Source organism: Nitratireductor luteus (genome assembly GCF_026162365.1).
Lineage (GTDB): Bacteria > Pseudomonadota > Alphaproteobacteria > Rhizobiales > Rhizobiaceae > Chelativorans > Chelativorans luteus.
This window is the reverse complement of record NZ_JAOANW010000005.1, coordinates 171,933-228,774: the sequence shown is the minus strand read 5'-3', so window position 1 is coordinate 228,774 and position 56,842 is coordinate 171,933. Positions and strand designations below refer to the sequence as shown.

52 protein-coding genes, 1 tRNA gene and 1 pseudogene (2 of these 54 only partly in view) are annotated in these 56,842 nt (G+C 62.7%); 28 read left to right on the top strand and 26 right to left on the bottom strand.

What is annotated here, in order from left to right:
- Both N1058_RS08010 and N1058_RS08005 read right to left on the bottom strand, forming a co-directional pair.
- Window positions 1-1,941, bottom strand: the 5' portion of a protein-coding gene (locus N1058_RS08010) for an anthranilate synthase (protein ID WP_265516979.1). Its footprint begins 249 nt before the window's first position; 1,941 of the gene's 2,190 nt are visible here — the first part of the coding sequence; it begins with the start codon at window positions 1,939-1,941; its stop codon lies beyond the left edge, outside the window.
- 233 nt (window positions 1,942-2,174) lie between these two features.
- Window positions 2,175-2,903, bottom strand: coding sequence for a phosphatase PAP2 family protein (locus N1058_RS08005; protein ID WP_265516978.1), 729 nt, complete (start codon window positions 2,901-2,903; stop codon window positions 2,175-2,177).
- 98 nt (window positions 2,904-3,001) lie between these two features.
- Between N1058_RS08005 and N1058_RS08000 the strand changes: the two genes are divergently transcribed.
- Window positions 3,002-4,117: a site-2 protease family protein gene (locus tag N1058_RS08000; RefSeq protein ID WP_265516977.1), complete on the top strand. Its 1,116-nt coding sequence runs from the start codon at window positions 3,002-3,004 to the stop codon at window positions 4,115-4,117.
- A gap of 270 nt (window positions 4,118-4,387) precedes the next feature.
- Window positions 4,388-4,786, top strand: a complete 399-nt coding sequence (gene rnk / locus N1058_RS07995) for a nucleoside diphosphate kinase regulator (protein ID WP_265516976.1) — start codon at window positions 4,388-4,390, stop codon at window positions 4,784-4,786.
- Window positions 4,787-4,829: 43 nt separating this feature from the next.
- Here rnk and N1058_RS07990 read toward each other — a convergent pair whose 3' ends face one another.
- The 8 genes from N1058_RS07990 to N1058_RS07955 all read right to left on the bottom strand — a co-directional run bounded on the left by N1058_RS07990 (window position 4,830) and on the right by N1058_RS07955 (window position 15,216).
- Complete coding sequence (locus N1058_RS07990) at window positions 4,830-6,509, bottom strand: formate--tetrahydrofolate ligase (RefSeq protein ID WP_265516975.1); 1,680 nt, start codon at window positions 6,507-6,509, stop codon at window positions 4,830-4,832.
- Between the two features lie 122 nt (window positions 6,510-6,631).
- On the bottom strand, window positions 6,632-7,792 hold the full coding sequence (locus tag N1058_RS07985) for an AAA family ATPase (RefSeq protein ID WP_265516974.1): 1,161 nt from the start codon (window positions 7,790-7,792) through the stop codon (window positions 6,632-6,634).
- A gap of 62 nt (window positions 7,793-7,854) precedes the next feature.
- Entirely contained in the window at window positions 7,855-8,976 is a 1,122-nt protein-coding gene (locus N1058_RS07980; protein WP_265516973.1) for a DUF2333 family protein, read from the bottom strand.
- A gap of 11 nt (window positions 8,977-8,987) precedes the next feature.
- A complete protein-coding gene (locus N1058_RS07975; RefSeq protein WP_265516972.1) occupies window positions 8,988-10,271 on the bottom strand; it encodes a DUF6638 family protein in 1,284 nt (427 codons plus the stop codon).
- Between the two features lie 52 nt (window positions 10,272-10,323).
- Entirely contained in the window at window positions 10,324-12,228 is a 1,905-nt protein-coding gene (locus N1058_RS07970; protein ID WP_265516971.1) for an AAA family ATPase, read from the bottom strand.
- Window positions 12,229-12,243: 15 nt separating this feature from the next.
- Window positions 12,244-13,389, bottom strand: a complete 1,146-nt coding sequence (locus N1058_RS07965; protein WP_265516970.1) for a hypothetical protein — start codon at window positions 13,387-13,389, stop codon at window positions 12,244-12,246.
- 37 nt (window positions 13,390-13,426) lie between these two features.
- Window positions 13,427-14,515 (bottom strand): hypothetical protein, encoded by a 1,089-nt coding sequence (locus N1058_RS07960; protein WP_265516969.1) that lies wholly within the window; start codon window positions 14,513-14,515, stop codon window positions 13,427-13,429.
- Between the two features lie 83 nt (window positions 14,516-14,598).
- Window positions 14,599-15,216 carry a thymidine kinase gene (locus N1058_RS07955; protein WP_265516968.1) on the bottom strand — a complete coding sequence of 206 codons (618 nt, stop codon included), beginning with the start codon at window positions 15,214-15,216 and terminating at the stop codon, window positions 14,599-14,601.
- Between the two features lie 199 nt (window positions 15,217-15,415).
- Between N1058_RS07955 and N1058_RS07950 the strand changes: the two genes are divergently transcribed.
- From N1058_RS07950 to N1058_RS07920, 7 genes are all read left to right on the top strand, one after another.
- On the top strand, window positions 15,416-16,363 hold the full coding sequence (locus N1058_RS07950) for a choline ABC transporter substrate-binding protein (RefSeq protein WP_265516967.1): 948 nt from the start codon (window positions 15,416-15,418) through the stop codon (window positions 16,361-16,363).
- Between the two features lie 189 nt (window positions 16,364-16,552).
- Complete coding sequence (gene choW, locus N1058_RS07945) at window positions 16,553-17,407, top strand: choline ABC transporter permease subunit (RefSeq protein WP_265516966.1); 855 nt, start codon at window positions 16,553-16,555, stop codon at window positions 17,405-17,407.
- Complete coding sequence (gene choV / locus N1058_RS07940) at window positions 17,404-18,591, top strand: choline ABC transporter ATP-binding protein (RefSeq protein WP_265516965.1); 1,188 nt, start codon at window positions 17,404-17,406, stop codon at window positions 18,589-18,591. The genes choW and choV overlap by 4 nt, the downstream gene beginning before the upstream one ends.
- Window positions 18,592-18,673: 82 nt before the next feature.
- A complete protein-coding gene (locus N1058_RS07935; RefSeq protein WP_265516964.1) occupies window positions 18,674-19,435 on the top strand; it encodes a 3-hydroxyacyl-CoA dehydrogenase in 762 nt (253 codons plus the stop codon).
- Window positions 19,436-19,439: 4 nt separating this feature from the next.
- The gene (locus N1058_RS07930; RefSeq protein ID WP_265516963.1) at window positions 19,440-20,597 is read left to right on the top strand and encodes a CaiB/BaiF CoA transferase family protein; all 1,158 of its coding nucleotides are present in this window, start codon (window positions 19,440-19,442) and stop codon (window positions 20,595-20,597) included.
- Window positions 20,598-20,612: 15 nt separating this feature from the next.
- Complete coding sequence (locus N1058_RS07925) at window positions 20,613-21,371, top strand: HugZ family pyridoxamine 5'-phosphate oxidase (protein WP_265516962.1); 759 nt, start codon at window positions 20,613-20,615, stop codon at window positions 21,369-21,371.
- Window positions 21,368-22,180, top strand: a complete 813-nt coding sequence (locus tag N1058_RS07920; protein WP_265516961.1) for a TrmH family RNA methyltransferase — start codon at window positions 21,368-21,370, stop codon at window positions 22,178-22,180. Before N1058_RS07925 ends, N1058_RS07920 begins: the two co-directional genes overlap by 4 nt.
- A 7-nt stretch (window positions 22,181-22,187) precedes the next feature.
- On the opposite strand, the gene N1058_RS07915 is transcribed toward N1058_RS07920, so the two are convergent.
- Window positions 22,188-23,435, bottom strand: coding sequence for a coiled-coil domain-containing protein (locus N1058_RS07915; protein WP_265516960.1), 1,248 nt, complete (start codon window positions 23,433-23,435; stop codon window positions 22,188-22,190).
- Between the two features lie 107 nt (window positions 23,436-23,542).
- A complete protein-coding gene (locus N1058_RS07910; RefSeq protein WP_420847957.1) occupies window positions 23,543-24,073 on the bottom strand; it encodes a DUF1134 domain-containing protein in 531 nt (176 codons plus the stop codon).
- A 401-nt stretch (window positions 24,074-24,474) separates the two neighbouring features.
- Between N1058_RS07910 and chpT the strand changes: the two genes are divergently transcribed.
- Both chpT and N1058_RS07900 read left to right on the top strand, forming a co-directional pair.
- Window positions 24,475-25,104: a histidine phosphotransferase ChpT gene (chpT, locus tag N1058_RS07905; protein WP_265516958.1), complete on the top strand. Its 630-nt coding sequence runs from the start codon at window positions 24,475-24,477 to the stop codon at window positions 25,102-25,104.
- Between the two features lie 100 nt (window positions 25,105-25,204).
- Window positions 25,205-25,573, top strand: coding sequence for a response regulator (locus tag N1058_RS07900; RefSeq protein WP_265516957.1), 369 nt, complete (start codon window positions 25,205-25,207; stop codon window positions 25,571-25,573).
- A gap of 84 nt (window positions 25,574-25,657) precedes the next feature.
- On the opposite strand, the gene ctrA is transcribed toward N1058_RS07900, so the two are convergent.
- A complete protein-coding gene (ctrA, locus tag N1058_RS07895; protein ID WP_159587121.1) occupies window positions 25,658-26,353 on the bottom strand; it encodes a response regulator transcription factor CtrA in 696 nt (231 codons plus the stop codon).
- A 507-nt stretch (window positions 26,354-26,860) separates the two neighbouring features.
- On the opposite strand from ctrA, the gene N1058_RS07890 reads away from it, so the two are divergent.
- Window positions 26,861-27,235, top strand: a complete 375-nt coding sequence (locus tag N1058_RS07890) for a flagellar export protein FliJ (protein ID WP_265517156.1) — start codon at window positions 26,861-26,863, stop codon at window positions 27,233-27,235.
- A gap of 185 nt (window positions 27,236-27,420) precedes the next feature.
- Here the strand turns inward: N1058_RS07890 and sciP are convergent, their stop codons facing one another.
- Complete coding sequence (gene sciP, locus N1058_RS07885; RefSeq protein WP_265516956.1) at window positions 27,421-27,696, bottom strand: CtrA inhibitor SciP; 276 nt, start codon at window positions 27,694-27,696, stop codon at window positions 27,421-27,423.
- A 262-nt stretch (window positions 27,697-27,958) separates the two neighbouring features.
- Here sciP and mnmA point away from each other — a divergent pair, with 262 nt between their 5' ends.
- On the top strand, window positions 27,959-29,137 hold the full coding sequence (gene mnmA / locus N1058_RS07880) for a tRNA 2-thiouridine(34) synthase MnmA (RefSeq protein ID WP_265517155.1): 1,179 nt from the start codon (window positions 27,959-27,961) through the stop codon (window positions 29,135-29,137).
- A gap of 140 nt (window positions 29,138-29,277) precedes the next feature.
- On the opposite strand, the gene N1058_RS07875 is transcribed toward mnmA, so the two are convergent.
- The 3 genes from N1058_RS07875 to N1058_RS07865 all read right to left on the bottom strand — a co-directional run bounded on the left by N1058_RS07875 (window position 29,278) and on the right by N1058_RS07865 (window position 32,410).
- On the bottom strand, window positions 29,278-30,357 hold the full coding sequence (locus N1058_RS07875) for a Gfo/Idh/MocA family protein (protein WP_265516955.1): 1,080 nt from the start codon (window positions 30,355-30,357) through the stop codon (window positions 29,278-29,280).
- An 11-nt stretch (window positions 30,358-30,368) separates the two neighbouring features.
- Complete coding sequence (locus tag N1058_RS07870; protein WP_265516954.1) at window positions 30,369-31,154, bottom strand: ThuA domain-containing protein; 786 nt, start codon at window positions 31,152-31,154, stop codon at window positions 30,369-30,371.
- A 302-nt stretch (window positions 31,155-31,456) separates the two neighbouring features.
- Window positions 31,457-32,410 (bottom strand): Gfo/Idh/MocA family protein, encoded by a 954-nt coding sequence (locus N1058_RS07865; protein WP_265516953.1) that lies wholly within the window; start codon window positions 32,408-32,410, stop codon window positions 31,457-31,459.
- 223 nt (window positions 32,411-32,633) lie between these two features.
- Here N1058_RS07865 and N1058_RS07860 point away from each other — a divergent pair.
- Window positions 32,634-32,710 (top strand) — tRNA-Met (locus N1058_RS07860).
- 739 nt (window positions 32,711-33,449) lie between these two features.
- Here the strand turns inward: N1058_RS07860 and N1058_RS07855 are convergent.
- The 3 genes and pseudogenes from N1058_RS07855 to N1058_RS07845 all read right to left on the bottom strand — a co-directional run.
- Complete coding sequence (locus N1058_RS07855; protein WP_265516952.1) at window positions 33,450-34,235, bottom strand: SDR family NAD(P)-dependent oxidoreductase; 786 nt, start codon at window positions 34,233-34,235, stop codon at window positions 33,450-33,452.
- A 104-nt stretch (window positions 34,236-34,339) separates the two neighbouring features.
- Complete coding sequence (locus N1058_RS07850; protein WP_265517154.1) at window positions 34,340-35,521, bottom strand: sigma-54 interaction domain-containing protein; 1,182 nt, start codon at window positions 35,519-35,521, stop codon at window positions 34,340-34,342.
- Between the two features lie 51 nt (window positions 35,522-35,572).
- Window positions 35,573-35,656, bottom strand: a pseudogene (locus N1058_RS07845) (hypothetical protein); the annotation flags it as partial.
- Between the two features lie 613 nt (window positions 35,657-36,269).
- Here N1058_RS07845 and N1058_RS07840 point away from each other — a divergent pair.
- The 12 genes from N1058_RS07840 to N1058_RS07785 are packed head-to-tail and all read left to right on the top strand — an operon-like array spanning window position 36,270 to window position 48,339.
- The gene (locus N1058_RS07840; RefSeq protein ID WP_265516951.1) at window positions 36,270-37,445 is read left to right on the top strand and encodes a CaiB/BaiF CoA transferase family protein; all 1,176 of its coding nucleotides are present in this window, start codon (window positions 36,270-36,272) and stop codon (window positions 37,443-37,445) included.
- 10 nt (window positions 37,446-37,455) lie between these two features.
- Window positions 37,456-38,235, top strand: a complete 780-nt coding sequence (locus N1058_RS07835) for an enoyl-CoA hydratase-related protein (protein WP_265516950.1) — start codon at window positions 37,456-37,458, stop codon at window positions 38,233-38,235.
- 3 nt (window positions 38,236-38,238) lie between these two features.
- Window positions 38,239-39,855, top strand: coding sequence for a class I adenylate-forming enzyme family protein (locus tag N1058_RS07830; protein ID WP_265516949.1), 1,617 nt, complete (start codon window positions 38,239-38,241; stop codon window positions 39,853-39,855).
- Window positions 39,852-40,619 (top strand): enoyl-CoA hydratase/isomerase family protein, encoded by a 768-nt coding sequence (locus N1058_RS07825; RefSeq protein ID WP_265516948.1) that lies wholly within the window; start codon window positions 39,852-39,854, stop codon window positions 40,617-40,619. The genes N1058_RS07830 and N1058_RS07825 overlap by 4 nt, the downstream gene beginning before the upstream one ends.
- Window positions 40,612-41,322 (top strand): SDR family NAD(P)-dependent oxidoreductase, encoded by a 711-nt coding sequence (locus tag N1058_RS07820; RefSeq protein WP_265516947.1) that lies wholly within the window; start codon window positions 40,612-40,614, stop codon window positions 41,320-41,322. Before N1058_RS07825 ends, N1058_RS07820 begins: the two co-directional genes overlap by 8 nt.
- A complete protein-coding gene (locus N1058_RS07815; RefSeq protein WP_265516946.1) occupies window positions 41,319-42,485 on the top strand; it encodes an acyl-CoA dehydrogenase family protein in 1,167 nt (388 codons plus the stop codon). Before N1058_RS07820 ends, N1058_RS07815 begins: the two co-directional genes overlap by 4 nt.
- Complete coding sequence (locus N1058_RS07810; RefSeq protein ID WP_265516945.1) at window positions 42,482-43,363, top strand: 3-hydroxyacyl-CoA dehydrogenase family protein; 882 nt, start codon at window positions 42,482-42,484, stop codon at window positions 43,361-43,363. The genes N1058_RS07815 and N1058_RS07810 overlap by 4 nt, the downstream gene beginning before the upstream one ends.
- Before the next feature lies 1 nt (window position 43,364).
- Window positions 43,365-44,000 (top strand): 3-hydroxyacyl-CoA dehydrogenase family protein, encoded by a 636-nt coding sequence (locus N1058_RS07805; protein WP_265516944.1) that lies wholly within the window; start codon window positions 43,365-43,367, stop codon window positions 43,998-44,000.
- A complete protein-coding gene (locus tag N1058_RS07800) occupies window positions 43,997-45,115 on the top strand; it encodes a CaiB/BaiF CoA transferase family protein (RefSeq protein ID WP_265516943.1) in 1,119 nt (372 codons plus the stop codon). Before N1058_RS07805 ends, N1058_RS07800 begins: the two co-directional genes overlap by 4 nt.
- Window positions 45,102-46,115 carry an NADPH:quinone oxidoreductase family protein gene (locus N1058_RS07795; protein ID WP_265516942.1) on the top strand — a complete coding sequence of 338 codons (1,014 nt, stop codon included), beginning with the start codon at window positions 45,102-45,104 and terminating at the stop codon, window positions 46,113-46,115. The genes N1058_RS07800 and N1058_RS07795 overlap by 14 nt, the downstream gene beginning before the upstream one ends.
- On the top strand, window positions 46,096-47,580 hold the full coding sequence (locus N1058_RS07790) for a 3-hydroxyacyl-CoA dehydrogenase (RefSeq protein ID WP_265516941.1): 1,485 nt from the start codon (window positions 46,096-46,098) through the stop codon (window positions 47,578-47,580). The genes N1058_RS07795 and N1058_RS07790 overlap by 20 nt, the downstream gene beginning before the upstream one ends.
- A 12-nt stretch (window positions 47,581-47,592) precedes the next feature.
- Entirely contained in the window at window positions 47,593-48,339 is a 747-nt protein-coding gene (locus N1058_RS07785) for an isochorismatase family protein (protein WP_265516940.1), read from the top strand.
- A 58-nt stretch (window positions 48,340-48,397) separates the two neighbouring features.
- Here the strand turns inward: N1058_RS07785 and N1058_RS07780 are convergent, their stop codons facing one another.
- The 6 genes from N1058_RS07780 to N1058_RS07755 form a co-directional block, all read right to left on the bottom strand.
- Window positions 48,398-49,396, bottom strand: coding sequence for an ABC transporter ATP-binding protein (locus tag N1058_RS07780; protein WP_265516939.1), 999 nt, complete (start codon window positions 49,394-49,396; stop codon window positions 48,398-48,400).
- Window positions 49,386-50,450, bottom strand: coding sequence for an ABC transporter ATP-binding protein (locus tag N1058_RS07775; protein ID WP_265516938.1), 1,065 nt, complete (start codon window positions 50,448-50,450; stop codon window positions 49,386-49,388). The genes N1058_RS07780 and N1058_RS07775 overlap by 11 nt, the downstream gene beginning before the upstream one ends.
- 10 nt (window positions 50,451-50,460) lie before the next feature.
- Window positions 50,461-51,363 (bottom strand): ABC transporter permease, encoded by a 903-nt coding sequence (locus N1058_RS07770; RefSeq protein ID WP_420847954.1) that lies wholly within the window; start codon window positions 51,361-51,363, stop codon window positions 50,461-50,463.
- Between the two features lie 11 nt (window positions 51,364-51,374).
- Complete coding sequence (locus N1058_RS07765; protein ID WP_265516937.1) at window positions 51,375-52,319, bottom strand: ABC transporter permease; 945 nt, start codon at window positions 52,317-52,319, stop codon at window positions 51,375-51,377.
- 56 nt (window positions 52,320-52,375) lie between these two features.
- Complete coding sequence (locus tag N1058_RS07760) at window positions 52,376-53,962, bottom strand: ABC transporter substrate-binding protein (protein WP_265516936.1); 1,587 nt, start codon at window positions 53,960-53,962, stop codon at window positions 52,376-52,378.
- Window positions 53,963-54,282: 320 nt separating this feature from the next.
- Window positions 54,283-55,191: an NAD(P)-dependent oxidoreductase gene (locus N1058_RS07755; RefSeq protein ID WP_265516935.1), complete on the bottom strand. Its 909-nt coding sequence runs from the start codon at window positions 55,189-55,191 to the stop codon at window positions 54,283-54,285.
- 82 nt (window positions 55,192-55,273) lie between these two features.
- Between N1058_RS07755 and N1058_RS07750 the strand changes: the two genes are divergently transcribed.
- Window positions 55,274-56,689, top strand: coding sequence for an MmgE/PrpD family protein (locus N1058_RS07750; protein ID WP_338040637.1), 1,416 nt, complete (start codon window positions 55,274-55,276; stop codon window positions 56,687-56,689).
- Window positions 56,689-56,842 carry the start of an amidase gene (locus N1058_RS07745; RefSeq protein ID WP_265516934.1) on the top strand. It continues 1,268 nt past the right edge of the window, so only the first 154 of its 1,422 coding nucleotides appear in the window; its start codon is at window positions 56,689-56,691; its stop codon lies beyond the right edge, outside the window. The genes N1058_RS07750 and N1058_RS07745 overlap by 1 nt, the downstream gene beginning before the upstream one ends.

Sequence of the window (56,842 nt, the reverse complement as noted above, 5' to 3'; positions counted from 1 at the left end):
CAGGCCCGAAAAGACCAGGCTGTTGCCGCCCACGCGGATGCGCGAGGGCTTGCCGTGCATAGGCTCGCGCAGATGCCGCAGTTCGCCGCCATAGGCCTGTACCAGCGCCTGCAGGCCAAGGCACACGCCGAAGATCGGCAGGCTGCGCGCCCGCGCCTTGCCGATGGTGGCCGCGCAGTCGAAGTCCTCCGGATTGCCCGGCCCCGGCGACAGCACCACCAGGTCCGGATCGACCCGGTCGAAGACCGCTTCGGCGACGGGCGTGCGCACCGTCGTCACCGTCGCGCCCGTCTGCCGGAAATAATTTGCCAGCGTATGCACGAAGGAATCTTCGTGATCGACGAGGAGGATGCGTACCCCCTCGCCCACCTTCGCCGCCTCGCGTGTTTCGTCCGCCATGTTCGATTTTCCCGCGTCCCGAATAGCCGAAATCATCGCCGAGGCTTTCAGTTCCGTCTCGGCTTCCTCTTCCTCGGGGTCGGAATCGTAGAGCAACGTGGCACCGGCACGCACTTCCGCGACGCCGTCCTTGATGCGGATGGTGCGCAGCGTCAGGCCGGTGTTCATGTCACCGTTGAAATGCACCATGCCGACCGCCCCACCATACCAGGCGCGCGGGCTCTTCTCGTTTTCCTCGATGAAGCGCATGGCCCACAGTTTGGGCGCGCCGGTGACCGTGACGGCCCAGGCGTGCGACAAGAAGGCATCGAAGGCGTCCATGCCCTCGCGCAGCCGTCCCTCGATATGATCGACCGTATGAATCAGCCGCGAATACATCTCGATCTGGCGCCGGCCGATGACGCGCACCGAGCCCGGCTCGCAAACCCGGCTCTTGTCGTTGCGGTCGACGTCCGAGCACATGGTCAGCTCGGACTCGTCCTTCTTTGAATTGAGCAGCTTCAATATCTGCTCCGAATCCGAGATCGCATCGTCGCCGCGCTTGATCGTGCCGGAAATGGGACAGGTCTCCACGCGCCGGCCCGAGACGCGCACGAACATTTCCGGCGAGGCGCCGACGAGATATTCCCGCTCGCCGAGATTGATGAAGAAGGAATAGGGGGACGGGTTGATCTTCTTCAGTTTGCGCGAGATCGCCGAGGGCGCGTTCTGGCAGCGCTCCAGGAACATCTGGCCCGGCACCACCTCGAAAAGGTCGCCGCGCAGGAAGCTCTCCTTGGCCTTTTCCACCAGCCTTGCATATTCGCCCGGCTCATGGTCGGCGCGCGGCGGCACGCGGTCGGCCGCCTTGTAGGGCTCTTCCCCCCCGCCGCGCGGCAGGCCCGCCGTATCGAAACCCTCCCCGGCATAGTCGTAGCGGTCGTGCCATGCCCTGGCCGCGTGGTGGTCGACCACAAGGATCTCGTCCGGCAAATAGAGCACGAGGTCGCGCTGGCTTTGCGGCCGCGCCAGCTTCAGCGTGACGGGATCGAACTGAAAGGCGAGATCGTAGCCGAATGCGCCGTAAAGGCCGAGATTGCCGTCCTGTTCCGTATGGAAGAGCGCCGTCACCGCCCTCAAGACGGTGAAGACGGAAGGAACGCGGGAGCGCTCCTCCTCCGACAAAATCTCCGCCGGCTCCGCCACGGCAAGCTCGATCCTGACAGGGGAGCGCGCAGTGACCGAGACGTCCGCAAGCGCATCGACCACGGGAGCGATGGCGCCAACCAGCACCTTGCCGCGCTCGTTGAGCGCCTCGATCTTTACGGCGCGGCCACGCGCGGAGATGACCAGCGGCGGATCGACGATCGCCGTATCCCACCGAGTATAGCGACCGGGATACTCGTAATTGGACGAGAACACCGCCCCCCTGCGCGAATCCAGCGCATCGATATAGGTGTCGATCGCGCCCTCATAGGCGGTGTCGCTACGCCGCCTGGTGATGGCGATGCCGCCCGCGGTGGTAAATCGCTCGCCGCCGTCTTCCAGAACTTCCAGAACCATTTTCTGCTCCCGTTTCCCGGCCGCCGGGAGGCCCGCAAACGAAAATGGCCGCCCGGTTTTCACCTGCGGCCAATCCATCAGTCACGCACAAATGTGGCGCCGGCCGCTATGAGCGGGCCCACCACCACAGGTTTGCGTTCGCGACAATCATCATCGGGGATTCAATAGCGGGCAATCAGCAAGGCGGCAAGCCCTTTCGGCGTTCGCGGGTGGAAGCTGCTGGACGCGGCGTTTCACCCGGAAGACGCGCGCCAGCGCCGCAGAACGTGCATCACCAGCCAGGACAGCGCCGCCCACGCGGCTCCCAGCGCCCAGCCGGCGGCAACGTCGCTCGGCCAGTGGACGCCGAGATATACGCGGCTGATGCCGACGATCCCCGCCACGAAGACGGCCACCACAAGCACATATGTCCGCACCCGGCGATCTTCGAAGAACTGGATGACGAGGGCCGCCAGCGTGAGATAGGCAACGGTGGTGACCAGCGCGTGACCGCTGGGAAAGCTGGCCGTATGCACCGCGTCGAGGTGATCAACGAGGTCGGGGCGCGGACGGTCGAAATATCCCTTGAGTGTGGACGACAGCAGCGCGCCCGAGCCCACCGAGAGCACGGCATAGAGCGCCGGGCCATAGCGCCGGGTCACGAGGAATAGCCCCACCACGGCAGCGAGTGTGAGGATAATCAGCGAATATCCGCCGATGGCGGTGATCTCCAGCGCCATCTCCTGCACCCAGGGCGGACCCAGGGGCTGGGTGGGGTTGCCGGGCTCGCGCATCATCAGAAACAGCGTTCGGTCCATTTCCCGGACCTCACCTTCCGCCATCTCGTCGGCGATTGCCATGAAGGCATAGACGCCCAGCGCAAACATGGCGAAAAGCGCGACCGGCAGCGCCTGCTCGCGGCCCTTTCGGGCACCTTTGGCCAGCCCTGAAAGCATCTGGGCCGTGAACGATCTTTCCTGCAACGAAAGCTCCTTCGCTTGAACACGGTCATCAGTAATAGTGTCGGTTGGAAAAATGTCTCCTACATTAAGGGGACAATACCAAGGACCGTGGAGCCCTCATGACCTGGTCATTCAGCCTCGGCAGCATCGCCGGCACCGTTATCCGCATACATGTGACCTTTTTCCTGCTTCTGGTATGGATATGGTTCATGCACTACCAGATAGGCGGCGCGGCGGCGGCCTGGGAAGGCGTTGCCTTCGTGCTGGCCATCTTTGCGTGCGTGGTGCTGCATGAATTCGGCCACGCGCTCGCGGCAAGGCGCTTCGGCATAAAGACGCCGGACATCACCCTGCTGCCGATCGGCGGACTGGCGCGGCTTGAGCGCATGCCCGAGGAGCCCGGCCAGGAGTTCATTATCGCCATCGCCGGACCGCTGGTGAATGTCATTATCGCGGGGCTGATCTTCATTGCGCTCGGCGGCACAGCGGGCATCGAGCAGATGATGCAGGTCGAAAATCCACGCGCGGACTTCCTCGTCCGGCTGGCTGGCGTCAACGTTTTCCTCGTGCTGTTCAACATGATTCCCGCCTTCCCGATGGACGGCGGACGTGTGCTGCGGGCCGCACTTGCCACCCGCATGAGCTGGCCGCGCGCCACCCAGATCGCCGCCAATATCGGCCAGGGGCTGGCATTCCTGTTCGGTTTCCTGGGGCTGCTCTACAATCCGCTGCTGATCTTCATCGCCATCTTCGTCTATCTGGCAGCCGCTGCGGAAGCGCAGAACGCGCAGATACGCGACATCTCCAACAGCGTCCTGACCGGCGACGTGATGGTGACGGAATTCGCCGCGCTCGACCGCTCGGCCACGATCGGCGACGCCATAGAACGCTTGTTGGCCACCACCCAGAACGAGTTCCCCATCGTCGATGCCGACGGCCGGATGGAAGGGTTGCTGACCCGCAACGACATGATCGCGGCTCTCAGGGAAACAGGCCCGGACAGTCCCGTAGTCACGGCCATGCGGACGGGTCTGCCGACCATCCATCGGCGCCAGAGCCTGACGGAGGGGTTCCGCCTGATGCAGTCGACCGGCGCGCCCGCGGTCGCCGTCCTGGACAGCGAAGGCCGGCTCGCCGGCCTGCTTACGCATGAAACCATCGGCGAGATGATGATGGTGCGCTCTGCCATGCCGGGAGGCTTCCGCTTCAGCCGGCTGCGACGGCCCGCGCGATGAAACGATATACCGCTTCTCCAGCTTGACAACGCCCCCCGCGCGTCCCACCTTGGACTTATGAACATGCGCATACGCACCATTTTGGGTAGTTTCAGGGTGTGTCCTATAGCGGGATACTGACCCCCGGTTCGGTGCCGCGCCTCCGAGCCGAGGGGGCGTGCAGTCGCCAGGCCAGAACGGTTTCAGGCTGAACGGCGGCAACTCACAGGCGCTCCCCATTAACCCGTATTGGCGAACGGCACGCGGTCGCGATGCCGCGTGGAGAAGGCAATGGCAAATAAGACAGGACGCAAGCCCCGCATAACGATTTCACAAACGGATCATGACCGGATTCTCGGTCTGGCCGATGCACTCGAAAGCCGTGACCCATTATTGGCCGAAACGATGGTGGCAGAGCTTGAGCGGGCGCGCGTCGTCAAGGATTCCGCATTGCCGAAAACGGTCGTGCGCATGGGCACGACGCTGACCTATACAGCCGATGGCGGCGAGGAAACGACGGTGACGCTGGTCTATCCCGGCGAAGCCGACATCGAGGCCGGCCGCATCTCCGTCACCACGCCCTTCGGCACCGCCCTCCTCGGCCTGTCCGTTGGCCAATCCATCGACTGGGAAGCCCGCAACGGCAAGGTACACCGGCTGACGGTGATCGATATCCGCGAGGATGAATGACACCGCCGGTTAGAACCCAGGCGAAAACCAGGTGGTTGGACTCTCAGAAGAGCCCCTCGATATAGCCTTGGTCGTTCAGGAAAATCTGCTCCGCCGACGGCGTGCGCGGCAGGCCCGGCATGGTCATGATCTCGCCGCAGATCGCCACAATGAAGCCTGCGCCCGCCGACAACCGGACTTCGCGCACCGGCACGACATGATCAATGGGCGCGCCGCGCAGGCTTGGGTCGGTGGAAAAGGAATACTGGGTCTTGGCCATGCAGACCGGCAGATGGCCGTAGCCCTGCTGCTCCCACTGGTGAAGCTGGCCACGCACGGATTTGTCTGCGATGGCCTCCGAACCGCGATAGATACGCCGCACGATAGTGTCAATCTTCTCGAACAGCGGCATGTCGTCGCCATAAAGCGGCGCGAACTGCGACGCGCCGCCCTCGGCCAGCGCCACCACCTTGTGCGCCAGTTCCTCGGAGCCGGCGGAGCCTTCGGCCCAATGGCGGCATAGGACCGCTTCCTCGCCCTGCGCCGCCACATAGGCTTTGACAGCTTCGATCTCGGCTTGCGTATCGGAATGGAAATGGTTGATGGCAACGACCGCGGGCACGCCGAACTGCTTCACGTTTTCGATATGCCGCCCGAGATTGGCACAACCCTTTTTGACCGCCCCGACATTCTCGGTTCCCAGATCCTCCTTCTTGACGCCACCATTCATTTTCAGCGCCCGGACCGTGGCGACGATGACGGCGGCGGCAGGTTTCAGCCCCGCCTTGCGGCATTTGATGTCGAAGAACTTCTCGGCCCCCAGATCGGCGCCGAAGCCGGCCTCGGTCACCACGTAGTCCGCCAGCTTCAATGCCGTTGTCGTGGCCATGACCGAGTTGCAGCCATGGGCGATATTGGCGAAGGGGCCGCCATGCACGAAGGCCGGGTTGTTTTCCAGCGTCTGCACGAGGTTGGGCTGGAGTGCATCCTTCAGCAGAACGGCCATCGCACCGTCGGCCTTGAGATCCCGCGCATAGACGGGGCTCTTGTCGCGGCGATAACCGATGATGATGTCACCCAGCCGCTTTTCGAGATCCTTGAGGTCCAACGCCAGGCACAGGATCGCCATCACTTCGGAGGCGACGGTGATGTCGAATCCGCCCTGGCGCGGAAAACCGTTGGCGACGCCGCCCAGCGAACAAACGATCTCGCGCAGGGCGCGGTCGTTCATGTCCATCACCCTTCGCCAGGCGACGCGGCGCGTGTCGATGCCGAGATCGTTGCCCCAGTAGATATGGTTGTCGATCAGCGCGGAAAGCAGATTGTGGGCGGAGGTGATGGCATGGAAATCGCCCGTGAAATGAAGGTTGATGTCCTCCATCGGCACCACCTGCGCATAGCCGCCGCCCGCCGCGCCACCCTTCATGCCAAAGCAGGGGCCGAGCGAGGCTTCGCGGATGCAGATGGCAGCCTTCTTGCCGATGCGGTTGAGCCCGTCGCCGAGACCCACCGTCGTCGTCGTCTTGCCTTCGCCCGCCGGTGTCGGGTTGATGGCGGTGACGAGAATGAGCTTGCCGTTCTCCCGGCCTTTCACCGACGCGATGAACTCCGCGGAAACCTTGGCCTTGTCATGACCGAAGGGTAAAAGATGCTCGGCCGGAATGCCGAGCTTTTCGCCGACCTCCAGGATCGGCTTCTTGCTTGCCGCCCGCGCGATCTCGATATCGGATTTGACTTCAGCCATCGTTGCTTTCCCTCTTCGTACCGGGCTTCACCCCGGTTTCTCGGCCGGGATTAAACCTCTCGCGCGCGGCTGGCCGCAGTTCCGAAAAAGGCATGGGCTGCGACGATTGCGACAGCAAGTGCCTAACGCGACGGCCAAACCCAGGGCGGACGGGGATGGTCTTCCAGCACAACCGTCTCGCCCAGTTCCTTGGCAAGGGTAAATGCCACGGCGCCTTCCATCTCTTCAAGGGCATCGGCCAGAACGGCGGAGTGGGTGATGACGATCACCTGGGAACGGTCTGCCGCCTGCGCGATCAGCCGGCCGAGCGGCTTGATCAAGGTTGGATGCAGGCTCGTTTCCGGCTCATTGAGAACGAGAAGAGAAGACGGCCTCGGCGACAGGAGCGCGGCGACGAGGAGCAGGTAACGCAAGGTCCCGTCGGAAAACTCGGCCGCCCGCAGCGGGCGCAGCAGACCGGGCTGACGCATGAGCACCTCGAACGGCCCATTGTCGATGGAGACTTCGACGCGGCTGCCGGGAAAAGCGTCATCGATCGCTTCTTCGAGCTCCTCCGGCGCGCCAATTTCCATGATCGTGCGCAGCGCCGCCGCCAGATCGGAACCGTCCGACGCCAGGACCGGCGTCCGCGTGCCGATCTGCGGGCGACGGGCGGCCGCTTCCGGATCGGTACGAAAATGATCGTAGAAGCGCCAGGCCCGCATGCGCTCGCGCAGGTAAAGCAGTTCGGGCGCCGCCCGGGGGTCGGCCGCATGCGTCATCATGCTGTCGTAGGAGGCAAGGTCGGTCAGGACGCTTCTGCGCGCGCCGACCTCGTCACGGATGGAGACGTGGCCTCGCCCTCGTTCGGCGAATGCATTGCTGCGCCCCAGGCTCTCACCGGCCCAGACTGCTTCGGCCTTGATCGCCGGGTCTCGCGCGAAGGCGCTGGTCAGATCGTCCGCGAGAAGCCCGAGATCGATCGCGTAGCCGTAGTCTTCGTCGGCGAAGCCGAGCTTCAGGCTCACGGGGTTCCTCCGCACCGTGCCCTGAACCGGCTGCTCGCCACGCTTCATGGCGGCCGAAAACTGCTCTGGTCCGGCCCATAGCGTGGAGTTCAGCCCGCCTTCCCTGGCAAGCGCGCCGACCACACCGCCCTGGGCGGTCTCGGCCAGAAGCCGGATTGCCCTGTAGAGGCTCGACTTGCCGCTTCCATTGGCGCCGGAGACGACGTTGAGCCTTCCGAGCGGCAGGACGAGTTCGCGCAAGGAGCGGTAGCCGGAAACGGCCAGGGTAAGAATCATCTCGATCTCCCGCGCCCCCGCGTCAAGCGCACTCCTACCCTGAACGATCGCCAGAAAAAGCCTCAGCGGTCCAGTACTTGTCGAAGCTCCACAAGATTGGAGCGCACCCGCAGGATGTAGAAGCCCATGGTGGCGAGGTGCGTCGGCATGATCCAGCCTGCCTCGCGGCCGTTGGAGACGATGAAGGGCGTGATGTTGAGGGCGGCGCGAAGCTGGCTCTCGGTGGTGTCCCACAGCGAACCCAGCGAGCGCTGGTTTACCACATCCTCGAAATCGGCCCGCGCGGCGTGCAGAAGCCCGTAATAGCCGTAGAGCTGGCCATAGGCGAACCAGAACCGGTCGTCGGCGCGGGTGTCGAACCAGCCGCTATTGTAGTTTTCCGACCGCTCGCGCAGGATCGCGGATGTGGAGCCGATATCGTTAGCGATGCGGTCCAGGAACTGGATGAGATTGTCGGCGCGGGCGTCGAACACGGCTTCGCACCTTTCTAGCCGGTCATTGAAGCGGCGCAGGCTTTCGATCGTCGTGCGATAAAAGCCCGGCGTGGGGATCTTGGGGCCGAACGGGTCGAGGCCGAAATACCACGCGTTTTCTGAAAACTGGATGCTCTCGCGCGCCTTCTGCAGGTCATTGTCGATCTGCGACGTCCCGCGCACGCGCCCGAGCGCGTCGACCAGCTCCACTGCCGTGCGGCGCACCGTCTGGTTCACGCCGCGCTGGAAGGAGGCCTTGTTGTCGAAGAACGGCGTGTCGTCCCAATCGATGAAGAAGAAGCCGGTCTTGTAGAGCAGCATGGAGGATATCCATGCGTTCTCATTGACGTTGAAATCCGTGAGGTCCGCCGCCACCTCGGCAATGGCCGAGCGCCCGCAGGTGCGCGTTTCGCCGCCCTCGGTGGCCGCCACCTGCTCGCCGGCCGAAACCGTGCGGCTTTCCAGGTTGTAGGCCTGCACATAGTCCGGGTTGAAATTAGTCCATACCTGGCTCTGCCAGAAGAAATAGGCGTAGAGCCCGACGAAAAGCAGGACGATCGAGCCCACAGCCAGCTGCAATATCCACCCCCGCCGGCGATACCACCGGGCAGCCGCCATGAACGGCCAGGCGAGCCAGGCGACAACATAGCCGATACCACGGCCGATCCACAGGAAAATGCGGGCGAAGAAATTCACGATCGGCTCAAGCACGGCACCACCCCTCAATCCAGCCCGAAAAGACGCCGGCGCAGCGCCCGCTTGTCCTTGAGATAGGAGGTTTTGAGCGTATTCACAACATGGGCGCGCCACGGCTCGGGATAGGTTTCGTAATCACGGTAAAAACCCTGCTTGTTGAAGACGAAGCGCATGAGGAAATCGAAGGGCGCGTAGTCCGAGAGAAGCCGGTTCACCAGCCATGCGTCCGCATGCGCGGGGTTGGCCCGCACCACCATCAGCCGCTGCGCCGGCGAAAGCTCGGCCATTTTCAACTGGCCGAGCTGTCGGATTTCGCGCAGCGCCGCATTGAAGAAGGGATAACGGCCATCGCGGTTCACCCGGTCCGCGTGCCGGTGCATCCAGGTTTGCAGCCAGACCTGATCGGCCTTCGAAAAGTCCCGCTCCGGCTCGGTTCGCCGGATGAGATCGGCAAGCGCCAGCGTGGCGCGGTGATCGAGGAAGCCGGATCGCTCGACCCAGGAAGCGCGGGGCAGCTCGATGCGGCCCGTCTCGGCCAGGAACCGGTAGATGCGCTCCTTGTCGTCCAGCGACAGATAGCTGACCTGCCAGGGGCGCGAGCGGCGGAAGCCGGGCGCGTTACGGTCGGCGATCACCGTCGTCGTATCGCGGTCGGCAAACACGTAGACCCCGCCGAAATGGCTGGTCCAGTAGGCATCGTGCCGGAAGATCACCTGATCGGGCACCAGCGCGTTGTCGCGGATATCGCCCGTCTCCTTCGCCAGTTCCACCATGCGCTTCAAGAGCGCATCGTCGCGCCACGCGTCGGGCTCCTGCTTCAACCGGTCGGAAAGCCGGCCGAGTTCGGCGGCCTTGCCCAGAAGGTCCTCCGCCGAAAGAACCTTGAACTCGACCTGCCCGATCGACAGCAGATCCTCGATATCCTCGACCCGGGCGACATGCTCTTCGATCTCGCCATAGATCACGTCCCTGATGGTGATCGCGTTGATCGACCGCGCATTCTTGCTCATGAACTCGTAGACGAGCTCGGACGTATTGGAAAAGGCGGTGTGCACCACCGGCAGGTCGATCTGCGAAGGCGTGAGGATGATGAAGCGGCGGTTGACCTGATTGGGGTCGAGATAGTGCTCGTCGCCCAGTTCCTCGGCGATTTGCGGCGAAAAGCCGGTGCGGTCGATGTCGAAGGATCGAAGCTTGATCGGCGCGAGGCCGAAGGCGCCGAGCGCCTTGTTGTATCGCGCGATCAGATGCGGCTCCTCGACGGTGAGGAGGCGGCCATAGATGAGCTCGTTTTCGTAGAGGCGGTTCATGGGAGCGGAACGGGAAGTGCTGGGTTGGGACCCAGATTTCGACGCGCACGAGCTACCACCTTCCGGCCTCCTTCATCGCCTCTATCTCCCGCATCGCTCTTTCCCTGAGCCGCTGATCACGCACCAGATTGTTCACCGCCGTCTCGTCGGCGCGGTCGGCGTAGCGGAATTCCGAATCCGCGTAGCGGTTGATCTCCTGCATCACCATCGCCATGGTGAAGGGCCGGCGCAGCTCGGCGATCATGGACTTCTTATCGTCGTAGGATTTGCGCATGAAGACGTCGGGCGCCTCGAACCAATGGTCGGGCAGCTCGATATCCATGGCGCGCATCTTGACGGCGTCGGTGATGTTGCGGATCGCGCGGCCGGTGAAGCGGGGCTCGGCCTGCTTGATCATGTGCAGATAGGCGCCGATATCGGCCAGGGTCCTGGGCTCTCCGACATCGTTCAGGAAGCGCTCATAGACGCGCTGCAGCCCCTCCTCCTGCGGCTTCGAATGCGCTTCATAGGCGGTCTCCACTGCCCGCTTGATCTCCTGCGTGGCATAAAGGTCATGGTCGCCCAGCGGGATGTTGTGGTTCTTGCCGGCCAGCAGCGCGAAGATGTCGATATAGTCTTCCAGCGTCTGCGGACCGTCGACCAGCCAGCGCGCGCCCGCACGCTGGCGCAACGCGTCGTCGACATTCTCGGGATGGTTGGAGAACATGCCGAAGGTGCAATTGCCGCGCACCACGGTCGTGGCGCCGGCGAAGCTTTCCATCAGCACGCCGGTGACTTCCTGCTGGCCGGCCGAGGCTCTGTCGTTCGAGCGCTTGGCGGCCACCTGGTCGATGTCGTCGATCGTGCCGAAACCGATGGCGCGCGGGCTGAGCACGTTTTCCACGAACTGCTTGCAGTTCTGGCCGGACTTGCCCTGGTAGGACGAGATCTGATCGACGCCGAAATTCTCGTAGTGGAACGGCACGCCCGCCACCTGGCAGTAATCGTTGAGGAGTCCGGCCGTCATCTGGATGAGGATGGTCTTGCCGGTGCCCGGCGCACCGTCGCCGATAAAGGTGAAGAGAAAGCCGCCCAACTCCTCGAAGGGGTTGAGCTGGCGTTCGAAATCATAGGCCATCAGCATCTTGGCGAGCTTCATGGCCTGATACTTGGCGATGTGGTTGCCGATGATCTCGTTCGGCTTCTTGAAGCTCATCGCCAGCGGCTTGCGTTTTTTCCCGGGCGCCACGTCGAAGCCGTCCAGCGTGAAATCGTCGGCCTCGAGGCGCATATGCGCGTCCTCGAAGGCGCCGAGGCCCGAAAAGCGGCTCTTGCGCTGAAGAAGCCCTTCTATGGCCACCCGCGCCAGCGCCTTGGCGCGCGCGATCATCGCCTGTTCGTCCGGCGCGCCGGCAATCGCCGCGTCGAGCCCGGCAACCAGCGATTTCAGCGCATCCTGCGGCGTGTCGAACAGGAAATCGGGCTCCTGGAGGTCGTTGGCGGGCTCGGCGTCGGTCTCCAGCATCTGCGTGAGATAGGCGGCGAAGGCGAAGGCCGCGACATAGGCCGAGGCCGACAGCAGCGTCTTGTAGGTTTGCGCGGCGTCGCCTTCCAGCGGCGCGCGCGCATTCCTGGCCTGCAGCGATTCCAGTTCGCTCGCGCGGGCAAAATTGTCGGCGACCGCCAGCGCCACCGCAAGGCCGCGCCGCGCGCGGTAGAGCAGCGTGTGCTGGGCGATGGACAGCATCGGATCATCGGCCCGCACCGCCGCGATGGTGCGGGCAAGCTCGACCTCACGCGTTCTGCGGACAGAGCCCGTGGAGACGGTCGAGACGAAGCGGCGGCCCGTGCCGGCGAGCGCCATCTTGGACCGCCCGCCATCGTCTTCCATCACGACGACGCGCGTCACCAGCGATTGCGCGGTGGCGCGGTGCTTTTCAACGTCCTTCTCGTCGATCAGCGTCAGGCCGGTATCCATGGGGCGCCTCCGTGCTTAAACATCCGTGATCACCCCGCCGGCCGAAACGACATGGACCTTGTAGCCGTCGAATATCCTGCCCGCCTCGCCGCTGGCATAGAGCGCCTGGTAGGCTTCGTGCGGCACCAGCGCGTGCTTTTCATAGGCGCTGACACCCATGCGGGCAGCTTCCAGATCGTCGGTCTCCAGATGGAACTCCTCGCGCGGCGGCTGACTGGACCAGAGCCCCTTCCTGCCCGGCTGCTCGGCCTTCGAATAGACCTCCTGCACGGTCCAGGTCAAAAGCCAGGCATTGTCCTGCCGGTGCACTTTTGCCAGCACCTCGGAGACGGTCGAATTGTGCGCGGTGATGCCGGCCGTATAGAACGGCCCTAGCACGACGCGGCGCAGCTGCTTGGGGTGCAGCGTGTCGAAATCGCGGTCGAGATTGGTGGCGATGGTGGCGGGCGAGAGCGAATAGGACGAGTTCTTTTCCGCGAAATCGTCGAAACGGTGGGCAAGGTCCGGATTGAGCAGGCCGCCGACCGGCAGCGGGATCTCGACATCCTCGTTGAGCCGGCCCTCGCCGGCGACCAGCGAGGCCGTCATGTTTTCCGACGAATCCTCGACCGCGGCCATATAGACCAGTGGCAGATTGGCCGCCCCGTCGAACGCGCCCCAGTGGACGATGTAGTAGGGTCTTTTCGTTTTCGGGTTCACCGAAACGCGCACGGTTTCCGGCAGGACGAGCGGCGAGAACACGCGGCCTTCGCGCACATCCTCAAGATACAGCCGCTCGGCCATGGCGCGCTGCAATTCGCCCGGAAAGGCGCGGTGGCGCAGGATGAAGTCGACCATCTCCTCGCGCAGCGTCTGAGGCTCGGCGATCGATGCCAGACGCTTGTCAGCCTCACGCCGGTCGTTCTCCAGTTCGAGCACGTTTTGAAACAGCGGATAGCCGCTTTCGGCACGCTGGATGCGGAAGCTTTCGAGAAAACCCAGCCGGTTCTTCCACGCCCGGAAGGAATGCTCCAGCCGCGCGATATAGGGCATGACGGTTTCGGCCACGAGGTCGTTGCGCCGATAGGGCGAGGCCCGGCTGTCGGCGAGATAGGCGCCAAGACCGTCGAGCGCCGCGGCAATGGCATCGAAATAGCGGCTGGCGGCTTCGTTGGTGCTCATGGAGCTATTCCCGCGCCCCCGTGCGTTCCCGTTACCATCACTGCCTGACGTAGTTCGCCGCGTCGTGCTTCTTCATCACGTCGTCGAACCGGCGCGCGAAAGCATCGTCGGCCAGCTTCTTGCGGCGCTGGATGTCGGCGGTCGTCACCATGTTCTTCTCGTGCAGTTCCAGAAGATCGCCGATATGGCGCTGGGCCGCCGCGCCGATGCCGGCCATCGTTTCCTCGGCGGTGTTGTCGACCTGGCTGCCCAGCGTGTTGATGCGGTGGGCGACGTCCTGCTGGGCCGCCGTCTTCAGCGAATCCTCCAGCGCCTTGTAGAGCACGATGCGCTGCTCGGTATCGATGGTCAGCTTGTTGATGAGGGTCGATTGCGCGGCGATCTGATTGTTGAGCGAATCCACGAAGGTCTGGAACATCGAGGTATAGCGCTCCAGCGTCTGGCTCTCGGCCAGAAGCTCCTGCTCCTTCGCCTGCGCTTCATTGTATTCGGTGGCCAGTTTGGAGCGCTCGCCTTCGAGCTGGGTACGGTCCTTCTGGCTGGTCGAGGCTGAGATCCTGTTCTCGATGTCGAGAAGCATGGGGTTGAGCTCCTCGATGCGCTTTTGCGTTGCCTCGAGCTTGTCCATGGCCGTCTTGCGCCGCTCGATCACCTTGGCAAGGCTCGCCTCGGATGTGGCATAGCGGCTTTCCAGAACCTGCTTCTGTTCCTTGAGGATGCCGGTGATCGTGTCGGATTTCGCCAGCAGCTCCTGCAGATTGCCTGCCAGCGACATGTTGCGCACGCGCTCGGTGCGCATGCGCTGCTTGCGCTGCTTGGAAAAGATGCCGATGAAGTTTTCCCAGCCCGAATAGCTCTTCATGCTCTCGAACTCGGCGCCGAAGACGTTGGTGGCGTCCTCGAGGCCGATGATGAGGTCGGCGATATTGGCCTCCATCACCTTCTGCTGCTTGAGCACGTCCTGGATGCGGGCATTCTCGATGTCGAAATCCGCCTGGCCGATGGTCTGGTCGCTCTGCGCCAGCTTTTCCAGCACCGTCGTCGACTGCTCCATCCGGGAGCGCATTTCATTGACGACCGATTCCGTCTTCGCGATCTCGGCGTCGAAATTCTGCAGCGTGGCCATGCGGTTCTCCTGGAGGGGCGGCAAGTTTGGCGAATATAGGTTGGAGCCGTGACGAATGGAAGTTGCAGCACGCCTCCCCGGTATTACCCGGCCGGCCTTGCAAAACCGATCATGTCCTCCGGCCGCCAGCGGCCCATCTCTTCCTCCCAGTGCCGGCGGCAGAGCGAGACATAGACGTCCTTGCCGATGGCCACCTGCGCGCCCTGCCTGGCGACCTTTCCGTCCGGCCCGAGGCGGACCACCATGGTGGCCTTGCGCCCGCAGCGGCAGATGGTGCGCACCTCCCGCAGTTCGTCGGCAATGGCCAGAAGCGCCTGGGAGCCGGGGAACAGCTTGCCCTGGAAATCCGTCCGCAGCCCATAGCACATGACCGGGATGCCCATCCGGTCGGCGACCCGCGCAAGCTGCCAGACCTGCTCTTCCTCAAGAAACTGGGCCTCGTCGACGAAGACGCAATGGGTGGCGGTGTGGGCGTGATGGTCGGCGATCCGGGCGTAAAGGTCGTCGCCGGCGGCGAACATCTCCGCGCCCGCTTCCAGGCCGATGCGCGAGGAGATGTAGCCCTCGTCGTCCTTGCGGTAGTGCCCGGCCACGAACAGCATCGTGTTCATGCCGCGCTCGCGATAATTGTACGAAGCCTGCAGGAGCAGTGTCGACTTGCCCGCATTCATCGTTGCGTAGTGGAAGTAAAGCTTTGCCATGGTTCGCTCGCCCGCAAGGTTCGGATGCTGATAGCAACAGGCAGAGGATGCAGGAAAGCGTCCACGCCCCACCATCCACCGGATTGAAGCCTATTCCTTTGCGCTTGCGGAAAGGGGAAAATGATGCTTGCCTTTTATTCAAGGGCTTATGCATCTAAAAGCTCACTTCCGACAACGACGCAACCAGGGGAGAACCAGAATGACAAGCACCCGTGTTTTCGCAATCGCACTCGGCACGGTGGTGAGCCTTGGCGCCGGCGCCGCCTTCGCGGCCGAGCCGGAGGCCTGCAAATCAGTCACCTTCTCCGATGTCGGCTGGACCGATATCACAGCCACCACGGCAACCGCCTCCGTCGTGCTGGAAGGGCTGGGATACGAGCCCGAGACACAGGTGCTCTCGGTGCCGGTGACTTATGCATCGCTGAAGAACGAGGATGTCGACGTCTTCCTCGGTAACTGGATGCCGACGATGGAAGCCGACATCGCGCCCTATCGCGAAGACGGCTCGGTGGAAACGCTCGTGACCAACCTCGAAGGCGCGAAATATACGCTGGCCGTGCCGCAATACACCTATGACGCGGGCCTCAAAAGCTTCCAGGACATCGCCAAGTTCAAGGACGAGCTGGGCGCCAAGATCTACGGGATCGAGCCGGGCAATGACGGCAACCGCCTGATCATCGACATGATTGAGAGCGGCACCTTCGGCCTCGACGGTTTCGAGGTGGTGGAAAGCTCCGAAGCCGGCATGCTTTCGCAGGTGCGCCGCGCGGTGCAGAAGAAGGAGCACGTCGTCTTTCTCGGCTGGGAACCCCATCCCATGAACGCCAATATCGAGATGGCCTATCTTGAAGGCGGCGACGATGTGTTCGGCCCCAACTATGGCGGCGCCACCGTGCATACCAATGTCCGCGCCGGCCTTGCGGACGAATGTCCCAATCTCGGCAAGCTGCTTTCCAACATGGTCTTTTCGCTCGAGATGGAGAACGAGATCATGGGCGCGATCCTCGACGATGGAAAAGCACCGGAAGAAGCCGCCACCGCCTGGCTGAAGGAAAATCCCGAAGTGCTGGGACCATGGCTCGACGGCGTGACCACCTTTGGCGGAGAGCCCGGCGAGGCCGCCGTCCAGGAACATCTGGGACTGTGATCTGAGACCGGCGGCGCCCTCGCCAGGTCCCGCTGAAGCGGGTTCACCTATCCCCATTTTCCAGAACGAGGACCGCCGCCCGCAACCAACGCTCCCTTCCTCTCCCCGTTTCGGGGAGAGGCGGATCGGCCAGCGGCCAAGACGGCGCGAGGGGGCACCGCCCATCCAACAAGAGGAACCTGCCCACATATGGACCCGCTATCGGAATGGATCGCCGCCTGGAAAATCCCCATCGGAAGATGGGGGCGTGAATTCTTCGACTTCCTGACGACGAATTTCGCCTGGGTCTTCGATGGCATCGCCGACGGGCTGGCGTCCGTTCTGGACGGAATGGTGGACCTGCTGCTGTGGATGCCGGCCAGCATCGTGGTGCTGCTGGTGGCTGCGGTAGCCTACGCATTGCAGCGCTCGTGGAAGCTCTCCATCGGCGTCGCGATCGGCCTGGCCTTCATCATCAATCAGGGCCTTTGGGAGGAAACGGTCGAGACGCTGGTGCTGGTGGTCGCGGCGGCGACCGTCTCCATGGCGATCGGCGTTCCCGTGGGGATATGGGCGGCGCATAACGACCGGGTCTACCAGTTCCTGCGCCCGGTTCTGGACCTCATGCAGACCCTTCCCACATTCGTCTATCTGATTCCCGTGCTTATCCTTTTCGGCCTCGGCGCGGCGCCCGGTGTCATCGTCACGGTGATCTTTGCCTCGCCCGCCCCCATACGCTTGACCTATCTGGGCATCACCTCGGTTCCCAAGCCGATGATCGAGGCGGGACAGGCCTTCGGCGCCACCAGGCGCCAACTCCTGTGGAAGGTGGAATTGCCGGCCGCCCTGCCCTCGATCATGGCCGGACTCACCCAGTGCATCATGCTGTCCCTGTCGATGGTGGTGATCGCCGCGCTGATCGGCGCCGACGGCCTCGGCAAGCCGGTGGTGCGCGCGCTCAACTCGGTCAACATACCGCTCGGCCTCGAGGCCGGACTTGCCATCGTGGTCCTCGCCATCATCCTCGACAGGATGGCGCGCATCGGGCGGGAGCAGGACCGATGAGCTCTGCAATCGATTTTCGCGCGGTCGACATCATCTTCGGGACCGACAAGGAGCGCGCCGCCGCCCTGCCCCTGGTGGATGCGGGCAAGACCCGGGGCGAGATCCTGGAACAGACCGGGGCGGTGCTCGGCTGCGCCGGCTGCGATCTGACGGTGGAACGCGGCGAGATCTCCGTGCTGATGGGCCTTTCAGGCTCCGGCAAATCGACGCTCCTGCGCGCCGTCAACCGGCTGAACAAGGTCGCGCGCGGCGACGTGCTCGTCCACGACGGCGACTGGCAGGCCAATGTCGTGACCTGCTCGGAAGGAGAGCTGCGCAAGATACGCCGCGAATGCGTCGCCATGGTCTTCCAGCAATTCGCGCTGCTGCCATGGCGCACGGTGGCCGAGAATGTCGGCTTCGGGCTGGAGCTTTCCGGCCTTCCGGCGAAACAGCGCGCCGAGCGCGTGATGGCCCAGCTCGAACTGGTGCATCTGGAGGATTGGGCCGGCAAATATGCCCATGAGCTTTCGGGCGGCATGCAGCAGCGCGTGGGCCTGGCCCGCGCCTTCGCGACCGAAGCGCCCATTCTCCTGATGGACGAGCCCTTTTCCGCGCTCGATCCGCTGATCCGCACCAAGCTGCAGGACGAGCTTCTCGAACTTCAGGAGCGTTTGAAGAAGACAATCCTGTTCGTCAGCCACGATCTGGAAGAGGCGCTGAAGATCGGCAACCGCATCTCGATCATGGACGGCGGCCGCATCGTGCAGACCGGCGCGCCCGAGGACATCGTGCTGAAGCCCGGAACCGACTATGTGCGCGAGTTCATCTCCAACGTGAACCCGCTCTCGGTCCTGACCGCCTGGAACGTGATGCGCGACGCCCGCGACCTGGAGTCCGCCGGCGAAGGCTGGCTGTGGCTCGACCGGCGCAGGACGACACGCTTCAAGCTCGACGACAAGATGCTGGTGGTCGGTGCGGAGCGCGACGAGAAGCCGGCGATCTGGGTGTCCTGCGACAAGATCGAGACGCTGCCGGAGGACCGTCCCAAGGTCTACTGGGCGCACGCGGGCACGCCGCTCAAGACGGTCATGCACGCCATGCACCAGTCGCATACGGCCCCGGTCGCCGTCTTCGACGACGCCTCGCGCTTCCTGGGCGCGATCGGCATCAGGGATGTTCTGAAGTCGGTGTTGAGAAGGTAGGCGCGCCCAGCGTGCCGCCCTTCCCCCGATGCCGTTCCGCCGCTACTGTGCGCCTTCCATTTCACCAGAGGAGGCGCATTTCATGAATCCATCCGGCATTGTTGCGATCGTCACGGGCGGCGGCTCGGGCCTTGGCGAAGCCACGGCGCGCGCCCTTGCGGCCAAAGGCGCAAAGGTGGCGATTGCCGATGTAGGCATGGACCGGGCAGGAAAAGTGGCCGGCGAGATCGGCGGCATCGCCGTCAAATGCGACGTGACCAGCGGCGAGGACGGCGAGGCGGCCATCACCGCCGTCAGCGAGAAACTGGGCGGACCGCGCATTCTCGTCAATTGCGCGGGCATTGCCGTCGCCATGAAGACGGTCGGCAAGGATGGTCCCCATCCGCTCGATCTCTACCGCAAGGTCATCGAGATCAACCTGATCGGCTCGTTCAACATGATCCGCCTCTTCGCCGCGCAGGCCCAGGAACTGGAACCGCTGGAGGGTGGTGAGCGCGGCGTGATCGTGAACACGGCTTCCGTGGCGGCCTTCGACGGGCAGATCGGCCAGGCGGCCTATTCCTCGTCCAAGGGCGGCATCGTCGGCATGACCCTGCCCGTCGCGCGCGATCTTTCGCGCGCCGGGATAAGGGTGTGCACGATCGCGCCCGGCATCTTCAAGACGCCGATGATGGCCGGACTGCCCGAAGACGCCCAGGCTTCGCTCGGCCAGCAGGTTCCCTTCCCGCCCCGCCTCGGCGATCCGTCGGAATATGCGAGCCTTGCCTGCCACATCATCGAGAACCAGATGCTCAACGGCGAGACCATCCGCCTCGACGGCGCCATACGCATGGCGCCGCGCTGAAGACATGCCAGCCGAGCGCCATGGTCCGCTTTCCGGCCTCCTCGTCATCGAGATGGCGGGGCTGGGGCCCGTGCCGCTGGCCGGGCTCATGCTGGCGGAGATGGGAGCGTCGGTGCTGCGCATCGAGCGCAAGGATGCCGCGCGCCCCTTCCTGAACCTGCCTCCGGAAATGGACCTTGAAAGGCACGGCCGCCGGATATTGAAGCTCGACCTGAAGCAGGAAGCCGGCCGCACGCTCCTCCTGCGCCTGGTCGGCCGGGCCGACCTATTGATGGAAGGGTTCCGGCCGGGCGTCATGGAGCGTCTCGGCGTCGGGCCGGACGAAGCCCGCGCCCGCAACCCGAAGCTCATTTACGCGCGGATGACCGGCTATGGCCAGGAAGGGCCGCTGGCCCGGCAGGCCGGCCACGACCTCACCTATCTTGCCTATTCGGGCGTATTATCGATGATGGGGCCGGCCGAGGGCAAGCCCGTGCCGCCGCTCAATCTCGTCGGGGACTATGGCGGCGGCACCATGTTTCTCCTGACAGGCATACTGGCGGCACTCGTGGAACGCGGGCGCTCCGGGCTTGGCCAGATGGTGGACGCGGCGATGACCGATGGGGCCTCGATGCTGGCGGCGCCCTTCTTCAGCTTCGTGGCGGCCGGCATCTGGAGCGCCGCGCGCGGCCGCAACCTTCTGGACGGCGGCGCGCCCTTTTACGATACCTACGAGACCGCGGATGCCCGGTTCATGGCGGTCGCCTGCCTGGAGCCGCAGTTCTTCGCCGAATTCGCGCGGCTGCTGCCGCTCGGCGAGGCGCTTGCCGGCAGCCAGTACGACCGCGCCGTCTGGCCGCAGATGCGCGACGCCATCGCACGGCGCATCGCCGAGCGCACGCAGGCGGAGTGGACCGATCTTTTCGAAGGAACCGACGCCTGCGTCGCGCCCGTCCTGACGCTTGAAGAGGCCGCCGCCCATCCGCACAACCGCGCCCGCGCCGTGCATGCCACGAAGGCCGGTTTCACCCGCCCCGCCCCCGCGCCTCGGCTCGACCGAACGCCCCTTCACCTTGCCGGCGAGGCCGGTGCCGCAGGCTCACTGAAGGAGTTCGGAGTTGGGCCTGAAGAGTTCGACAGCCTTGCCGCCGCCGGCATTATCGGCCAGAGCGAACCGGAATAGCCAGCGGAGCCCAATATGCCGGACGAGAAGAAGGACGTGATACTGGAGACGGACGCCGACGCGATCCGTCTTGCCAAGACGCTGATGCGGCAGGCGCGTTTCGCCGCCCTCGCCACGCTCGACCCCGAGGACGGGGCGCCGCTGGCCACCCGCGTGGCGGTGGCGACCGACATGGACGGCGCGCCGCTGATCCTCGTCTCGGCGCTTTCCGCCCACACCAGGGCGATTGAAGCGGATGCGCGCTGCTCGCTCCTTCTCGGGGAGCCCGGCAAGGGCGACCCGCTCGCCCATCCCCGCCTGACGCTCAAGGCGCAGGCGGTGCGGCTTTCTGCGGGCACGCCGGCCCAGGAACACGCCCGGCGGCGCTACCTCAACCGCCACCCCAAGGCCGGCCTTTATGCCGGATTTGCCGACTTCGCCTTCTACCGGCTGGAGCCGGGCGCCGGGCTTCTCAACGGGGGGTTCGCGCGGGCCTACAAGCTTGCGCCCGGCGAATTGCTGACGGCGGGGCCGGCACTCGATGCGCTTGCCCGCGCCGAGCAGGCGGCAATCGATCACATGAACGAGGACCATGCCGACGCCGTGGCCAACTACGCCCGCCATTTCTGCAAGGCGAAACCGGGAAAGTGGCGGCTGACGGGCATCGATCCGGAAGGCATCGATCTGGCGCTTGGCGACGAGCAGCAGCGCATCTTCTTCGACACGGCGCTGAACGATGCGGGCGAGATGAGGCCTGTCCTCGTCGCCATGGCCAAGGCGGCGCGCGGGACGTGAGCAAGGCCAACATCATCCGCATCGACAGCGTCGACGACGAGCGCATCGCCGCCTACCGCGATGTGCGCGAACGCGATCTCGTGGGCCGGCAGGGCCGGTTCATCGCCGAGGGCCGCGTCGTCCTCAACGTGCTCTTCGCCAGCAGCCGCTTTGCCGCCGAATCCGTATTCCTGCGCGAGAACCGACTCGCCGGGCTGGAGGACCTTCTGGCGCGGATAGACGACGACATTCCGGTCTATGTGGCGTCAGGCGACGTCATGGACGGCATCGCCGGCTTTCACATGCATCGCGGCATATTGGCAGTCGGCAGGCGCACGGAAGAGGAAGATGCCGCCGCGCTCCTGGCGAAAATGCCGCCAGCGGCGCTCGTCGTGGCTCTTTGCGGCATAGCGAATCACGACAATATGGGCGCGATCTTCCGCAACGCGGCCGCTTTCGGTGCCGACGCGGTGCTGCTCGACCAGACCTGCTGCGATCCGCTCTACCGCAAGGCCATTCGGGTTTCGGTGGGCGCCGCGCTGAAAGTACCCTTCGCCAAGGCCGAAAGCGGGACGGCGATGATCAAGGCGCTGGAAAACGAGGGCTTCGACGTGGTCGCCCTCAGCCCGGCCGGTCGGGTCGACATATCCGCAGTGAAAAGAGGCAGACGCTGCGCACTCCTTTTGGGCGCGGAAGGTCCGGGATTGCCCCGGGAACTGCTGGAAAGGCTGCCATCCGTGCGGATTTCGATGCGCGAGGATTTCGACAGCCTCAACGTGGCGGCAGCCTCGGCGATTGCCCTGCACCGACTATGGCAGGCGCCGGAATAATTGTTGCCTATTGCGCCGGGGCGCCTTCGCGCAGGGCGCGCACGCGCTCAGCGAGGCTGGGTGGTTGGTGCCCGGGGGCACCGGCCTGACGGCCATCCGCCGAATTGAGCGCCTCTTCGATGGGCGAGCCCGGGCCTTCCAGCTGGGCGGCCATGTTGACCACTTCCGCCGCCAGGCTGGCGATCTGTTCGCGCAAGGCAGCGTCTCCCTTGGCCGATCCCTCGCTCGCTTCGGCGCTGGCCGACAGCTTTTCGCGGAGTTTCTTGTTCTCGCGCATCAAGGTGGCAAGGCGCGACTGCATGCGCTGCCTTGTGCCGTCTCCCTCACCCTCGCTGCCTGAGGCAAGCAGTGACGAAAGCTGCAGGGAGAGGTCCGCGACCTGCAGTTCCAGCCGCTCCTTGTGTCTTTCCGCGGCTTCGAGCCTGCTCGACGCACCCGCGTCGGCCTGGGCGGTTTCGCGTATCTTCTTCTTCAAGCGCTCTATCTCCTTCTCGCGTCGCTCCAGTGCCTCGTCGCGCGTGGAGAGCGTGGTGATCATGCGCTCGAGCTTGCGATCAAGGTCCGCCGCGCGCTGCTGCGCGACCTTGAGGGCTTCCTCGACCTCCTTGCGCTCGGCCACAGCCTGGCGCGTTTCGTCGATGGCCTCACGGCGCTGGTTGCGCAACTGGCCGATCGTGTCCTTGAGCCGCTCCATGTCGGACTCGCGGGAAACTATCTCGATCTGTCGGCTGCTCGCCGTCAGGCTGGATTCCTCGTAGAGCCTGGACAGTTCCTCCACCTCCGAAATCCGCTGTTCGAGCTGGGCTTCGGCTTTCTCCATGCGCGCGGTGAGTGATTTGACCTCGCCTTCCCGCGCCGAAAGCCTGGCTGAGAGTTCCTTGTGTTCGCTCTCCATATCCGTGACGCGCCCCCGGTGAATCTCGATTTCGCGGAGGAGCGCTGCGATATGCTCGCGCTGCGTGTTGAGCACGACGAGGTCCTCGACCGTGCGCTTGTGCAGGGTTTCAGCCCTCATCTCCAGCTTGCGAACAGTCATGGCGTTCTCCGCCCGCAAGGCATCGAATTCGGCCTCCAGCTCCGCGCTGGAAAGCGGCATGGATGCTTCCATGCGCTTGCGGGCGAGTTGCCCCGCCCGCCGCCACAACACCGGCGCCGCCAGGAGGGCAAGGATGCTGGCTACGAGGAAGCCTAGTATGAAGGAAAGCAGGGTCTGGATCACAAGGTCGGGTCCATGGGCGTGCACATAAAGCACCATGCACTCGAAAGTGCATGGTAAAATAGTCTGCCATGGCTGATCGCCATAAATCTAGACCCGGTTGAAGTTTAATAGCCGCTGACCTGCATGGCGACCGCCACCGCCGATCAGAACGGATTCCAAGTGGGCCTGGGCGTCATTTTCAAATAGCCGAGATTGACACCGAGCCGCGCCCCCACTCCGGTACGGATGGGCACGATGAGCACCTGACCGTTTTTCAGAACGTTGAAACCAAGCCCCGCCACGAAATAGGCCGACCCGGCGACACCGCCATAGCGCCGGTAGAGGCTCCCAACCTGATCGAGATTATAAACGAGCACCATGACGCGCGAGCCCTGCGCGCCGAAGTCCCAACCGATGGAAGGCCCCTGCCAGAACACGGGATGATCCCCGGCATTCTTGGTGTAAAGGGTGCCCTCGCCATAGGTCAGGCCGCCGACAATGGCGCCGGATCCTTCCTGGCCGAGCACATAACCGTTGGGTAGGCCATAGGTGGAGAAAATCTTCTCGACGAGGGTTGCGAGCCCTCCGGTGGTCGCGCCGAAGAATTGTTCGCCGGCCGTCACGATCTCATCCACCGTGTAACCGTTCTGCTGCGCCGAAGCGCGCGACGGCGCCAGGGCGGCCAGCACGGCCATGACGAGAACGACAGCAAGTTTTCGCGCGCCAATACGCTCGAACAGACCCTGAATCATTTCTTCTTCTCCGTTGTGAAGCGTTGAAACGCCTTTGCTCCTGCGGCTCCGCTACCCCTGACCCCGCCAACGGGCTTATCTAAGATTCGATTCTATGCCGTAATCCTTTTTCAACCATTAAGCCCCCACTTCTTCCACAGGGCCTGCATACGGCCTTGGCGTTGGGGATCAGCCGACCGCCATCGCCGTATGCGCCTTTTCTGCACGCTTGGGTTGAATGGCCATTTGTTGCCGGTCAGCTCGCTCGTGTGTACGAAGAAACCGGCTATAGCTATAGCGATTCGCCGGCATGGCTCGCGCCATGCCATTTCGGCTTGGAAAGCGATCCAGGGGACGGCTCGGATATGACCGACATTTTCTCGCTCAGCGCGACAGACCTCGCAGCCCTTTTGTGCAGCCGCGTGTGCCATGACATCATCTCTCCGGTGGGCGCGATCAACAATGGACTGGAATTGCTGGACGAGGGCGGCGCCGACGAAGACGCCATGCAGCTCATCCGCGCCAGCGCGGTGAACGCCTCGGCTCGCCTCCAGTTCGCGCGCCTCGCCTTCGGCGCTGCCGGCTCGGCCGGCATGCAGATAGATACGGGCGATGCCCAGGCCGTCGCCACCGCCTTTATCCGCAACGAAAAGCCGGAACTGGAATGGATCGGCAACCGGGCGCTTCTGCCGAAGAACAAAGTCAAGCTGCTGCTCAACATGATCCTGATTTCCAACACGGCGATACCGCGCGGCGGCAAACTGACCGTGCGCCTGGACGACGTGGAAACAGCGCCCCGCTTCACCATCAACGCCAATGGACCGATGGTGCGTGTGCCGGCGAGATTCCTCGAGCTGCACGCCGGACGCCAACCTGAAGAAGCCATCGATGCCCACAGCGTCCAGTTCTATTACACGATGCTTCTGGCGCGGGAGACGGGAATGACCATTTCCATCCGGGCCGGTGCCGAGGAAATCATCCTCTCGGCCACTTAGTTAAAAATTAACCACGCATCTTTGCGACGGCTTTACCAACCCATGCGAGTATCGGTGGGACATGCGGGACGCTCCGCCGAGCCAACAGGAACCGGAAACCATGAAGCGCTGTCTGATCGTCGACGATTCGAGCGTCATCCGAAAGGTCGCGAAGCGAATCCTGGCCGGTCCCGAAATGCTGGTGGCGGAAGCAAGTTCGGCCTATGAGGCCATCGAGATCTGCACGCATGAAATGCCGGAAGCGATCATCGTCGATGCAACCCTGCCCGACATGGATGCAGCCGAGCTGATCACCCGGCTTATGGCGCTGGACCCGAACGCCAGGCCGCACATCCTGCTGTGCACCTATGCCATGGACATCGGGCCGATCATGCGCGCCAAGCGCGCCGGCGCCGCCGGCTACATGCTCAAGCCGTTCACCCGCGCACAGCTTCTGAACAATTTTCGCGAGCTCCAGGCCGCCGCTTAGCAGCGGCCGGCAGACCGGATTCGCGCGCAAGCCCAAACGAAAAACCCGGCCAACGCCGGGTTTTTTAATCTGAAACGCGGCCGCTCAGGCGCTTTCGCGGATTTCCTCGGGCTCGCGCAACACATAGCCGCGGCCCCATACGGTCTCGATATAGTTCTGCCCGCCGGAAGCCGTATCGAGTTTCTTGCGCAGCTTGCAGATGAAGACGTCGATAATCTTCAGTTCCGGCTCGTCCATACCGCCATAAAGATGGTTGAGGAACATTTCCTTGGTCAGCGTCGTGCCCTTGCGCAGCGAGAGCAACTCCAGCATCTGATATTCCTTGCCGGTCAGGTGCACGCGCTGGCCCGCGACTTCCACCGTCTTCGCGTCGAGATTGACCACCAAGTCGCCGGTCGTGATGATCGACTGGGCGTGACCTTTCGAGCGGCGGACAATCGCGTGGATGCGCGCCACCAGCTCGTCCTTGTGGAACGGCTTGGTCATATAATCGTCGGCGCCGAAGCCCAGCCCCCTGACCTTGTCCTCGATGCCGGCCATGCCCGAAAGGATCAGGATCGGCGTCTTGACCTTGGAAAGGCGAAGTGTCCGCAACACCTCGTAGCCCGACATGTCCGGCAGGTTCAGGTCCAGAAGGATTATGTCGTAGTCGTACAGTTTACCGAGATCGACACCTTCTTCGCCGAGATCCGTCGTATAGACGTTAAAGCTCTCCGACTTCAGCATCAGCTCGATGCTCTGTGCGGTTGCACTGTCGTCTTCAATCAGCAAAACGCGCATGTTATTCCCCTTTTCCGCCGCCGAACCGGGTTGAGCAGACATCCGGCACCGGAGCAGTGATCGCCTGAATCGGAGGCTGCCAGTTAATGGTTAACAAAATCTGATTCAGCATGGCAAGAGCTAACAGAACTTTTTAGCTTTTTCAGACACCTTGTTGAATCCAAATACTGAATCACCCTCACCAAATTTTTCTCATCGACGGCCATAAAGCCGCTTCCCGCCCCCGTTCAGCAGGCGCGAGCGTCCATTCGTAAATATCGCAGCCGTCCTGACCCTGCCCGCATGAGCGTTCGTCGTCCCCGACCGAAGGCTTTTGGGCCCTTTGAAACCCCACCGGGATTTTTACCGAGCCTTAAGCCATGGCCTTTATGATTAACAATGCCCGTAAACGAATGGTTACCAGGCAGGCGGAATTTTAGGGTTTTGTTTTCCAAGCCAGCTTCATCCATTCACTGCCGGCTTTGTAACTACGTGTATGTACGCAGCGTTTTCTGGGGAGATCTGATGATGAAATCACGAGAGAATCTCGTTCGGCTCAAGCAGTTTCAGGTGAACGAGAAGCGCCGTCGGATCGACCAGCTCGACACGATGATCGCCGAATTCGAACGCATGGCTTCCGAACTCGAGGCCCAGGTCGTCAGCGAAGAGGCGAAAGCCGGCATTACCGATCAAAACCATTTCGCCTATCCGACCTTCGCCAAGGCCGCGCGGCTACGCCGCGACAATCTGCTCACCTCGCAAACCGAGCTCCAGCAGCAGAAGGAACAGGCGCTGGACGATCTGGCGGAAGTGGAAGCAGAACTGAGAAAAGCGGAAGCGCTGGAAATGCGCGACGGAAAACGCGGCGGCGACGCCGAGGCTTCCCGCGTCATGACCGGCTAACCCCCCCAAGTCACCAGAAAATGCTCGAAAGCCCGGCGGACGAGTTCCGCCGGGCTTTTTCGTTTGCTGTTTCAAGGCTGCCCGCCCGGCTCTTGTCGGAGCACTATCCTGAAAACGCAATCGCCGGCGAAAGGAATCATCCCTGCACCGGCGAGAAAGGCGGTAATGCTGCCAGACGGTGGCCGTCAGTGGCGGTATTGCTGAATCCGTGTCGTTCGCAACCCCTGCAGGCCGTGATCCTCGATGGACGCCTGCCACGACAGGAATTCCTCCACGGTCAGCCGATAACGCTGACACGCTTCCTCAAGGCTCAACAGCCCGCCGCGCACGGCGGCCACTACTTCCGCCTTGCGGCGAATAACCCACCTGCGCGTGTTGGTGGGCGGCAAATCGGCAATCGTCAAGGGACTGCCGTCAGGCCCGATAACATATTTCACGCGTGGTCGCACCAGATCGGTCATCGTACTCTCTACACTGAACCAAGACCCAATCATCACGACGTTACCGCCGCAGCTTTAAGAATTGCCTAAACGCAAGGTAAGAGTAAGGTAAGACTTATGAATCCGGCGTTAGGGATTTGCCTCGCCTTTGATTATAATGAGAGCGTTCGCGCGCGTCGCCATCCATTGGGCAGGCGCCCCTTGCCGCAGGGCGAAAGGATCGCCACCTTGACCCCGGACCGCGCGATTGGCATGTAGCGTCCCGACAAACGGAAAAATAATGATGAACAGCCTCGATCTGCCAGGCCGCCCGCAGGACACGCGCGTTGTCGTCGCCATGTCGGGCGGTGTCGATTCCTCGGTCGTCGCCGGCATTCTTGCCCGCGAAGGCTATGAAGTCGTGGGTGTGACGCTGCAGCTTTACGACCATGGCGCCGCCACCCATCGGCCCGGTTCCTGCTGCGCAGGCCAGGACATAGACGATGCCCGCCGTGTCGCCGAGACGCTGGGCATCGCCCATTACGTGCTCGACTACGAGGAGCGTTTCCGCAAGGCTGTCATAGATCCCTTTGCCGAAAGCTATGTCGCCGGCGAGACGCCGATCCCCTGCGTTTCGTGCAACCAGACGGTCAAGTTTTCCGATCTTCTCCAGACCGCGCGCGATCTGGGCGCCGACGCGCTTGCCACCGGACATTATATCCGCAGCAAATCCAATGGAGCCCACCGGGCGCTGCACCGGCCGGTCGACGCCGACCGCGACCAGAGCTATTTCCTTTTCGCCACCACGCAGGAGCAGATCGATTACCTGCGCTTTCCCCTGGGCGGCATGCCGAAGCCGGAGGTTCGCGCCATCGCCGAGGAGATGGGTCTTTCGGTGGCGGCCAAGCAGGACAGTCAGGACATCTGTTTCGTGCCTAAGGGCAAATATTCCGACATCATTTCCAAGCTGAAGCCTGGCGCGGCCAGTGCCGGCGACATCGTGCATATCGACGGCCGGGTGCTCGGCCGGCACGAAGGTGTCATGCACTACACGATCGGCCAGCGTCGCGGCATCGGCGTGGCGGCCGGCGAGCCGCTTTACGTCGTCCATCTGGATGCGGCGGCAGCGCGCGTGGTCGTCGGCCCGCGCGAGGCGCTGGAGACGCGCCGCCTGTTCCTGCGCCAGGTGAACTGGCTGGGCGACGGCCCGCTGTCGGCCATTCCAGCCGAAGGCCTGGAGATCCACACCAAGGTGCGCTCGACCCGTCCTCCGGCGCCGGCCACGCTCTATCACCGGGCCGGAACGACCTTCGTCGACCTGCACGAAGGCGAAGCCGGGGTCGCCCCGGGTCAGGCCTGTGTTCTTTATTCGAGCGACGAGGATGACGCCAGGGTCTATGGTGGCGGCTTCATCGAGCGTTCCGAACGCAGCACCGCGGCGGAAACACAGCTTGCCAAGCTGGAAGGATCGTCGGCCTTATAGGGTGCCGGGGCCCCTGTACCGAAGCTCCCGCACTCCCCTTAGAGCAGAACATCGTTTCACTGAAACGTTGTTCTGCTCTATCTACTTGTTTTCACTGCATTTGTGCGATGTCAGGTGATTCCACCTGACTGCAAAATGCTCTAGCCCATCCTGTAGGCGCTAAGGCGCGCCATCTTTTTCTGCTTTCCGCGCGGCTGCGGCATATCCGCCAGAGAGGCGAGATCGAGGAGGCGCTGCAGGTCGGCCGCGTGCTGGAAGTCGGGCTCGGTCGGGATATTGAGCCTCACCGCATTGACGAAGCGCTCGTAATTGGTCGCCACCGGCTCCGCCGTCACATCGCGCCATGTCGCGGTCTCGGTATCACCGTCGACGCAGACCCTGAGATGCGACGCCTGGTGCCCGTGCTGAACCTCGATGCCGCCCTTGTCGCCATAGATGCGCAGGCGCAGTTCGTTGAGGTGGCCGGTGGCCCAGCGCGTGGCGTGGATCACGCCCAGCGCACCATTTTCGAAGCCGGCGGTCATGACGAAACTGTCATTGGCGTCGAGCACATAGTCGCCGATCCGGTCGCCATCGACCTTGTTGAAGGTCTTCAGCCGGCAGGAGACATCGCTGATCTGGCTGGCAGCACCGAAGGCGACGAAGTCGAGGATATGGATGCCGATGTCGCCCAGCGTGCCGTTCGATCCATGCCCCTTCGACAGCCGCCACAGCCATTGCGGCCCGGTGCGCCAGTCGCCCCATGCGCTGGAGACGAGCCAGCTTTGCAGATAGGAGGCCTCCACATGCTTGACCGCTCCGATGCGCCCTGCCAGCACCATCTCGCGCGCCGCATGCAGCTCGGCGACGTCCCGGTAGCTGAGATTGACCATCGCGACCACGCCGGCGCGGTCGGCCGCGTCGGCCATCTCGACGGCATGAGCGTGGTTGGTGGCAAGCGGCTTTTCGCACAGCACATGCTTGCCGGCGGCGATGCAGGCCATGGATGTCGCGTAATGCACGGCATCCGGCGTCACATTGGCGACCGCATCGAAATCGCCCCAGGCCAAGGCGCTTTCGGCGGTTTCAAAGCGCCTTTCTATGCCGTGCTTGTCGCAGAAGCTGTGCAACCTTTCGGCATCCGTGTCGACGGCGCCGGTAAGGTGCACGCCGGGAATCGCCGCGAAAGAGGTGGCGTGACGGTTGGCCATCTTGCCGGTGCCCAGAATGAGCAGGCGCATGTCTGTTCTTCCTATTTATAGCCTTCTTCGCCGGGCTTGTGCAGCTTCGGGCCGCGCTCGACGATGGGTTCGGGGGCAGCGTCAGCCGGCACGTTCGGCGCCTTGTGGATGGCGGTGAAGGCCGGCCCCGGCGTATAGGCCCACCGCGCCGCATTGCGCAGCACCTGGCCGACGGTCGCGTCGTGATAGGTCGGATAAGTCTCGTGGCCGGGCCTGAAATAGAAGATGCTCCCGGCCCCGCGACGGTATGTAAGGCCGGAGCGGAACACTTCTCCGCCCTGGAACCAGGAGATGAATACCGTCTCGAGGGGTTCGGGAACCGAGAACGGCTCGCCATACATCTCCTCATGTTCGAGCTCGAAATATTCGGGAAGGCCGTGGGCGATGGGATGGCGCGGATTGACGACCCACAGCCGCTCCCGCTCACCTGCCTCACGCCATTTCAGCGAGCAGGGCGCGCCCATCAGCCGCTTGAATATTTTCGAGAAATGCGCCGAGTGCAGCAGGATCAGGCCCATTCCCTCCCAAACGCGCCGCGCCACGCGCTCGACGATTTCATCCTCGACCGCGCCGTGGGCCTTGTGTCCCCACCAGACCAGCACGTCCGTTCGCGCCAGCACCTCTTCCGAAAGCCCGTGCTCCGGGTCTTGCAGGACCGCGGTTTCGGTCGCGATATCGCCGTCGGCAGCGAGTGCGCCGGCAATTGTCGCATGCATTCCATCGGGGTAGATGGAGCGCACGATTTCGTTTTCGCGCTCGTGCACATTTTCGCCCCACACCAGTGCCTTGATGCTCATTGTCAGTCTCTCTTCCATTTGCATTCCATTCGCAGAGTGACCGCGTGCCCCGGCGCCACAACCGAAAGGCGCGCCACTCCCTTTGGAAGGACGGATGCGCAAACCGACGTGCCTTTGTGGAAACCTGGACTGGATTCTCTACGGTGAAACAACCGTGCCTTCAGCCCCGTATTCTCGGACCGAAAGCTAACGAAACCTTGAAGACGCGCGGCCGGAAGTCAAGATGCCGGTGGGCCACCGAGGGCCGTGGCGCGCGAGGAAGCTGTGGACATCCGCCGGCGGACGCAGCGCCGGCACCGGTTTCAGTCGTGCCACACCGTCCCCGCGGTGAGGATGCGCAGCACGTCGATGGCTTCCTCACCCGAGGTTCTGGGCTGGCCCCGCGTGGTGATGCAGTCAAGGAAGTGCTCCAGCTCGCGGGTGAGCGGCATGCCTTCCTTGACGTCCACATAGGATGGCTCGTTGGTGGTGAAGGCCCATTGGCCGCTGTCCTGCCACACGGCGTGGCGATAGACGGCGAGCTTGCGCCCCCACGGCTCGACATCGTCGAACACGGCCATGGCCTTGGTGCCGACGACAGTCAGCCGGCGCTCGCGGTAAGGGTTGAGCCGTGAGGTGAACAGGTGGCTGCGCAGGCCGTTGGCGAAACGCATGTGCAGATGCGCGAAATCGCTCAGATGATCGAGCAGGGCCGCCCCCTCGCCGCGCACCTCCACCGGCGCCGAGCCGGTTATGGCAAGGATCATCGACAGATCGTGCGGCGCCAGATCCCACAGCGCGTCATTTTCGGTATGGAACTTGCCGAGACCGAGCCGGTGCGAGTGGATATAACGCACCGTGCCGAGCTCGCCGTCATCGATCAGCGATTTCAACTTTTCGAATGCCGGGTGGAAACGCAGAACATGCCCGACCATGAGAACGCGGCCCGTTTCATGGGCGGCGTCCACCGCCCGCTGTGCATCCGGCACGGTGAGGGCAATCGGCTTTTCGACGAGCACGTCCTTGCCCGCCCGCACGGTCCTGATGGCGTATTCGGCGTGATATTGCGGCGGCAGCGCCATGACGATCGCATCGATGCTGTCGTCATTGAAAAGGTCGTCGGGAGCGATTGTGCGACATTCCTGCTCGCTGGCAAAGCCCTCCGCCCGCGCCGGATTGGCGTCGGAGACGGCGGTGAGAACGCCAAGCGATTTCAAGGTACGGATGTGGTTCGACCCCCAATACCCACATCCCAGGACTGCAATTCGCGGCTTCATAAACTCTTCACATGAATTGGTGTTGCCGACACATATCGGCGCACGCGACGCAACTCAAGCCCGCTGCGGTTCAATCACCAGAACGTGCGCCCGGACCCTGGGAAAAAGTCCCCCGGCGGGCGGCATTGGCCGCTTGACACCGACAAGCTCTCAACCTTATATCCGCCCGACTTCAAAAAGCGCCAGGGATCCCCTCCCGCCGGCCCCGTGCCACGCTTTTCGGGGCGGAGTAGCTCAGTTGGTTAGAGCAGCGGAATCATAATCCGCGTGTCGGGGGTTCAAGTCCCTCCTCCGCTACCACCGAACTTCAATAACTTATTGATTTTTCAAAAGAAATTTTAGATGCAGTTTGCGGACAAATCCTATGAAAGCCTAAGTCGTTGATTTTCTTTGGGATAGATGTCGGGGGTTCAATACAGGCCGCTACCAAAATGCACTCCTAGTTGGAGCCGCGATCCCGCCTTACGAAGCGATCCCCGCCGTACAAATCAGCCAAGCGTCAGAAGGCCGGAACGCGGTAGCCGTGTGGATTACGTCATCTATGCGGCGAGGCTGTCCACTGGCTGCTTCGCGCCTCAAATAAGCTGCAAAGGCCGGGATCTCCGATCCTGCAAGCGCCCGTTCGTTCAGCTAAGCGCCCGTCGGGCGCTGCCGCGAATTTCTCGGCGCCGTTGACGTGTAGCGCTCAAGTCAATCAACCCCGCACGCCGCCGAGCAATTCACGAAGGGCCGCCAACTCTTTGATCAATGCAGCAATCTTCTCCGGGTGTGTTTCGAGAGCGAAGTGGCCCGTATCCAACAACTGGACCTGGATTTCCGGCTGGCCGCGATCGAACGCGCCAGCGCCAGCCGGCAGGAAGAACGGGTCTCTCCGCCCCAGACAGCCAAGATCGGAGGTCTGCGGTGACCGAGATGCTTCTGGAACTCCGGGTCTAGCGCAACTTTCGAAGCATAATCGTAGATCAGGTCCAGTTGGATCTCGTGACTGCCTTCGCGGGCGCGCATGAGCGCGTCGAACTGATATCCCCCGGAGAAACCACTACTGTCCGCGCGATGCGCCGCCGTCTATGTCGATCGCTATGCCGTGGACATAGGATGCCTTCTCCGAAGCAAGGAATACTGCGAACTCTCCGATCTCGAGCGGTTTGCCAAATCTGGGAACGCCATATCCGGCAAGAAGATCCCGGTGAACCTCGTCCTTGTTCTGTTCCGTCGAGCGCACAATGGCGTCCACCCTCCGGTCGAGCCGCTCTGAAGCGATGTAACCAGGGTTGATTACGTTGACGCGGACGCCGTCCTCTATTCCGAGATCGGCCAGCGACTTGCTGAATGTGGTGAGCGCCGAATTGACGGATGCTCCGATGGTGAAATCCTTGGTCGGGGTCCGCAAACTCACTCCGGCGACGTTGATCACCACGCCCTTGGAGACCTTGAGATATGGCCACGCCGCCCGACACATGCGCACCGCGCCGTGCAGTTTGAGCGCGTATCCGCCATCCCAGTCCTGATCGGTGAGCTCGAAGAAATCGCCTCTCCTGGTGGCGCCGGCGCAGTTCACCAGAATATCAATCTGACCGCGCTGCCTGACGGCCTCCTGGACACACTCCTCGGCCGTGCCGCGCTTGCTCAAATCGGTCGCCACGATGAGCACGTTGCGGCCCGTCGTCGTTTCGATGTCGGATTTTGCCGCTTCCAGCGCTTCGATGTCACGCGACACGATAACAGGGTCAGCCCCGGCTTTCGCCATTTCCATGGCGATCGCCCGGCCAAGTCCCTTGCTGCCGCCGGTGATGATTGCCACTTTGTTCGCCAGCTCGATTTCCATGCCTGTCTCCTGCAACGGTTTCGCAGAGCGATCTTGCAAGTCACGTGCCAAACGCACGAATGACGGCTGCCTTCGGCCGTTCAAAACTACGCCGGCAAAAAATGCTATTGCTGATCGAGAAGTTTGTAGAGGTAGGAGCGCGATATTCCCAGCTCCTCTGCCACACGCTTCTTGTTGCCGCGGTGGTGCTCCATGGCGTTGCGAACCAAGTCAGTCTCGGTCTGCGCCACAACATCACGCATGCTGCGGCCTTCGGCGCCGACCGATGCTGTTGCTGCGGGAAGCACCGTCGAGGGTGAAAAATCGCCATAGCTCATCAGCGTGTCGGGAGTGATGCGCCCGTCTTCCGCGAAGACGAACGCCCGTTCGATCTCCTGCCTGAGCTGTCTGATGTTCCCCGGCCAGGGCTGCTCCTGCAGGTAGGCGAGCGCCGCTTCGTCCAAGTCGGGCGCAGGCTTGCGATGCTGCAGCGACAATTCCTGAAGAAAATGCGCGACCAGCAGCTCGATGTCTTCCACCCGGTTGCGCAGCGGCGGCACCTGAATGACCAATGGAGTGATCCGATAGAAGAGGTCCAGCCTGAACTTGCCTTCCGAGACAAGGGATTGCAGATCCCGATTGGTCGCGCTGATCAATCTGAAATCGACCTGCCGCGGCTTCGTCGCGCCCACCCGCTCGACGAGCTTGTCCTGAAGCACGCGCAACAGCTTGACCTGCACCTCGAGCGGCATGTCGCCGATTTCATCGAGGAAGATCGTGCCTTCGTGAGCCTGCTCGAACTTGCCGATGCGGCCGCGCTTGTCCGCTCCGGTGAAGGCACCAGGTTCGTAACCGAAGAGTTCGGCTTCGACGAGGTTGGCCGGCAACGCTGCGGAGTTGACCATGACCATCTGGTTGTCGCGCCGAAGACTCAAGGCTTGCAGCGACTGCGCGACCAGTTCCTTCCCTGTGCCGCTTTCGCCGAAGATCAGGACGGGAATCTCAAGCGGTGCGATTTTGGCGATCTCGCGCTTCAGCCGCTGCATCGGCTGGCTTTCTCCGATCAGACTGTCCAGCCCGTAGCCGCGCCTGCGGAGGGCATCGACCTGACGCTTGTGAAACTCGACCTCGTCCTCGAGTGCAGAAACGCGTTTGCTGAGAGCCGCCAGTTGCTCGGGCCCCCTGAACATCACGCGCCCCACCGCGCCGACAATCTTGTCGTCGGACAGGATCGGCATGCGTGAAACGACCCGCTCCGTGCCACGCATCTTTTGGATGTGGCCGACCTCCGCCTTGCCCGTGCGCACCACGGAATCGAGCCTGGTGTTTTCGATGACCTGCCTGACCGGCTTGCCGTTCGCCTCTCCATGCTCGAGGCCGAAGAACTTCTCATGGACCGGCGATATGTAGACGACCCGGGCCTGGTCATCCACGACGGTCATGGCGTCGAAGGGATTGGCGAGCAGGTGCTCGAAAATCTCGTACGCAAAATCCACCGAGGCCAGGAACTCGACCAAGGGCTCGCGTGCCTCGCAAATGAGGACAAGATGTCCGTCCGGGACTGGAAAGAGCAGAACAGAATAGTGTTTCCGATCGAGGATAAGCGGCTGCAACCGTCGCTTTCCCGCCTTTTCGAGCCAGGAATCATCGCTTATCAGCGCGCGGACTCGCGGATCTTCTCCAAGTCCGCGCGCCAGGATCACGCGTCCGTTCTCCGTCAGCGCAAAGCCAAGAACACTCGACATAGCCACCTTCTGCTTTCTTAAACGGCCTGAACAACCCGTTCCGACCGCAGCGAATACACACTAGTGCAGGCAGTGTCTTTGCCAAAGACACTTTTGGACGCCCACTCCCCGTCCAGGATCGATTGCGCGCCGGTTTCCGGCCCAAACCCATCTTTTGCGCGGATTCCTGCAATTGGCATGCCGCTTGCTCAGACTGGCGTATCTGACCTCAGGCGTTGACTGAACGAGCAGCATTATGAACTCAGAGCATTCCGCATCGCTTCCACACGAACTGTTGCCGCTGCTGGATGGCGATCAAGACGGAGACAGGATGCTTTCCGACATCATCGTCCTCGACCTTACGACATCCGTCGCCGGTCCTTACGCCGGCATGATGCTCGGCGACATGGGGGCCGAGGTCATCAAGATCGAACGCCCCGGAGGCGATGATACCCGATCCTGGGGTCCCCCGTTTCATGACGGCGAGGCGCTGTGGTTCCTGAGCGTCAACAGGAACAAGAAGAGCGTCGTTCTCGACCTGACGAATGAACAGGCCCGCGACGTCCTGTACGATTTCGTCGACAAGGCGGATATCGTCCTGGTGAACACGCCGCCGCGGGTATCCCGCAAACTGGGGCTCGACGACCAGACGCTCAGGACCCGCAAACCCGACCTGATCTACGTGTCCATAACCGGCTTCGGCATGGAAGGCGCGCGTGCGGACTGGCCCTGCTACGACCTGATCGCCGAGGGCTATTCCGGCATTATGGACATGACCGGCGAAGCCGATGGAACGCCTCAGAAGATCGGTGCGCCGGCGGCTGATCTCCTGGCGGGGCAGGATGCGGCATACGCGGCGCTTTCTGCCTTGATACGGCGCGGGCGAACGCGCCAGGGTGCGACAATCGACATAGCTCTGGTGGATTCCATGACCCGGTTCCTCAACTGTCAGCTCGTCTCCTATCTGGGCTCCGGCATCGGCGCCCGGAGATCGGGCGGCAAGGACAGCGTCATCGCGGTCTACCAGGCGTTTGAAACCGCCGACAACCCGATCACCATCGGTCTCGGCAACGACAATATCTGGTCGCGGTTCTGGCAGGCTCTCGGTGAGCCTGAATACGGCGCCGATGAGCGCTTCCGTACCAATTCGGATCGCCGGGCCTTCCGCCCGGAAATTGTCGCCAAGATACAAGGGATTCTCAAAACCAAGGGGGCGGGCCATTGGCTTGAATTTCTAAGGCAAGCGCGCATTCCCGTCGGCCCCATCAACAGCCTCGGAGATGTCGTTCGGGATCCGCAACTGCTGGAGCGCGGTCTCTTTTATCGCTTGCGATCGGGGAACGGCACGGTTCCCCAGGTCGGCAACGGCATCCGCATCGATGGCCGCGCAAACATCGCCCGCACGGCGCCACCACGAACAGGGGAGCATACCGAGAGCGCTTTCCGCGAAATACTGAACTACGATCCTGGGAAGCTGGCCCGCCTTCGAGCGGCCGATATCATCTGAAAGGCGGTCCATGACATACGAAACCATTCTTTATCAGGAAACCGGTCCCATCGGGACGATCACGTTGAACCGACCGGACGACGGCAACATGTTCAACGTGACCATGTGCCACGAAATCCGCGACTGCATTGAAACGATCCGGCGCGAGACCAGAACCCGCGTGGTCGTGCTCACCGGGGCAGGAAACCAGTTTTTCTGCGTTGGCGGCCGCAAGGACGGTATGGAGGACACAATGCTTTATGCCGGCACGCTGCCCACGCTCGAGATGTATGAGGCAATTGACAAGCTGCAAAAGCCTGTAATCGCGTCCGTCAACGGTTTCGCGGTCGGCGGCGGCAACGTTCTTCAAATGGTATGCGACTGCACAATCGCCAAGAAGAGCGCGATCTTCAGGCAGGTCGGGCCGATGGTAGGATCGTTCGATGCCGGCTACGGCACCTGGTATCTCGAAGACCTGGTCGGCAAGAAGAAAGCCAAGGAAATCTGGTACCGCAATCCGAAAATAACGGCCGACGAGGCATTGGCTTTGGGCTTGATCAACAAGGTCGTCGCCGACGAAGATCTTGCCGAGGAAACACAGAAGTTTGCCCTGGAAATAGCGGCGCGCGGCTCCTTCGCGCTGGCTTCCATCAAGGCGGCCTTCAATGCCCGGCATGGTGGCGTATCGGGCCTGTCGCGCATGGCGCACGACTTGCTGTTGCGGTCGTACCTTGAGAGCGACGAAGCGCATGAACTCGCCGATGCGTTCTCCGCGCGGCGCGAGCCTGACGCAGGCAAGTTCGGAAGCTGACCAATGCGACCGTATCTCACTCTCCACAATCCTGGCGTGGCGCAGCGCTATTACGATGCCGGACTTTGGACGCAGGACACGTTCTACAGCCTGCTGGTCGCAAACGCGGCGGCGCGTCCCGACGTTCCTGCTCTTCGCGACGGAACAAGCCACCTCACCTGGGCCGAAGTGCTTGCGCGGGTCGATGGCATCGCTGCGGAGTTGCGCATCTACGGCCTGCAGGGCGGCGACCGCGTCTCGATCTGGATGTCGAACAAGCTCGAAGGCATCCTGATGTTCCTGGCATGCGCCCGGGAGGGGTTCGCTTGCAACCCGTCCCTGCACCGGACGCACACCTGCGCCGAGATCGGGACACGACTCAATCGCCTGTCGACGCGTATCCTTTTGACGGAGGATGGTTGGGGCGCAGACCGGACGACTGCGAATTTCGACGCGATCCTGTCCGAGGTCAAAAGCCTCAAGATGGTCTTCACACCGGAGACCTTGCCGGGGGCGGCCCCGAATCTGGCCCAGCCGAACACAGATCCCGACTGCGTTGCCTACCTGGCCTTCACATCCGGAACGACGGGCGAGCCGAAATGCGTCATGCATTCGCACAACACCCTGCTGGCCAACGCGCGCGAACTTGCAAGGGACTGGAACCACGGTCCCGAAACTTCGATCCTCACGCTCTCCCCGCTGTCACACCACATCGCCTGGGTGGCAGTCGCCCAATGGCTGATAGCGGGCGGCAACCTGACGACTGATGACGCCCCGGCAGGCCTCAGCCGCCTGGACTGGATCATTGAATCCGGAGCCAGCTATGTGATGGGGGTTCCGACCCATGCGATGGACATTCTGGAAAGCCAGAAGCAGCGCGGATTGCGCCGTCTCGGCGATGTCGAAGTCTTCTACATGGCGGGTTCGCCCATTCCGCCGTCGGTCGCCGATGCCTTCGTCCGGCAAGGCATCAAGGCACAGAACGTCTACGGCATGACCGAAAACTCGTCGCATCAATACACCCACCCCGACGACGACATCGAGACGATCGTTAACACCTGCGGGCGTGGTGGAAGCGCATACGAGGTCCGCATCTTCGATTCCGACGATCAGGACACGCAGCTTCCTGCCGGCGGCATCGGACAGATCGGGGGACGCGGCGCCGCACTGATGTTGGGCTACTTTGACGATCAGAACGCGACGGAAAAATCGTTCAACAAGGATGGGTGGTTTATGTCCGGTGACCTGGGGTCGTTGGACGAGCGTGGCAACCTGACGATCGAGGGCCGCATCAAGGACCTCATCATTCGCGGCGGCCATAACATCTATCCGGCCCACATAGAGGCGGTCGCCATGCGCCATGATCGCGTCGAGCGGGTCGCCTGCTTTCCGGTGGCGGACCCACGGCTCGGCGAGCGCGTGTGCATAGCCATCATCGGCGATGCGGAACCGGAAGACCTGCTGCTGCATCTCGCAGAGGAGGGTCTTTCGAAGTACGACATGCCGGAATATTTTCTGCGGGTGGATAGCTTTCCGCTCACTGCAAGCGGCAAGATTCTGAAGCGCGAGCTTGTGGAAATGGCCAACCGCCACGAGATCAAGCCGACACCAATCCGCTATCAGCTCGCAGGTGCGAAATGACGGTCGGTCTGGAGATTACTGGCCCTTTCGCTGTCATCACGCTCAACAGGCCGGACAAGCTGAACGCCCTGTCTTTCGAAGTGCTGAGGAAACTCGACGCCCGGCTCGACGAGGTGGCCAGTTCGTCTGTGCGAGCGCTGATTGTGACGGGGGCGGGCAACAAGGCCTTTTGCGCTGGTGCAGACATCGAAGAGCTTCGACACAGGCAGTTGATGGAGCAGAAGCGGGGCGCCGAGCTCGGCCAGGCCGTGTTCGAGAAGATCGCCCGACTGCCGGTCATTTCGATTGCGGCTATCAACGGCTACGCATTCGGCGGCGGCTTGGAGCTTGCGCTTGCCTGCACGCTCAGGATCGTCTCGGCCAACGCCAAGATGGGCCTCCCGGAAATCAGACTCGGCCTGATCCCCGGCTATGGCGGCACACAGCGCCTGCCACGACTGATCGGCGAGGCGCATGCTCTGGATATCATCCTCACCGGTCGCACGATCGACGCGGCCGAGGCCGAGAGGATCGGCCTTGCCAACCGGCTGGTGGATACGGATGTGGTCGCGGCGGCAATGGCCTATGCAAGCGAGATCACCCGTTTCAGCGTGCCATCGATTGGCTTTGCGCGAGACGCCGTCAGGCGCGCACTCGACCTCCCTGTTGCAGAGGGTCTGAAAGTCGAGGCCGATCTTTCCACACTCGCATACAGGACGGCGGACGCCGAAGAGGGCCTCGCCGCATTCGTTGAAAAGCGCAAGCCGGAGTTCAAAGATGCCTGAAGGTCAGATAGTGGTTACGGGCGCGAGCCGGGGGATAGGCGCGGCAATCGCGCTCGACCTGGAGCGGCGAGGCTATCGCATCGCCTCCGTGTCCCGATCGGGCGAGGCGCCGGCGGGCTACGGCGTGGCGTGCGACGTTTCGGACCCCGGAGCCATTTCGGCGGCTTTCCAGGAAGTGGCCGCCAAAGGTGCAATCGTGGGCCTGGTCAATGCGGCCGGCGCGCATTCCGAAAAACCCACCATCGAGCTCACGGTCGAGGAATTCGAGAGCACCTTGCGCCTCAACACGACCGGTCTGCTGGTCGCGTGTCAGAATGTCTACCCGCATCTCGTCGCCCGTGGTGAAGGGCTCATCGTCAACATCGGTTCTTTTGTCGACCGTCTCGCCGTCTCCGAAAACGTGGCTTACGCGTCGTCCAAGGCGGCCGTCGGAGCAATCACGCGCTGCCTTGCCGCGGAATGGGCGGGCGCAGGGATTTCGTTGCTCAACGTCGCCCCTGGCTACATCGAAACCGATCTCAATCGCGCGTTTCTGGCCAATGAGAGAATCCAGAAATGGCTTCGCCGCCGGGTGCCGGTGGGCCGGGCGGGGCATCCGGACGAGGTGGCCAGATTGGTCGGCGCCCTGTTCGCGGAGAACATCGTCTTCCTGACCGGGGAGACGATCTACATCGACGGCGGCCAGGGAGTTCATATCCGATGAATGTGCTTGAACAGATCGAACACCGGCGCGATTGGTCGGAAGAGGAGCGCATGATCCTCGATCAGGTCGGTCGCCTCGCCGACGAAGTGATCGCGCCGCAGGCTGAGCACTATGACAGAACCGGTGAGTTTCCTCATGGCAACGTGAATGCGCTCAACGAACTGGGGCTGAACGCCATTTTCGTGCCGGAGGCCTACGAGGGCATGGCGATGTCCTACCGTCTCTATCTGGAGGTGGTGAAAATCATCTCCGCCGCCTGCGCCTCAACAGGGATCATCTATGCAACGAACTATCACGGCATGAAGCCGCTTATCGACTTCGGTACCGAGGAACAGAAGACCCGCCTTCTGCCGAGAATTGCGAACGGCGGGCTCGGCGCGCTGGCAATTACCGAGGCCGGTGCCGGCTCCGACGCCACAGGAATGAAAACCCGCTTCACACCCGATGGCGATGAGATCGTGGTGAGCGGTAGCAAGCTCTTCATCACGAGTGGTGATCAGGCGGACCTCATTCTTCTGTTCGGTAAGTGGAGCGAAATCGACGACGCGCGCAAGGCGATCTCCGTGCTTATCTTCGAGAAGGGGACGCCGGGGTTCGAAGTGGTGCGCACCGAGCACAAGATGGGTCACAGGGCGTCTTCGACTGCCGCGATTTCCTTCAATGACTGCCGTGTGCCGCGCGCCAATCTCATTGGCGAGCCGGGCGACGGCCTGAAGATACTTCTCGCGTCCCTGAACAAGTCGCGCCCCAGCGTCGCCGCGCATGCCCTCGGCATCGCTCGGGCCGCCTTCGACGACATGGTCAGTTACATCAACGAGCGGCGCCAGTCCGGCAGACGGATCATCGAGTTTCAAGCCAACCAGTTCACGGTTGCCGATCTGGCGACCGACCTCGCTTTTGTCGAGTCGTGGCTGGACCATGTCGCAACGCTCGTCGACGGAGGCACGGCCGATTTCGGCATTGAAGCATCCATGGCCAAGATGCGTGCATCCGACCTCGCCATGCGCATGACCACCGAAGCCGTCCAGATGTTCGGCGGCTATGGATACTGCCAGGACTACCGTGTCGAGCGGCTTATGCGCGATGCGAAGATCACGCAGATCTGGGAGGGAACCAACCAGATCCACAGGCAACTGATCGGAAAGAGCTTTATCCGCAAATGACGAAAACCATCCAGACCGTAGGCGTATGCGGCGCGGCCGGCACGATGGGGGCCGGCATCGCCATCGTGGCGGCGCGCGCCGGCTTCAGGACCATTGCGTTCGACAAATCGCCGGAAGGGCTGTCGCGCGCGGCGCAGAACACCGCTGCGTTCTTCGACAAATCCGTCCAGCGCGGAAAAATGGATACCCGGATGCGCGACCAGATCCTCGCCCGGCTGTCCGCGACATCGGAGATCGACGCGCTGAGCGACTGCGATCTCGTCATCGAGGCTGTGTTCGAGGACATCGGGGTCAAGAAACAGCTCCTCGCGGAGCTCGACGCGGTCTGCTCACCCGAAACGATCTTCGCGTCGAACACGTCCACGCTGTCGATCACCGAAATCGCCTCCGGGTCCACCCGCCCCGAACGGGTGGTGGGCATGCATTTCTGCCTTCCGGCGCAGCTGATGAAACTGGTGGAGATGACGCCGGGCATCCTGACCGATCCCGGCGTGTTTGCGACCGCCTGGAACTGGACCGAACAGTCCGGGCAGCGTCCGGTCAGAACGCAGGACAAACCGGGATTCATCCTCAACGCCCTGCTTGTCCCGTTCAACAACGACGCGATCCGCGCCGTCGAGGCCGGCGTGGCGTCAGCCGACGATATCGACCGGGCGATCAAGGTTGCCCTCGGCTACAAGATGGGACCTCTGGAACTGATCGATCTCATCGGCCTCGATACGCAGATCCGGCTCTGCGAAGCGTTCTACCCCACGACGCTGGACCCCAGGGCATCGGCTCCGCCGCTCTTGCGGAGGATGGTGGCCGCGGGGTTGCTAGGGCGCAAGTCAGGCCGTGGCTTCTTCGAATATGAGAACAGCGCGATGTTCGGGGCATGACATGAAATACTTCGTTCAAGAAAACCCGCAGAGCCGCTCCTTCCCAGGCGGCGACCCTTTCCTGGCGGGAGCAAGTGCGCGGAACGAGGCTGACGTTCTGGTCATTACAGGCGATGCGGCATGTCCGCAGGACACCAAGTTCTCCGCGGTACTGGTCGAACTCGACCTCGAGTGTCTGGGTGCGCGCACGGGTGAAGGCGACGGCGAGGAGGGATCGAATGTGGTCGGCTTCGCCCGCTATCGCAACGGCAACGAACCACCCTCCTCACTGATCGAGCTCGTGCGGCAAAAGAATACGGCGGCAGGAGCCATTGAGGCGGCAAAAGCGGTCTTGCAGGCCGCGGGTTTCAGCGTCTCGGTCTGTACCGATCAGCCCGGTCGCATCATCGACCGGCTGGTGCGGCCCAAATACAACGTTGCACTGCGCTTCCTCGACGAAGGCCTGGCCAGCCGCGCCGACATCGATCTGACGTGTCAGCTGGGCCTCGGCTATCCGGACGGACCAATCGAACGTGTCATACGCGGCGGATTGGGCCGGCACTACGACATCGCCCAGGCCCTTTTCGAAACCTACGGCAATCCGGGATTCGCACCGGCGCGGCGCTCCGTCGTTGCCAAGCAAAGGCGTGAAAATTGAAACCACTCCAAGGACTGAAGGTCATCGACTTCTCCACGCTGCTGCCCGGCCCGCTCGCATCGCTCATCCTCGCCGAAGCCGGTGCGGATGTGGTCAAGCTCGAAAAGCCGGAATCTGGCGACGAGATGCGCACCTATGAGCCGAAATGGGGTGAGGACAGCGTCAATTTCGCGCTGCTGAACCGCGGGAAGAAAAGCCTGGCGGTGGATCTGAAGGATCCGGACGCTCGCGCGGGTCTGCTGTCGCTGATTGGCGAAGCCGACGTCCTCGTCGAGCAGTTTCGTCCCGGCGTCATGGCTCGGCTTGGCCTGGACTACGAGACGCTGGCCGCCCATTTCCCCCGCCTGATTTACTGCTCGATTACCGGGTACGGTCAGGACGGCCCGAAAAAGCACCGCGCCGGGCACGATCTCAACTACATCGCCGAGACCGGGCTGCTGGCGCTGTCGATGGGCAAGAGCGAACGCGTGTTGCCGCCGGCCCTCATCGCCGACATTGCCGGTGGAACCTATCCCGCCGTCATCAACATCCTGCTTGCTCTGCTGCAGCGCGAGCGCACGGGCAATGGCTGTCATCTCGACATCGCCATGACCGAAAGCCTGTTCACGCTCATGTATTGGGCCATCGGCAATGGTCATACGGGATGCTGGCCGCAGAACGGCGGCGACCTCGTCACCGGCGGCACGCCGCGGTACCGGCTCTACGATACCCAGGACGGCGAAACGGTCGCTGTCGCCGCCATTGAAGACAAATTCTGGGGGAATTTCTGCGACGCGATCGGGCTTGAGCAGGCCCTGCGGGATGACGATCGCGATCCGGTCGCAACCGCCGACGCCGTCAGATCGAAGATCGCCGCCAAACCCGGCCGGCACTGGCGTCGGGTCTTCGACGAAGTCGAATGCTGCTGTTCCGTCGTGATCGGGCTGGAAGAAGCCCTCGCCGACAGCCACGTGGCGGCGCGCGGCCTGTTTTCCCGCACCGTCACGAACAGCCGGGGCCAAACCATGCCGGCGCTGCCGGTGCCCCTGGACCGCGCCTTTCTAGGGGTTGCGCGGCCGGCCGCAGCGCCGGGATTGGGCGCACACAATGCGGAGTCCCTTGATGAGGGCGCTTAGGATTCATGCCTTCGGCCCGGTCGAAAATCTCAGGATTGACGACATCGATGCGCCCGTCCCGGTCGCCGAGGAAGTCGCGATCGACGTCGCTTCCGCCGAGCTGAACTTTCCGGATGTTCTGCTGGTCGAAGGCCGCTACCAGCTCAAGCCACGTCTCCCGTTTTCGCCCGGCACCATTGCCGTTGGCAAGATCAGCGCGATCGGCCGCGACGTCTGCGGGCACACGGTTGGCGAACGGGTTTTCGCGCATCTGCCTCATGGCGCTTTCGCCGAAACCGTCTGCGCAAAAGCCGAGCACTGCGTCGCCGTGCCCGCCGACATCCCTTCAGACAAAGCCGCCGCGCTTGGCCTGCCCTATCAAACGGCCTGGTTCGCGCTGCGAGAGCGCGCCCGCCTGTCGCGCGATGAAAGCGTGCTTGTTCTCGGCGGGGCGAGTGCTGTCGGGCTCGCCAGCATCGGCTTGGCCAAGGCCTTCGGCGCCGGCCGCGTGATCGCCGCCATCCGGGGTCAACGGGGTGTTGACCTCGTACGGAGCGCGGGCGCCGACGAAGTGGTCGACCTGACGGCGGAGAACCTGCGCGACAGTCTAAGGTCGCAGGTGCTCGCCGCCAATTCCGGCCAAGGCGCCGAAATCATAATCGACCCCATCGGCGGGGATGTGGCGAGCGCCGCGTTGCGGGCGATCGGATGGAACGGCCGCTACATCGTCGTCGGTTTCGCCGCCGGCCAAGTCCCGCAGTTCAACGCGGGCCATCTGCTGGTGAAGAACATTTCGGTTTCCGGGCTGCAGTCCACCGATTATCGGGATCGCTTTCCGCAGCAGGCGGCGGACGCCCGGCGAGAAATATTCTCGTTCTACCGCAGCGGATTGATCGATGCGCCGATCGCAGCGCGAGTGCCGCTGGAACGCGTGGCCGAAGGCCTTTCGATGATCCGCGATGGTGTCGTGAAAGGCAGAGTAATTTTGGAGATGAACGCACATGAACGGCCTTACGACTGACGATACCGTGGTCGTCGCCGGCGCCGGGGCAATGGGCGCGGGCATAGCGCAAGTCGCTGCGGCCGCCGGCCACCGCGTTCTGCTGTACGACGCCTTCGAGGGAGCGAGCGTTCGCGGCCTCGCCAGGATCGCTGAAGGCCTGAAGCACCAGGTCGCCAGGCAACGCATGTCCGAAGCGGAGATGCGGCGCATCACGGGGCTGATCAAGCCGGTTGATCATATGGAGCCGACCGCCGGCGCATCCCTCTACATCGAGGCGGTTCCGGAAGACCTGGAGATCAAGCGGAAGCTGTTCCGGGAATTCGAGCGGATGAGCGAACCGGACGCGATCTTCGCGACCAATACGTCTTCGATCTCGGTGACGGCGATCGGCGCGCATCTTGAAAGACCTCACCGCCTCGTCGGAATGCACTTCTTCAATCCGGCGCCGGTGATGAAGCTCGTCGAAATCGTTTCGGGAGCGGCCACCGATCCGATGATTGCTGAAAGCGTCCTGGCGACCGCCGTGGCCTGGGGCAAGGTGGCCGTGTCATGCCGCTCCACGCCCGGCTTCATCGTCAACCGTGTGGCGCGGCCGTTCTACGGGGAGGCCTTGCGTCTTCGCGAGGAAGGTTTTTCGGACCCCGCCACGATCGATGCTATCATGACGGAATCGGGCGGCTTTCGAATGGGCCCCTTCGCGCTCATGGACCTTATCGGACACGACGTGAACTATGCGGTCACATCGTCCGTGTTCGAAGCCTACTTTCACGACCCGCGCTACCGTCCCTCGCTCCTGCAAAAGGAGCTCGTCGATGCAGGCTGGCTTGGCCGCAAAACGGGACGGGGCCTCTTCGACTACACGGACCAGGCGGCCGTGTCCTCGGCATTTTCGGAAGCACGTGCCGGCGACGCCTCGGCGGAAGAAGCGCCCCTGAGAACAAGGGCAAGTTTTGCGATCGGTCGAACATCGGTCAGGCAATCGGACGGGCGTAGCGCCGCTGCCGTGGAGGCGACGGAGCAAAGTCCCGTCATACTCTACGATCTCATGCTCGACCGGTCGTCGGCGACACGCGTCGCGCTGACCGCCTCCCCGGGTGTCTGTCCGGAGGATTGGCGCAAGCTCGTCGCAGGCCTTCAGGCGGATGGCTTTGCTGTTTCGCGCGTAGCGGACCGGCCGGGGCTTGTGGTGCTCCGGACCGTGGCGATGCTGGTGAACGAGGCTTTCGAGGCCCAACTGCAGGGTGTCGCGCAACAGTCGGAAATCGACAACGCGATGCGCTTTGGCGTCAACTATCCCATTGGCCCGTTTGCGTGGGCGGAGAAGATCGGTTGCTCAACCGTGTTGAAGGCTCTTGATGCCATCTCGGCCGAAACAGGCGACCCGCGATATCGGCCTTCTCTTGCTCTTCGCCAAGCGGCTTGGCGTGAGAGCATTCAGGTGGCTCCTCAAAGGGAGAGCGCCCCGGAATCAACCATTTCCTGAAAGGAGAACCACATGTCGGAGCGTATCTGGGATCAATTTCTTACCGAGCGGGACAAGCGCGTGTTCGCGAAATCCGGCTTCGGCGCACGCGCCGGTTTTGGCAAGCGTCCCGCATTGCTGATTATCGATGTCAGCTACGCCTTCTGTGATGAAAAGCCGCTCCCGATCGAGGAGTCCATCAAGCGCTGGCACACATCCTGCGGCGAGGACGCCTGGGAAGCGATCGCGCATATTCGCAGGCTGATAGACAAGTGTCACGGGAAGGGCGTCCCCGTCATCTACACGACCGGCACGCGCCGGGAGGACGCATGGGACAGCGGCAGCTGGAACTGGAAGGATTCCCGTTGGACGGAAGAAGGCGCCGATGTCTATCAGACCGAGCTCGACGGCAACCAGATTGTTGCCAAGATCGCACCGGGCGCCAAGGACATCGTCGTGTTGAAGCGCAAGCCCTCCGGCTTCTTCGGCACGGATCTCATAAGCTTTCTCAACCTGCTGCAGTGCGACTCGGTTCTCGTGACCGGTACGACGACATCGGGCTGCGTCCGCGCCACCGTGATCGACGCCTTCAGCTACAACTATCGCGTGGCAGTCGCGGAAGACGCGTGCTTCGACCGCTCGCAGGCAAGCCACGCAATCAACCTTTGCGACATGCATGCCAAATACGCCGACGTCGTGAAAACCGATGAAATTCTCGAACACATCGACGGGCTTCCCGCCGGACAGTTCGAACTCCCCCGCGGCGCCCGGTCCGCGTAGAAACGCGAAACAACCGATGGCATGCGTCGCCGGCCTGGCGACGCATGAAGCCGATTGTTCATCCCACCAGAACGCACCGCGCAGAATGCCCCTGCCCCACAGTGGCATCATGTGGCACGGCCATCGTGCAATCGGGGCGAACAAAGCCGCAACGCGGCGCAAAGGAGCAACCGGCCGGCAATTCCGCAAGATCGGGCGGTGATCCAGGAATCGTTTCAAGGCGGACACCGCGGACGCCTTCATGCACGGTGGAGCGCAGCAGCCCTTGCGTATAGGGGTGGCTGGGATTGTCCATCACCTGGGTTATCGAGCCCTGCTCGACAAAACGGCCGGCATACATGACGGCAACCCGGTCAGCCACCTCGCAAGCCACCCCGAGATCATGCGTCACGAAGATCGTGGCCATCCCCAGTTCATGCTGCAGCTCGCGAAGCAGAAGCAATATCTGGATCTGAACCGTGGCATCGAGGGCCGTGGTCGGTTCGTCGGCCAGGAGCAGCTTGGGTCGACAGGCCAACGCCAGAGCGATCATCGCCCTCTGGCGCAATCCGCCCGAAAGCTCGTGCGGATAGGCGATCAGCCGTCGCTTAGCGGACGGCACCTGAACCAGTTCCAGAAGCTCAAGAGCACGAAGTTCCGCCTGGCGGCGACTGGCACCTTCGTGAAACATCACGCTTTCGGCAATCTGGCTGCCGATCGTGAAGACCGGATCGAGTGACGTCATGGGCTCCTGGAAGATCATCGACACCACGGCGCCGCGGATCGCCCGCAGCTTCGACCGCGAAAGCCCCAGAATATCGTGACCGTCGACATTGATCTTGCCCGACACAACCGCGGTCGAGGGGAAAAGGCGCATCAGAGCGCGCATGGTCACGCTCTTGCCGGACCCGGATTCGCCGAGTAGACACAGGACTTCTCCCTTGCCGAGCGAAAAGCTGACGCCGTTGACCACCGGAACGTTGAAATCCCGTGACCGGAACCGCACCCGCAGATCCTCCACGGTCACGAGCGGCGTCTCGGCAGACGGCAAGGTTTGCTTCAACGGACTAATCTGCATCGACGCCCTCCCACTTTGCCGGACCGGAGTGACCGGACCCCGGAATATGCGCATGACACGCCACGCGATGCGCGCCCCGCGCTTCGGTCAGTTGGGGTTCACGCTGCGCGCAGACGTGTTCGGCCCAGGCGCAACGCGTGCGGAAACGGCATCCAGACGGCGGATTGACCGGATTCGGCGGGTCGCCGGTAACCGGTGCGGACTGCACGCGCCTCCGGGGATCCATCGGCAGGCGCGACGCCAGCAAACCCCGTGTGTAAGGATGCAGCGGTCGGGCATAGATATCTTCAACCGGCCCGATTTCGATGCTCTTGCCAAGATACATCACCATGACACGGTCGCTGACATACTGGACCACGTTCAGGTCATGCGAAATGAACACATAGGTGAGATCGAGGCTTTGCTTGAGGTCTTGCAGGAGGTTCAAAACCTGCGCCTCAACCGATTTGTCGAGCGCCGACACCGCTTCGTCGAGGATCACGACTTCGGGACTGAGCGCCAGAGCCCGGGCAATGTTGACCCTTTGTCTTTGCCCCCCGGAAATCTCGTGGGAGTAGCGCTGGGCGAAGAGGTCCGGCTCCAATCCGACTAGCCCCAGGATTTCGTGCGCCTTCTCGAGTGCGGCCTTTTTCGGCACGCCGTTGGCGCGCAATCCGAAGGTCACCGAATCCTCGATCGTCAGCCGGGGATTGAGCGAGGCATAGCTGTCCTGAAACACCATCTGGACCCGCCGCCGCATGTCGCGAACGGATATTCCGTCGGGAGCGCCGACGACCTTCCCATTGATGCGAACGACGCCTGAATCGGGCGTCAGAAGCCGGATCAGCACCCGGGCAGTGGTCGACTTGCCGCAGCCGGACTCGCCGACGATTCCCAGGGTCTCGCCCTTCCTGACGTCGAACGAAACGTCGTCGACGCCTTTCACATAAGCGGTTTGCGACCGAAAGAAGCTTCCTCCGAGCGGGAAGTACTTCTTCAGGTTTTCAGCCGCCAGAATGGGTTGCTCAAGGCCTGCCTTCCGGTCTGCCTCGGTATTCCCGGTGGTCGCGTTCATGTTCATGTTCCTAAACCTTGACGTCCATCGCGGTGCGCAAACCGTCGCTGATGAGGTTGGCACACATGGATGTGACGAAAATCATGATGCCGGGCAGGATCGCGTTCATCGGAGCGATGTAGATCGCGGGACGCAACGTGCTCAGCATCGAGCCCCATTCCGCCTCCGGTGGAACGATGCCCAGGCCCAGGAAGCTCAATCCGGACGCCAGGACGATCGCGACGCTGACGAGGCTGGAAGCGTAGATCATGACCGGGCCGACGACATTGCTGAGCACGTGGCCGCGAATGATCTGCCAGTCGGACGCGCCGGTCGCCCGCGCCGCCACCACGAAGTCCTGGTTTCGGACCTGCGTGGTGACGCTTTCCCCAACACGCGCCAACGACGGAATGAACACCAGAGTAAGAGAAACCAGGCTGTTGAAGATCCCCGCCCCGAGGACGCCGGATATCGCGACGGCCAGCAGCACCGAAGGGAATGCGTAGAAGACGTCGATCGTGCGCATGATGATCATGTTGGTCGCGCCGCCGGCGTATCCTGCGACGATCCCCAAGGTTCCGCCGATCAGCGTCGCGAGCAGGATCGGCGCGAAGCCCATGAACAGCGAAGTCCGAGCGCCATAGATCAGGCGGGTCAGCAGGTCGCGGCCAAGTTCGTCGGTGCCCAGCAAATGATCGGGGTGTCCCATGGGGGCAAGGCGCACCAGAATGCTGGTCTTGTAGGGATCGTAGGGCGCGATCACGGGCGCGAAGACCGCCACAAGGGCGATGACGAGCAGGACCGTCGTGCAGGCGATCGTCACGGGATCACGGGACAGCCTGCGTGCGACGGAATGCCAGAAGCTACGGGAGATGCGCGCCCGGGGGATATCGCTGCCGGAGGCCGCTGCTTGGGTGGAGGTTGGAGTGTTCACCGGCTCTACCCCTAGTTTCTCTCGATGCGCGGATCGAAGAGCGCCTGCGCGAGATCGACCACGAGATTGATGACGACGAAGAACATGGAAAGGATCAGAATCGTCCCCTGCAGGAGCGGGAGGTCGCGGGTGAAGATCGCGGTGTTGAGAAGAAAGCCCGTGCCCGGCCAGGAGAACACGGTCTCCACCAGGATCGAGCCGCCCATGAGATAACCGAGTTGCAGGCCCATGACGGCAAGCAGCGCGGGAGCAGAGTTCTTCATGACGTGGATGAAGACGCGAAACGGCGAAAGACCCTTCGCGTGGAGCGTCTGCACGAATTCCTGCTTTCTGACTTCGGCAACCGTTCCGCGAACCGAGCGCGCGATGATCCCCGCCGGAATGACCGACAGCGCGATCACGGGGAGAACGAAATGCCTGAGGTTGGCCCAGGAAAGGAACGGCGCGCCCTGCCCCATCCCCATCGCCGGCAACCAGTCCTGGTTGACCGCGAAGATCACGACCAACACCAGTCCCAGCCAGTAGTTGGGGACGCTTATTCCCGCGACGGCGAACGCCGTCGCGGCGCGATCCGCCGGCGAACCGGCGGTGTAGCCGGCGATCGTGCCGAGCAAGAGACCGAAGACGAACCCCACCAGAACCGCACCGCCGGAAAGCAGGAGTGTGTTCACAACGGCGTTCGCAAGCTCGCCAAGCACGGGCCGCCCGGTCATGATCGACGTGCCGAAGTCACCAACAATGACGTTGGACAGCCATGAGAAGTATTGGACAGGCAGCGACCTGTCGAAGCCGTAGGCCGCTCGCAGTTCGGCGAGCAGTTGCGGGCTTGCGCTCTCCGGCGCAATTGCGTCGATCGGATCGCCGGGCGCGATGTGAAGCAGCAGGAAGCAGACGAGAGACACACCGACTGCGATCGGAACGGAATAGAGAATTCGGCGCAGTGCGTAGTTGAACATTCTTGCCCCGTTGATTGGTGCTAAGCCGGTCGGGCCCCGCCCGACCGGCGCGTGCATCAGCTGATTTCGACCGACGTCAGGTCCTGCAGCCAGCTTTGGGCCTGCACAAAGCCTTCCACCTTTGGCGACAGCGCGCGTGGGTTCAAGTCGTGAACCATCCAGATCCACATGGCCTCATCGACAATACGACTGTGTATGTCCGCCAGGATCTTGTCCTGCTCCTGCTGGTCGAATGTCTCTTTCGCCTTCTTGACGAGTTCATCGACTTCGGGGTTCGAGAAATTGCCCCAGTTATAGCCCGTCGGCGGCGCCTCGTAGGAGGCGGCGGTCTTCAAAAGCGCGATATCGGGATCCCAGAACGCCCAGCTGTTGTTCACGCCGTCACGCCCTTCGTTTTCCGGCGCGGCTGCTCCGGCCCGCCGTCGTCCCCTCAGGGACTCCCAGTCAAGGACCTCGAATTCCATGTCGATACCGACGGCCGCGAAGTTTTCCTTGATGTACTCGTTCATCGGGATAGGCTGCATCTGCCCCGAGCCGGATGGTGCAATGATGACCTTGATCTGGGCAGGCTTCTCAGGGCCGTAACCGGCTTCCGCAAGCAGACGCTTGGCTTCCTCGGGATCATAACGAAGATCGAAGTTCGGTTTGCCGAACCATGGGTGTCCCTCGGTGACCATTCCCTTGGCAGGAACGGCGAGACCGCCGAGGAGTTTCACCAGACCGTCGCGATCGATAGCGAGATTGGCGGCCTGGCGGACGCGAACATCCCCGAAGGGCGAATCCTCGCGTGCGCTGATCTCGTAGCACCAAATGTGAGGATACTGGTTCGTGACGATCTGCATTCCCGAAGCCCTCAGGCGCGGGATGGCGTCAGGCGGCGGCGCTTCGACGAAATCCACCTGACCTGCAAGCAGCGCCGCGATGCGGGTGTTGGGATCGGGCATTGGCAGCAGAACCAGGCGGTCGCATTTGGGGATCCGGCCAGGGTCCCAATAGTTCTTGTTGCGCACCAGTTCGATGCGTTCGCGCGGAACGAATTTGTCGACGATCCAAGGCCCCGTGCCGGAAGCCTTGAAGGCGAATTCTTCCCAGCTCCCCCCCAGTTCTTTCCAACGCGCCGGGCTCGAGAAGAACAGGTTGGCGAGATTGTAGATGAGAACCGAGTCCGGACGCTTGGATCTGATCTCGACGGTGTAGTCATCGACCTTCGACCATGAATCGATTCCGCCGTAATATTGGGCGGCCTGTGTCGATTGCGCCTGATCAAAGTGTGGCGCGTCCTTCTTCATCAGTTTCTCGAGATTCCATACGACCGCGTCGGCGTTGAACTCCGACCCGTCGTGGAACTTGACGCCCTGACGCAGCCGGAACGTCCAGCGCGTCGTGTCCTGTTCGTCGACCGTCCAGCTCTCCGCCAGTCCGGGCACGAGCTTGGCGGCTTCGTCAGCCTTCGAGAGGTCCCAGCGAACAAGCCCGTCATAAACCGTGATGCCCATGAAGCGCAGGCCTTCGGTTCCCTGGCTTGGCGCACCGGTCGTCAGCGGGACATCGCTGACCGTCATCGCGACCCGGAGAACTTTTTCTCCAGTCTGCGCGAACGCCTTGCCGGCGAACGGCAGGGCGAACGCCACTGCCCCAGCCACGGAACTCTTCAAGAGCGCACGGCGATGAATGCGTGACGCCTCTTCTCGGTTTCTCCTCATATTCTCCACTCCCCTTATCGTTCGATCCTCGTTTCCATCCGATCCTCCACGATCGTATGATAAGGCTTCCTCCCGCAATTCCCGTGCCACTCCGAAGAGCCTGCTGCGAATCTGGCGCTAAATCGCCATTTGCGGCCAGTTGCCGAGCCAAGAACGTCGGCGGAAGCTCGGCCGCTGCAAACCGCGAGGCCCGGAAGGGCTATAGGACGGCGCAACATGTCTTCGGCAAAGACACTCGTGTTGTCACCGCGCACAGAAGCTCACTCCCCGCCGGCTCGTCCTCGCACTTCCACGCCGGCCCAGGCCTCGTACATCTTGACGATCGTCGTGAAATCCTGCTCGCCATGCAGGTTTGCCCAGCCGCGCCATATCTGGAAGATGTGCCCGGCAATCGGCGCGGGAAGGCCGAGCGTATCCGCGAGATCGAGAAACAGAGAAAGGTCCTTTGCCGCGAGTGAATTGGTGGCTCCGGCATTGAAGGTCCGCGGCAATATCGCTTGCGGAAACTTAAGTTCCGTCGCGGAGTTTTTCCCCGAACCCGAATTGATGATCTCGACCAGAACCTCGGGATCGAGCCCTGCCTTGACTCCCACGGTGATCGCCTCGCTGCTTGCGGCGAGTGCGGTAAAGTTGAGCATATTGTTGATCAATTTCGCCTGCTGCGCTTGCCCGGGCTCTGCCCCGACATGAAAGACGCGGTTTCCCATCGCGTCGAATGCCGGGCGCGCTTGCTCCAACAGGACAGGTTCACCGGAAACGATGAACGTCAGCGTACCATTTACCGCGCGCCCGACACCGCCTGTCACCGGAGAGTCGAGAAAGCCCCAACCCTCGTGCTTCAGGCGTTTGGCAATCTCCGCAGCTCCTTCCGGTCCGGTCGTGGCGAGGTCGATTACACATTTGGGTCTACCCGCCGAAATCAGCCCGCCTTCGCCGAAATAGACCAGCATGTTGGCCTCCAGACTGGGCAGGCATGTGAAGATCAGATCGGCGGCTTCTGCGGCGGCAGCGGGTGTATCCGCCCAGTTTGCACCGCTCTTCACAAGGGTGTCGCCGGAAACCTTCCGCCGGCTGTTTATCGTCAGGTCGAAGCCTCCCTGCAGAAGGCGCATTGCCATGGGTGTGCCGATGGCACCCAGTCCGACGAAAGCAAGCGGAGCTTTGGGCATTTCCTGTTCCTTACTGAATCCAAGCGGTGGGCGAATGTATCTGGTTTAGCAATTTGCGGGCCATATCGATTGCGTTGGCCCAATGCTTGCTTATTGGTTTGTCGGGCGCCAGTGCCCGGCATCAGAAAGTGGAAGCATGATGGAGCAAATCGGTCTTGTCGGAGAGCTCGCGCGGCATCGCGCCGGCATCCGCTTCGAGGACATTCCGGACCCGATCCGGCATGAAGCCAAACGAGCCTTGCTCAATTTCCTCGCCACCTCGATCAGCGGCGCGAACGATCCCACCATGGCGGTCTTCGCAGCGTCGTTGAGCGGAACCGCCGGGTCGCGAAAGGCAACGGTCATCGGCCGCGCCTTGAAGTCGGATCATCTGTCCGCCGCGTTCCTCAACGCCGCAAGCGCCAACGTCGCGGACTTCGACGACACGCATCTGCCGACCATCATTCACCCGACTGCTCCCGTCGCGCCCGCTCTGTTTGCGCTGGCCGAACGCGGCAAGCTGACCGGCAGGCAGTGGATCACCGCATTTGCCGTCGGTGTCGACATCGAATGCCGGATCGGATTGGCCCTGGCGGCTGCACACTATCAGCGTGGATGGCACATCACCGCCACCTGCGGCGTGTTCGGGGCGGCCGCAGCGGCGGCACATGCTCTGGGGTCCCCGAACGATGTCTTTGCCCATGCGCTCGCCTGTGCCGCAACCCAGTCTGGCGGGCTTGTCGAGGCGATCGGAACCGGAAGCAAAAGCCTCGGTATCGGCAATGCGTGCCGGAACGGTTTGTGGTCGGCGGAGCTGGCCGCCCGCGGCCTCACGGGACCAGCAACGGCCCTTGAGGGTACGCATGGATTGTTCGCGGTGATGGGAAGCCCCGACAGCGCAGGAGTATTGCTCGAGGGGCTCGGGGACAACTGGGAACTGGGGAACAACACCTACAAGCCATATCCCTGCGGTGTCGTGATCAATCCGGTGGTCGACGCCTGCCTCGAACTCCGGACGCGGCTGTCCGGCGGAGCCGAGGGGATCACCAGGGTCGTCGTTCGAGGGAACTCTCTGCTTTTGAAACGGGCCGACCGGCCTCGCCTCGCGCAACAGCGGGACGCTCAGGTCAGCCTTCAGCATGCTGCAGCGACCGCACTGCTGCATGGCATCCCGACGCCCAGGCACTTTACCGAACCGTTCCTGTCGAACAGCCAGATGGCTGGCCTTCGGGAACGCATCTCGGTTGCAGAAGATCCATCCCTGGAGGTGGATCAGGCGGAAGTCGAACTGATCCTGGCTGACGGCCGGTCATGGACGCAGCGGACGGAAGAGGCCAGCGGCGGCCTGAAAAACCCGTTGTCAGACGGCGCCCTCACGCAAAAATATCACATGCTGGCTGATGAATGCATCGGCCGGGCCAGGGCCGAGGAACTTGCTGCAACCGTATGGAGTCTGGAGGACTTGGACGACGTCGCAAGCCTGCTGGGCTTAACTCTGCCTGTCGGAACCGCAGGCTGATGGCGATGACAAGCACCGATCGTCCGACAGCGCCTCTGGATCTGTCGATCGAGCAGCTCGCGGTTCATTTGCGGAACCGAGACCTGTCATCCGTCGAGCTCACCCGCCTGTCCATCGAACGCGCCGAAACCAGCAATCCGCAGCTCGGTGCAT

Excerpts from the sequence above, each read along its gene's own strand:
- N1058_RS08000 (WP_265516977.1), top strand. The coding sequence starts at position 3,002 with ATGACCTGGTCATTCAGCCTCGGCAGCATCGCCGGCACCGTTATCCGC.
- N1058_RS07755 (WP_265516935.1), bottom strand. The coding sequence starts at position 55,191 with ATGCCCAAAGCTCCGCTTGCTTTCGTCGGACTGGGTGCCATCGGCACA.
- N1058_RS07965 (WP_265516970.1), bottom strand. The coding sequence starts at position 13,389 with ATGAGCACCAACGAAGCCGCCAGCCGCTATTTCGATGCCATTGCCGCG.
- sciP (WP_265516956.1), bottom strand. The coding sequence starts at position 27,696 with ATGACCGATCTGGTGCGACCACGCGTGAAATATGTTATCGGGCCTGAC.
- choW (WP_265516966.1), top strand. The coding sequence starts at position 16,553 with ATGGACCCGCTATCGGAATGGATCGCCGCCTGGAAAATCCCCATCGGA.
- N1058_RS07765 (WP_265516937.1), bottom strand. The coding sequence starts at position 52,319 with ATGTTCAACTACGCACTGCGCCGAATTCTCTATTCCGTTCCGATCGCA.
- N1058_RS07975 (WP_265516972.1), bottom strand. The coding sequence starts at position 10,271 with ATGAACCGCCTCTACGAAAACGAGCTCATCTATGGCCGCCTCCTCACC.
- N1058_RS07900 (WP_265516957.1), top strand. The coding sequence starts at position 25,205 with ATGAAGCGCTGTCTGATCGTCGACGATTCGAGCGTCATCCGAAAGGTC.
- N1058_RS07930 (WP_265516963.1), top strand. The coding sequence starts at position 19,440 with ATGCCAGCCGAGCGCCATGGTCCGCTTTCCGGCCTCCTCGTCATCGAG.
- N1058_RS07840 (WP_265516951.1), top strand. The coding sequence starts at position 36,270 with ATGCTTTCCGACATCATCGTCCTCGACCTTACGACATCCGTCGCCGGT.
- mnmA (WP_265517155.1), top strand. The coding sequence starts at position 27,959 with ATGAACAGCCTCGATCTGCCAGGCCGCCCGCAGGACACGCGCGTTGTC.
- N1058_RS07830 (WP_265516949.1), top strand. The coding sequence starts at position 38,239 with ATGCGACCGTATCTCACTCTCCACAATCCTGGCGTGGCGCAGCGCTAT.
- N1058_RS07935 (WP_265516964.1), top strand. The coding sequence starts at position 18,674 with ATGAATCCATCCGGCATTGTTGCGATCGTCACGGGCGGCGGCTCGGGC.
- N1058_RS07960 (WP_265516969.1), bottom strand. The coding sequence starts at position 14,515 with ATGGCCACGCTGCAGAATTTCGACGCCGAGATCGCGAAGACGGAATCG.
- chpT (WP_265516958.1), top strand. The coding sequence starts at position 24,475 with ATGACCGACATTTTCTCGCTCAGCGCGACAGACCTCGCAGCCCTTTTG.
- N1058_RS07910 (WP_420847957.1), bottom strand. The coding sequence starts at position 24,073 with ATGGCCGTGCTGGCCGCCCTGGCGCCGTCGCGCGCTTCGGCGCAGCAG.
- N1058_RS07790 (WP_265516941.1), top strand. The coding sequence starts at position 46,096 with ATGAACGGCCTTACGACTGACGATACCGTGGTCGTCGCCGGCGCCGGG.
- N1058_RS07915 (WP_265516960.1), bottom strand. The coding sequence starts at position 23,435 with ATGGTGCTTTATGTGCACGCCCATGGACCCGACCTTGTGATCCAGACC.
- N1058_RS07890 (WP_265517156.1), top strand. The coding sequence starts at position 26,861 with ATGAAATCACGAGAGAATCTCGTTCGGCTCAAGCAGTTTCAGGTGAAC.
- N1058_RS07865 (WP_265516953.1), bottom strand. The coding sequence starts at position 32,410 with ATGAAGCCGCGAATTGCAGTCCTGGGATGTGGGTATTGGGGGTCGAAC.
- ctrA (WP_159587121.1), bottom strand. The coding sequence starts at position 26,353 with ATGCGCGTTTTGCTGATTGAAGACGACAGTGCAACCGCACAGAGCATC.
- rnk (WP_265516976.1), top strand. The coding sequence starts at position 4,388 with ATGGCAAATAAGACAGGACGCAAGCCCCGCATAACGATTTCACAAACG.
- N1058_RS07970 (WP_265516971.1), bottom strand. The coding sequence starts at position 12,228 with ATGGATACCGGCCTGACGCTGATCGACGAGAAGGACGTTGAAAAGCAC.
- N1058_RS07805 (WP_265516944.1), top strand. The coding sequence starts at position 43,365 with ATGAAATACTTCGTTCAAGAAAACCCGCAGAGCCGCTCCTTCCCAGGC.
- N1058_RS07870 (WP_265516954.1), bottom strand. The coding sequence starts at position 31,154 with ATGAGCATCAAGGCACTGGTGTGGGGCGAAAATGTGCACGAGCGCGAA.
- N1058_RS07825 (WP_265516948.1), top strand. The coding sequence starts at position 39,852 with ATGACGGTCGGTCTGGAGATTACTGGCCCTTTCGCTGTCATCACGCTC.
- N1058_RS07855 (WP_265516952.1), bottom strand. The coding sequence starts at position 34,235 with ATGGAAATCGAGCTGGCGAACAAAGTGGCAATCATCACCGGCGGCAGC.
- N1058_RS07775 (WP_265516938.1), bottom strand. The coding sequence starts at position 50,450 with ATGAACGCGACCACCGGGAATACCGAGGCAGACCGGAAGGCAGGCCTT.
- N1058_RS07785 (WP_265516940.1), top strand. The coding sequence starts at position 47,593 with ATGTCGGAGCGTATCTGGGATCAATTTCTTACCGAGCGGGACAAGCGC.
- N1058_RS07820 (WP_265516947.1), top strand. The coding sequence starts at position 40,612 with ATGCCTGAAGGTCAGATAGTGGTTACGGGCGCGAGCCGGGGGATAGGC.
- N1058_RS07750 (WP_338040637.1), top strand. The coding sequence starts at position 55,274 with ATGCTTGCTTATTGGTTTGTCGGGCGCCAGTGCCCGGCATCAGAAAGT.
- N1058_RS07835 (WP_265516950.1), top strand. The coding sequence starts at position 37,456 with ATGACATACGAAACCATTCTTTATCAGGAAACCGGTCCCATCGGGACG.
- N1058_RS07955 (WP_265516968.1), bottom strand. The coding sequence starts at position 15,216 with ATGGCAAAGCTTTACTTCCACTACGCAACGATGAATGCGGGCAAGTCG.
- N1058_RS07990 (WP_265516975.1), bottom strand. The coding sequence starts at position 6,509 with ATGGCTGAAGTCAAATCCGATATCGAGATCGCGCGGGCGGCAAGCAAG.
- N1058_RS07780 (WP_265516939.1), bottom strand. The coding sequence starts at position 49,396 with ATGCAGATTAGTCCGTTGAAGCAAACCTTGCCGTCTGCCGAGACGCCG.
- N1058_RS07950 (WP_265516967.1), top strand. The coding sequence starts at position 15,416 with ATGACAAGCACCCGTGTTTTCGCAATCGCACTCGGCACGGTGGTGAGC.
- N1058_RS07815 (WP_265516946.1), top strand. The coding sequence starts at position 41,319 with ATGAATGTGCTTGAACAGATCGAACACCGGCGCGATTGGTCGGAAGAG.
- N1058_RS07795 (WP_265516942.1), top strand. The coding sequence starts at position 45,102 with ATGAGGGCGCTTAGGATTCATGCCTTCGGCCCGGTCGAAAATCTCAGG.
- choV (WP_265516965.1), top strand. The coding sequence starts at position 17,404 with ATGAGCTCTGCAATCGATTTTCGCGCGGTCGACATCATCTTCGGGACC.
- N1058_RS07875 (WP_265516955.1), bottom strand. The coding sequence starts at position 30,357 with ATGCGCCTGCTCATTCTGGGCACCGGCAAGATGGCCAACCGTCACGCC.
- N1058_RS07985 (WP_265516974.1), bottom strand. The coding sequence starts at position 7,792 with ATGATTCTTACCCTGGCCGTTTCCGGCTACCGCTCCTTGCGCGAACTC.
- N1058_RS07925 (WP_265516962.1), top strand. The coding sequence starts at position 20,613 with ATGCCGGACGAGAAGAAGGACGTGATACTGGAGACGGACGCCGACGCG.
- N1058_RS07810 (WP_265516945.1), top strand. The coding sequence starts at position 42,482 with ATGACGAAAACCATCCAGACCGTAGGCGTATGCGGCGCGGCCGGCACG.